Raw genomic sequence first — 57671 nt, forward strand, 5'->3', positions numbered from 1 at the left:
GAGCACCCAGAGCTCGAACTGGAGGGACTGACCGCCCGCATCGAAGACATCGACCACGCCGCCACCCAGTTCGACCTCACGCTGACGGCAAGTGAACGCGTCGACCGCGATGGTGCCGCTCGCGGTCTGACCGCCGCGCTGACCTACGCACAGGACCTGTTCGACGAGGACACCGTGCGCGGGTTCGCCGACCGATTCATCCGACTCCTCGAGGCTGTCGTGGCCGACCCCGACCGCCCGGTCGGCGACCTCAACCTCCTCGACCCCACCGAAAAACAACTGATCCTCGAGGACTGGAACCACACCGAACATGCGCCAACCACCGACACCCTGGTGTCGGTGTTCAGCGCCCAGGCAGCCCGTACGCCCGACTCGGTGGCGGTGGTGGATGGGGACCTATGCCTGTCCTACACCGAGTTCAAAGCACGCGTCAACCGGCTCACCCGACACTTGATCACCCAAGGAGTGGGCCCGGAAACAATTGTGGCACTGAGGATGGCCCGCTCCATCGACTTCGTCGTCGGCGTCTACGCCACCCTCACCGCCGGTGGAGCCTATCTGCCCATCGACCCCGATCTCCCGGCCGAGCGCACAAACTTCATTCTCGCAGTGGCACAACCCACCTGCATTCTGACCACCACCCACGACGAGCAAGACGATCTGCCCGAACCGGTGCCGGTCGTCCACATCGACACCCTCGATCTGGCACCGATGTCCGCGGCGCCGGTGACCGATGCGGACCGTCGTGCACCGCTGCGCCCGCAGAACATGGCGTACGTGATGTTCACCTCGGGATCGACCGGCCGGCCGAAGGGCGTGGCCGTGGCGCACAGCGCCATCGTCAATCAGGTGCGGTGGGGGGTCGAGGCGTTCGATCACCGTGCGGGTGATCGTCTTCTGCAGAGCAACGCGGTGACCTTCGACGCGTCGACCCCCGACCTCTTCGCACCACTGCAGATCGGCGGCTGCGTGGTGTTGGCGAGCCCGGACGGCCAACGCGACCCCGACTACCTCGCCGAGCTCATCCGCACCCATGCGATTACCCACATGGCGTCGGTGCCGACGGTACTGACCGCCCTGATGGCCTGCCGGTCACCCGACGTTCTCCGCGGCGTGCGGGTGATCTACCTCGGCGGTGAAACACTGACCGGGCAGACGGTCGCGCGGTTGGCGGAGGTCAGTCCGGCGACGGTGTGGAACCAGTACGGGCCCACCGAAACCACCGTCAGCGTGATCTGCCACCGCTGCACCCAGCACGGGGAGGGAGTGGCTCCGATCGGTGCACCGCAGACCAACTGCCACGCCTACGTGCTGGATCATCGCTTGCATCCGGTACCGGTGGGGGTGGTGGGCGAGTTGTATGTGTCCGGAGTGCAGCTGGCGCGGGGGTACCTGGGACAGCCGGCGTTGACGGCAGAGCGGTTTGTAGCAAATCGGTTCGGCCCACCCGGCGAACGCATGTACCGCACCGGCGACCTCACCCGCTGGCACCCCGACGGCAACCTCGAATTCCTCGGCCGCCGCGACCACCAAATCAAACTCCGCGGCCACCGCATCGAACTCGGCGAAATCGAAACCACCCTCACCACCCACCCCGACATCACCCAAGCCGTCGCCGCGATACACCACGACCCCCACACCGGCGACCAACTCGTCGGCTACGTCGTCCCCCGCGACCACACCCCCCTCGACCCCACCGCGATCCGCGCCTTCGCCGCCCACCGCCTCCCCGACTACATGCTGCCCACCCCCATCACCATCCTCGACGCACTACCGCTGACCCCCAACGGCAAGATCGACCGCCGCGCACTCCCCGCACCCGTACCACCGACACCCCGGTTCCGGCCACCCGTCACCACCGAGCAGCGAATCGTCGCCGACATCTTCGCCGACATCCTCGGCCACGACCGCATCGGACTCGACGACGACTTCTTCACCCTGGGAGGCAACTCCCTCCTCGCCACACAGGTCACTGCGCGGCTGCGAGAGGCTCTCGGCGTCAACATCCAGGTATCGTGGATCTTCACTGATGCCACCGTGGCAGCGATCGCCGGTAGAGTCGAGGCGGTCTCCGGCGGGTCGACACCTATTGTGCCGACTTCGGCGTTCGACGTCCTGTTGCCGATCAGATCAGCCGGGGATTCCGACCCGATCTTTTGCATTCACCCAGCTAGCGGATTAGCTTGGTGTTACGCAGGTTTGGCGCCATACACCGAACCGGGACGGCGAATCTACGGGATCCAATCCCCCGAACTCGCCGAAGACGACCCGCATCCCCGTTCGATCGAGCAGTTGGCGGAGGAATACGTCCGGGTGATCCAGGCCGTGCAACCGCGCGGCCCATATCACCTGCTCGGCTGGTCATTGGGCGGAGTCATCGCCCACGCCGTAGCCACACGATTTCGCCTTCTCGGGAAGCAGGTCTCATTGCTGGCGATGTTGGACAGCCGGCTGCGCGAAGCGGAATCGACTGCAAACCAGGAATTCACTGTAGGAGACATCCTGGTCGAGCTAGCCGATCTGTTTGGATTCGGTGCTGAAGACTTCGATGCCGCGGAGGAAACCATATCGGCCGAACGAGCGACCGAACTGATTCATCTGCGGACTGGTGCATTCGAGTTTCTCCAGCCATCACACATGAAGCAGATCGTCGCATCCTTCAATGACGCGCCACGGCTGGTCGCCAATTACCACCCCCCCGTGTTCGACGGAGACGTGGTCTTCTTCGCCGCCGCAGCTGACGAGATTCACCGGGAAGTTGCCGAAAGTTGCTGGAAACCATATGTAACCGGTTCCATCGACTACTATCCCATCGATACCACGCATATTCGTATGACCACGCCGCGTGCATTGGCAGACATTGCACGAGGTCTCAACACCTACCTCGTCGACGCTGTCAGTTAGACGGTATGAGGCGCATGGGCTGGGGCTCACAACACTGCTCTACGACAACACCACCATTCAAGTCCGCTCCGACCGACGCACCGCCCAGCCCTATGGTCTCAACGGCGGCCACAGCGGTGCCCCGTCAGCAAACATCCTCAATCTCGGTGCCAATAACGAGGAACTGTTTCCGTCCAAACCACACCGCGCTGTCGGTGCCGGCGACCGGCACCGACAGGTCACAGCGGCGGCGGCTACGGTGACCCCCTCACCCGGGAGCCGCAACTCGTCCTCGACGACATCCTCGACGGCAAAGTCACGCCCGGGCGGGCACTGCACGACTGCGGAGTCGTTCTCGACGCATCAGCGACCACGGTGCTCGCCGAAGAGACCCGCGCCGAACGGACGAATCGCACCCAGTAAGTCCGGTGTCCGTGTTGTGGTGTCCTCGCGATACGGCACGGACAACACCCGCACGATCCACACCTCACCAGGCCCGTCCTAGAGATCGACAAGCACTCACGCGAAGTGCCTCATGGTAGATGGTCCCGACGAACCCCTGCCCCTCGCCGACCGTTCACCTTCACGGCTGGAGTTGCCAGACGAGATTTCCGGCGTAGCGTCCGTTCTGGGTGGGATTGCAGTACAGCGTTCGACCCTGAGAGTCGGCGGTGAACGCATCGGTGTCGAGGCAGTTACCTCCTGGATCGACCGGGAAGTGCGGATCGGTGGCGACAACACCCTCGTTTGTCGACCAGACGTATGCGTCGGTGAACTGGACGCGGACGCAGTGAACGGTGGTTCCGTCAGCGAGGACGCCGGTGGCACCTTCTTTCGATGAGCAGTAGTCGCCCAAATCAACCGTTGTCGAGTCAGATTCGGCCGCAGTCGGCGCAGGAACAGGGCTAAATTGCGGCGTTGACGTCGGAGCAGGCGTCCATGTGCCGCAGCCTTCGGATTCGAAGTACTGATCACTGGGTTTGATGGTGACGATGATCTTCGGCGAGTCGGTGAAGTCATTGGCAATGATGTCGTCGATCTCGCCGCTCGACCCCCTCAGTCGCGCCCAGTAGCAGCCGTATTCGTCGGTTTGTCCATTGCCGATGTATGTTCCGGGTGCGATGTCGATGCCGACGACTTGCGTACCGTCGCCGAAGGTAGTTGCGGGATTGGCGTGGGCCACCGCGGTACCGATTCCAATGATGGCGAGAGCTAGTGCAACGGTGCATGAAACCCTGCGAAACATGTACTTGATCTACCTTTGCTCACCGTTTGCGGACAGTTGTTGAATGGAAAAGTATCAGGGTTCGATCCTGTCCGCTCGCGCGGATGAGGAATAGCCAATCCCATGCACGCGAGTGGCCCGGAGGCGTCCGCCTTATGTCATTCACGTAAAATGACAGAACCGGAACGCCGTCATCCCTCCGCCGCCTGGGTTTTCAAAGTCCCGATTGAATACCCATGAAACACGGTGTCGTAGTGCCGGGGTTCCGTCACGAAAACTCAGCTGGGGTGTCCGCCGGGCCTTCCACACACTTGTGGCCAGTGGTTAGTGCGGGATGTCAGGCCACGATGCCGGCTCTGCGCGCGGCGCGGAGCCATTCGGGGAACTCGCTCAGCAACCGGCGATACAGCTCCGCATCGCTGATCTTCGAGATGTCGTCGACGCTAAAGAAGCCGGCGTTGTCGACCACCCGCCCTTTCAGGGTGTCGAGTTTTTCCAGAATCCCGTAGTCGGCGTGGCCAATTCCGACGAACTGCCAGAACGCGGGAAGGGCGGCGGCCCGCTTCATCAGTGCGGTGATCGGACCCTTCTTGTGGAATCCGCCATCGGTGAAGAACAGCACCAACGTCGGCATGGTTGACCCGGGTACGAGCGAAGACATGATCTCCTTCATGATCGGCAGCTCGTCGTTATAACCGCCGATCTCTGCGTAGTCGATCCCCCCGTGGGTGCCGTGAAGATGCAGATACGTCGCTGACCAGCTGTCGACCTCGTGGACCGCGATGTCGGGCAGGCGCGCGAAGCTGGCACCGTAGAGGTACGGTTCGAGCTTGCCGTCGTCGTCGACTTGCACAGCGACCGGGACCATCCGCTCGACCACCTGGTTGATGCGCTTACTCCGGTACTCGGCTTGCATGCTTCCGGTCTTGTCGATGACGAGCACCACGCGGGCACGCACCCCGGAGGCGCCCTTGTCGAGCAGAACCTTCGCGACCTCACGTTTGCGCAGGTCCAGCTTCTGCCGTTTGTCGAGCGAGAGCTTCGCTTCATCGGCCACCGTCCGGACGCCGAGTGGATCCGGCTGGTTCGACTGATGTGCCTGCGGGGTGACCTGCGGCGGCGCTTGTGTCGTTGGCCCATCCGAGATCTCGACGCCGTGGTGGTTGACGAGGGCATGCAGACCGGTGTCCCAGCCGGCGGATACGTTCCGGACCTTCCAGGTGTTGTTGCGGCGGTACACCTCGAGCAGGATCGCCGCTCGCTCCGTGGTCAAGCCGAGGGCTCGCGCGGTGACACGTTGACCGGTCGACTGCTCGACGGTGACGCCGAGGTTCGCTACTGCCGACAGGCTGCCCGCGGCGTTCTCGTCGAGCGCCACCGCGATCGACAGTTTCACGATGTTGGCGGGGACGGCGCGGAGGTCGATGGTGATGCGGTCGGCCGCGACCAGCCGCACTGCGCCCTCCGGCGATGACGGCTGGTTGAAGAAGATGAAGTCGTCGTCGGAGCGTACCCGCTGATCAGCGCCGAGTTGGAAGGCCAACAAGTCGATGGTGCCGCCCTGTTGGACGCCGGAGATGGACAGCGTCACGGGTCCGCCGTCCAGGGTCGTGTTTTCACCGCGGGCAAGCTCTGACATGAGATCCGGCCGGATGGCCGATTCCTTTCTGCTGGGACCAGGGAGCACGGTCTAACGGAGGTCTAACTACGGTGTGGCGGGCGCGGATGGAAGCGACTTCATGAGGTGGGAAGTCACTGTTGGTAACGCTCGGTCATCTGCAAGATATACAGACAACGTGAATGTGTTCTGGTAGCACTGAAACCGAGCCCGAACGAGGCAGATGTCCGCTCGTCTGGGTAAGTCCGGCAACCGATCACGCGCTGATAGTACGTGCTCGGCTACCAGACGGTGACCTCCTCTCACGTGTCCGAATCCTCACGATCTATGGTGAGCGTGCTCGGACACTCGAGCGGGGTCGCCAAATGAAGCGCTCCCCCAATTCATGCGTGAAAGGATCCCCATGGGCGTCACTCTTGCCAAAGGCGGCAACGTTTCCCTCGACAAGCAGGCGCCGAACCTGACTGCAGTAGCGGTGGGACTCGGCTGGGATGCGCGGTCCACCACCGGCGCCGACTTCGACCTGGACGCGAGCGCGCTCGCAACCGGCGAAACCAAAAAGGTTCTGTCGGACGATCACTTCGTGTTCTACAACAACCTGCGCTCCCCCGACGGCTCGATCGAGCACACCGGCGACAACCTCACCGGCGACGGGGACGGCGACGACGAGGTCATCAACGTCGATCTGCAGGCCGTGCCGCCGAACGTCACCAACATCTTCTTCCCCGTCTCCATCCACGACGCAGTCACGCGGGGACAGAACTTCGGTCAGGTCACCAACGCCTACATCCGCGTCGTCGACCGCGCCACCGGCAGCGAACTGGTCCGCTACGACCTGTCCGAGGACGCGTCCAGCGAGACCGCGATGACCTTCGGTGAGCTCTACCGGCACAACGGTGAGTGGAAGTTCCGAGCCATCGGCCAGGGCTACGCGTCCGGGCTGGCCGGTATCGCCCGCGACTACGGCGTCAACGTCTGACAATCGTCCCCCAACGGACGCTGGTCACCTCACTGCCCAAACCACTGCCGGTGGGCTCACGTGCCTCACGTGAGCCCACCCCAGTGCTTTTCCCTGCAGTAACCACCCTGCATGCCCACTAGAGAAAGGCCACGCTTCGTGGTTCTGCGAATATTCGGCTGGTCCTTCGCGGTCACGATCATTGCGTTGATCGTCGCCGCCATCTACGGCGGACCCCAAGCCGTCATGCTCGTCGTGATCCTCTCGATCCTCGAGATTTCACTGTCCTTCGACAACGCCGTCATCAACGCCACCGTGCTCCGCCGCATGAGCGAGTTCTGGCAGAAGATCTTCCTCACCGTCGGCATCGTCATCGCGGTGTTCGGCATGCGACTGGTCTTCCCCCTCGTCATCGTCTGGCTCGCCTCCGGCCTCGGCCCCGCCGCCGCCCTCGACCTGGCCCTCAACCCGCCCGCCGACGGCGCCGCGTACTTCCCCGACGGCAGCGCCAGCTACGAAACCCTGCTCACCGACGCGCACCCGCAGATCGCGGCATTCGGCGGCATGTTCCTGCTCATGCTGTTCCTCGGCTTCATCCTGGAAGAGCGCGAGATCACCTGGCTGTCCTGGCTGGAGAAGCCCCTCGCCCGCATCGGCAAACTCGACCAACTCGAGGTCGTCATCGCCGGCGCCCTGCTGCTGATCACCGCCGCCTACATCGCCCCCGACGACACGATCTCCACCGTGATGATCGCCGGCGTCCTCGGCATGATCACCTACATCGCCGTCAACGGACTCGGTGAACTGTTCAACACCGAAGAGGGTGACGAAGACTCCGAGACCACCACATCTTCCGGACCCACCCAACTCGCGAAGGCCACCGGCAAGGCCGGGTTCTTCCTGTTCCTCTACCTCGAGGTCCTCGACGCGTCGTTCTCCTTCGACGGTGTGATCGGCGCCTTCGCGATCACGTCCGACCCGATCATCATCGCCCTCGGCCTCGGCTTCGTCGGCGCGATGTTCGTCCGTTCCATCACGGTGTTCCTGGTCCGCAAGGGCACCCTGTCGGACTACGTGTACCTCGAGCACGGCGCCCACTGGGCCATCGGCGCACTGGCCGTCATCCTGCTGGTGTCCATCGGCTACCACGTCAACGAGAACATCACCGGACTCGTCGGTGTCGCCCTCATCGGCGCCGCGTTCATCTCCAGCATCATCCGCAACCGTCGCAACCCCGAGCCGATCGCGGTTGACGACCACGACGACCAGGCCGAGTCGGTCCCCGTCGGCTGACCCCGACCCCGAGATCAAGGAGCCACCATGGCGATCGACTACACCAGACCCTCCACCGGGGCACCACAGGGCGGTGTGAACCTGAGCAAGGTCACGCTGTCAAAGACGGCTCCGACCGTCAGCCTCGCCAAAGCAGGCGAGCAGCAGGGCGCCATGCGGGTCAACCTGAACTGGTCCACGGGCGCACCGCAGCCGAAGAAGGGCTTCTTCGCAAAGCTGGCGGCCGCGGCCGCGCCGGCGGGCGGAGTCGATCTCGACCTCGGCTGCCTGTACGAACTCGCCGACGGCTCGAAAGGTGTTGTCCAGGCACTGGGCAACAGCTTCGGCGCCATCAACGCCCACCCGTTCATCCAACTCGACGGCGACGACCGCACCGGCACCAACGTCGGCGGCGAGAACATGCATATCAACCTCGCCCGCCCGGAAATGTTCCGGCGAATCCTGGTGTTCGCGATGATCTACGAAGGCGCACCGAACTGGGCGGCCGTCGACGGTGTCGTCACCCTCTACCCCACCTCGGGTCCCCAGGTTGAGGTGCGGTTGGACTCACCGAACAACAACGCACCGATCTGCGCCATCGCGATGGTTCAGAACACCGGCCGCGAAATCACCGTCACCCGCGAAGTCCGGTACATCAACGGCAGCCAAGACGAACTCGACAGCGCCTACGGGTGGGGCCTGAACTGGACCCCCGGGAGCAAGTAGCGCCTCCGGACACCGGCAGAAAAAACAGCGGGTGCCGTGGACAGTCACACTGCCCACGGCACCCGCCCTGCGGTTCGAGAGGAACACCATGCAACTGCGCAAGGGACAGAACCGTGCACTCGCCGCGTCCAGTGCCACAGTGACCTGCAGGTGGAGACCCATCCCGGACGCCGACGCCGACCTGTCCGCTCTCCTACTCACCGCGGGAAAGCTCCGCAGTGACGCCGACTTCGTGTTCTACAACCAACCACACTCCCGCGACGGTGCAATCCGCCCCGAAGGAAAACGGGAGACCGGCGGCCTGATCGAAGACCGGACTTCCTGCTCACCATGGCGACAGCATCGCGCTCCTTACTTCACCAGCGACGTACTGGGTCCCTTAGCCGACACCCCACTGGTGGGCGGGCACGATTCTGCGCTGCGCCTCAGCGTATTCGCAGTAGCGACGAGAGGCGGGAACCCAGAGCGCCGCCATCGCCACGATTCCGCTGAGTACGGTCACCACCACGATGGGGCCACCGAGGAGACCGAACAATGAAATGACCGCAAGGACGGTGCCCACGATTCTGGGCCACGGCCGACCTCTGAACACGGCAACCCCGAAGGCGGCGTAACTGGCGGCGAAGATCACTGGCATCCCGACGACAACCCACATCAGTCCGGTCGCGGTCCCCTCGACATAACCACCCCCGGCTTCGGCTGCCCTACCGGTCGTGTCGAACGAGAGAAGCGTGTTCGTTCTCCTCTGGACCTGGAGGATCGACACAACTTCGACCACACCGGAAACCACGCTGAGCACGGACGCCAGCAGCAGAGTACCGAACGCGATGTAGATCGAAGGCGGCTTGGCCACCCTCGGCGCGGGTGTGGTCACCGCCGACGCAATCGAATGGAGGAACGGGTTGTCGCCGGGATGAAACGCCCCATTCGTCGCCGTCTCCGGCGCTCGACCCGCGCCGCCCCCAACGAACCAGGGATCATCAGGTTGATTCAATGTCAGAACTCCTCGCTGAAATCGTCCCGCCCCTTATAGGACCCCGTGCTCGGAGAGCACCCATCGGACCGGATCCAGGCAACGGAACGGCGAGATGCCGTTCTGGTGCAGCCTTTCGCCGACCGGGGACGCACCGAGAGCGGAGACTGCGAAGAACCTGTTCCGGTACTGCTGACCAGTGACCGGGTTCTCCATCGACTGCAGCATCGGACCAGCGTCCAATTTCTGCAGCAGGCTCCGCACCTCCTCATGCAGCAGCTGACCGTCCTCGTCCGCATACGGGGCCTGATCGAGGCTCGGATCGCGAGAAAACGCCGCACCTGCATTGGACATGATCTGACTCCACTGACCACCCTGGACTTCCTCCAAGGCTTGAAGTGCATCGAACTTCGACAGAACCACGGCAACCCGAGGAGTTCCGTAGCCCAACATGTTCATCACGGTGCGCAGCACGACCTTCGGATCGCCGCCGCGATTCGCTTGCACCGGAACCAGATCGCGAAGCTGATCGCCGATCTCCTCCACCCGCAGCGGATCGAACAGGAACAGAATGGCATCGGCGACCTGAAAAAACTGCCAAGAATGACCGTCCGTGTTGCCCGACTCCAAGTCTTCGCCCGCGACATCCCGGATCACAAGGAACCGTCGCACCTCATTCCACACGCCAAGGCTGAAGATCAGTGGCTCACGCTGATACGAATCTCCGGTATTCGACGACGGTGTCGACACCAGGATCCCGCGCTCCTCGAACAGCGGGTTCTCATAGTTCTTCCGGTAGTTGTAGTCCGTTTCCGGGGTTGCCGGCTCGACAGCTCTGTTCATCCGCTCGGCCAGAAGCTGCAACTGCTTGATCATCACCGCGATGTAGACGGTCTTCCCGGTCGCCCGCGCTCCGGCCATCGCGATGCACGTCGCTTGCCCCCATCTCCAGTGCGGCGGAAGGACGTAATGGCAAATAGGGCAGATCTCTACCGCGGCGCCGCCGAGCTGAGTCTCCGGGAAGTTCGGCGGAGGTGTCCAGTCCGGTGCGGCGTCGGCGGGCTTTTGAAGATCACAGGTCTTGCCTCCAACCACCGGAGATCCCGTGAACGCCGTCGCACGTTCATCCGGTTCGGTTCGCTGAGGGGCCGCTTCCGTCCACGCGAACCACTCGTGGGTGAGAGTGTTGAAACACCGTGGGCACTTCGTCATGACACTGTTCCTGGCAGGCGGCCATGAACATGTGCCAGGGGCCGCAAAAGGGCCTCGACGACCTGGTCGACGATCTCCGGATCTCCGAGCAGAAACTCGGACGTGCCGACCCCGTTCGGCGACGGCGGTACCACTGCGCCGACAAAATCAGGGGAGGACAGCGCGGCACGAGAGGGCGATGCGACAACGGTGACCGCGAGGGGATGGTCACTCCCACGGGCGGCGCCCGAGGCTGAATCCGTGACGAACAAGGTCATTCGACGCACGCCCGACACCGGCGCCACAGTGGTAACCGAAGGGTCGAAGCCGACACCGAACTTCGACGTCAGCAGAGCCTCTTGTGTGCGCGCGGCCAGTTCGGTCACGTCGGCCGCAGGCAAACCGGCACTTCGATGCCCGATCAGCGATACCCGCGGCGCCTCGTCCGCGGACACCACCGATGAGATGCCGGCGACGATGTCCATGATTGCGTGGACGCTGCCGTTCCGAACAGATCCGAGCATCGAGAGACTGGTGTCGATGCGCACGTCAATTCCGGTCTGACGCTCGTCGGGGACCTGGTCCACCCCTAGGACGGCGCGGGCGGCGGCGCGGGCTCGGGAGGCCAGGGGTCCCAATGGCACTTCCGGGTCTTCGAGCCGGGTAGTGACCGCAAGCCGGTCACCGTCCGGGCCGATGGTAGCGAGCTCGAGGTAGCTGAGCCCGGACACGTCACGTGCCGTCAACTGCGCCCGATCGGGATCCGGGTCCTGTGCGCTGTCGACAGCGACGGAGACATGGATCGTCGTGCCGGTCGGGAACGTCGATCGCCCCTCACCCGGCAGAGCCACGATCAACGTTTCATGCTGCACGCGCGGCAGAATCAACAGCACCGGGCTGTGCACGATGGCGCCCGCGTCAGCGTTTCCATCCCTGCGGGCGGCAAGCGCAGCCGAACCCGGCTCCCCCACCACGGCCATCGACACGGCGAGTGGGCGGCGCGGGAGGTACGCCCGGCTCTTGCCATCCAGAACGTGGGTCACCATGAGGTTGGTTCCTCTCGCTGAGCTGTCGGCCTGTTCGCGCGTCTGCCGCACACGCTGCGGCGGATCGTCAATGGATCCATGTGTTCTGCCTTTCCGTGGATCCGATTCCAAATTCCCGGAGCCATTGCGCCGCGACGGGCTCATAGCCGCGAATGGTTTCCTCACCGCGGGCGGCGGACATGTTCCGCACGTCGGGCCAGATGGCGTCGCGGATGTCGGAGGTGGTGCGGGGCCCGGCGTATCTGCCGCTCTGCACCAGACTCTCCGCAACGTCGTCCAACCACAACGGCCCATGCGGTTGCCCGTGTGGATTCGTTCCGAGCACACCGATGAAAGTCGAATCGTCTGTCTGAGCGGATGTGTGTGCGAGGGAAATCAAGATGGCCTGCGCAACGACCCAGTCGATGTCGAGAGCACCGCCTGCCACGAGTTCGGTGACGGCAGGAACGATGTCAAACACATGGGTCTCGAACAGTGACTCGAAGCGCAGAGGGCTTGATTCACCGGCATCCGCCGCCCAAGGAACGCCCATGGACTGGGCAGCGACGATGAGCACACACACATTGACCGCAAGATCGACTGGCACCGACTCCTCGTTCAGGAGACTGCATTCGGGGATCAGCACCTCGGCATGGTTGTGCACCAGCTCTTCCAACGCGGTCTGATCAATCACACTCCACTCTCGGATCCCACGAATCGACGCAGCGGCGACTGCGACGCAATCCGCGCCGCAAACCGACGACTGCACACGTAGGACGCTATCGTGCTGTGCACCAAGATAATTGATTAGATCGACCAGGTCGGAGTCGTACTCACACCGCAGCAACGAATCCGCCGCCACACCGGGCGGAACACGATCACCGAACTCATCGAACAGCACCAAGATCTCCGTGACGGTCAGCGACGCAGCTCGGGTGAGTTCCACCAGTTCCGCGTGCACATCCGCATCGGTCCGCTGATCTGCCTGAAGTAGGTGACGAACAGCCAATTTCGCATACGGGAGAACCTGCTCTCGATCCTCGACGGTGCCGTTGTCAGAGACGAGGACCGAATGAACGTACTCGGCAAACAACATGCTCTCGACGTTGCCGGTACCTGCAACCTCCGGTCCGGACGCCTCTCGCGGGAACAGCCACCGAAGTACGGGGCCGCTCAGCCGGCGCCCGAAATCGCCGGAAGCCATGTTGGGCGCCGCCTCGACCACGGGGCGCACCACATTCCCCAGAGTGGACCCCGAAAGCTCTCCGACACGCGCGACGAACGCGTCCCCGAACACGTCATCGAACAACACATCTAGACGAGCGCGCTCGAGCACCTCGGACAGCATGTCCTGCACCTCGGCAGTGACTGGACTCGAAGCCATCGTCAACATCGCCAGGTCGGCGACCCGCAGCGCACGAAACAGTAACTCTTCGGACCCGCGCTCATCGATGTCAGGGCGCCGAGCGGACTCCAGCAGACCCTTGACGGCGGTGTCGATCGCAACTCGGACCTCATCGGAAACCCGCGGAACCAGCTGCGGCGGAACCACCGGCGGGACGGTAGGTCCAAACAGCCAATCCTCGTCCTCGAGAGCACGTTCAACATAATGAACCGCGGCCATCGAGGCATACGCATTCCGCACATCCAACTGCATCAGCAGACGCCACGCCTCTGCAGCCCGTCCTGGTGCCGCCGAACCATAGATTTCACGCACTTGCTCGAGCAGCCTGGGGGTGTCATGCACATGGGTGGGCGAATCCTCGAGGATGACCTTGATGGCCTCCTGGTGACCATCGCTCACCTCTTCTGTGGACGCCACGGCCATCGCCAGCGGCCACATCGGCGACAACCCGATATCGCCGACCTCATGGGCGAGATCGTCCTGCTGGGTCAGCACCTGCTCGGCGGTACCCGCATCGATCAGGATCGACTGCGCAAGCATTGACCACGGTGTGACCGCGACCGTCGTAAGCCCGTCCTTGGTGACATGCGGTTCAGAACCGAGCAGTCCCAGGCTCGGTTCCTCGTACTCGTCGATCACCACGTACGAAGGATCCGTCTTTAACCCGTCCCGGTCCGATACCGGCACCGCAATCAGATGCAGGCCCCGCCGGACACCTTCGGCAACGGAATGCGCCTTGTCGTGGGTGGACCACGCAAACCGCCGAGCGGAACCAGGTGACATGAAGTAACTCACGGCACCGATCCACATCACCGCGGTATCCGCATCGCTTACCGTCAGCACCACCGACGGACCACCGGCCATCGCCCCGGCAACCGCATCGAGAAGGACCTGGAAAAGTCCGACGCGGAATACCGCGGGATCGTCCAGAAACTCGAGCACCCGCGCCCGCGTGACCGGCCCGTCCGGCACCGGCGATCGCGCGCCCTCGAGCGACGACTCCAACACCGCCCTGGCCCCGTACGGCGTCAGCCACCCCGACCACTTCCACAGCTCGACGGGTCGCAGCGACGACGTCGACGCATCAAGTTCCCGATCCAGAACCACGTGCGCGAACACGTTGCCCGGGCGCCCGGATCCATCCAATCCGGCATCGACCGTGTGCCAATACGCGGCACCACCTTCGGCCGCCGCATACATCAACCGGGCGGGCCGCCCGTCGATATCCGCCGGAGTCGGGAACCGGGGCAGCGGCGGCTCGAGGTCGAATCGAGTGGAAATCCACGCCGTCAGAGCCGAACGCTCACGGTCGGAAAGCTCACCCGCGGTGCTCTTGACCTGCCACCCGCCTCCAGAACCGGACCCATCATCGAACGAGGTGTACGTCAGCTCGCCGAACCGACTCCCAGGAGCGACGACCTGTGGATACTCGGTCGGCTCGGGCAGAACAGAGCTCATGCCGACGACCTCGAACCCGGCTCCAGCCTCAGCGTGGAAATCGCCGGGTCGAGCATGGCGAATCTCCTGGCACCGAACTGGGCACGATTGGAGTCGACGAACAGACGCACGTACCCCGCGTGACCACCCACGTCAGCCTTCCAGCCGGTGTCAGCCCAGCCCCTCGACAATCGGGGCAGAACGCACTGCATCACCGGCCGATCTTCGCCGGCACCTCGCAGCGGCACACTATTGCCGTCGCGGGAGCTGAGCGGCAACCGATCCCGATTGAACACCAGCACGAGCGGCGGAGGCGACTCCACATCCTCCGCACAATACAAATGGATGGAGACCCACGACGACGCGCCGGGATTGTCGTCGCGCCGCAGGCCGTACGCCATCCGCACCAACCCGTTGTACTCGATCGACGTGACCGTTCCCGTGATCTGTTCACCGCGGGAGAACGCAATCGGCACGAGGTGCACCGAGCATCCGCCGGCGGGAAGGGTCGACCGAATCGACATTCCTCCGTCTCGCCGGTACTGGCGCGCAGAGATCTCATCAGCATCGGCACTGGTGGAAACCTGATCGAACGGCAGCCCCATCGGTCCGATGTAGGCGAGGACCGCCGCCGCCGACTTGGGCCAGCCAAAGGTGACGATCTGCTTGTTGCACCGCTCGATGATCCGCGCATTACTGACCGGCGCGATGGGCCGCGTCTGGACTGTCGTGGCGCCGACACGTGCGGTGCCGTTCAGCAGGGTGACGGGAGTCAGATACGCGCGATCCCACCCGCTCGGCCACGGAACACCGACCATCCGCGATGTGCGGCCCTCCCCCGCCACTGCGGGGTGCGCCAGCCGGGTCTCATCGGTGAGCCCCTGCGGGTCGAGAGAAGCCTCGGGCACGTCCGAATCCTGCAATCCCGCGTCCGGCGGAGACTCCGTTCGGTAGATGACGACGCGACCGGCCGACGGATCTGTCCAAACGAGGTCGAAATACGGGATGTCGCCGACGTCCTCGGACTGCACCGTCAGATCATTGACCGACTCCAGCACCACCGACACCAGAATTTCACCCTGCGCGGGCTGCGATAGCCGTGTGCCACCGTTGACGACAACCTCGGACATCGCCCGGTAGAGGTAGCGGGCGCCGCGCTCGACCTCACGGTCCACGAAACCTGTGAGATTCGGTTGCCCGGAACAGATTTCGTTACGGGGGTCATGAACCACCGGCGATCCGGCGCCCAACGGTATCCGGTGGATCCGCACGGCCTGGGTGCCCGACCAGACGTTCCATTGGCCGATCACCCGGCCTTCGTCCTCAGTGAGAACGAAATCAGTAACAGGGCTGACGATCTCGCCCTGCGCGATCAACACTGGTTGCCGTTTACGTGCATCGTCGACGTCCGCTCCGGCGTGACACCAGATCTGCAGATTACGCACGGCTGACGCGAAGAAGCGCCCGTCATCCCACGTGGTGTCGAGCGTGACACCGACGAGGTCACCGGCTTCGGGCTTATGCGGCACCGAGCCTTCACCCGACACGATCCGGTACAGGGTGACCGCGGTCTGGGACGCGTGCGGTGTCCAGGAGAGCGTGTACCCGTCCACGGTCTTCGTGAATTTCAGTCCGGTCGGGACGACGTCGGTCTCGCCGTATTCATATTCGCAGAAGTCCGCGGTGACGAGCTGATCCAACAGTCCTACAGTTCCGGTCTCACCCGGCGGCACTTGCACCGCAGGCTCCGGCCTGGAACCCGCAGCCGAAGCGGGCTTCTCGCTGGACGGCTGCTCGTCGACGGGCTCCGCAAACGAGGCGAGAATTGCTGCGATCTCTTCGGCAAGTGCAGTCGCAGGACCCCTCAGTTGTCGTCGAACCTGCTCGACTGAGGTGTGGCCGTACTTGATCAGATTGTGAAATGTGGCGTCTTTGATGGTCTCCGCGTACTCCACGCCGTTCGCAATCTGCTGCGCACGCCACGCGAACAGGGCGTCGATCGGCGTGAGAACCGGTTCCGACTCCGGGACAGGCTCGGGTGCGGGCGTGGGGGCGGGAGCAGTGACGGGGGCTTGCCGGCGAACAGGCCCACTCGCGGGGATCAGAAGGTCGTCCGGGAGGTGGCGGACGACCTCGAGAGGGTCCATGCCGAACTTGATCTGATGCAGGATGTGCACGATCGTGTCGGCCCAGTCGACCGCCGCGGCGGACGGCGACTCGGACCTCCATGCGTCCTGGCTGGCTGCTATCCGCCGAATCTCGTCCTCGGTGGGCACATCGAAGCCAAGAGCACCAGCGGGACGGGACCATGCCAGCAGTGCGGTCTCTCGTCGGGCCTGCTTGTCGCTTGCCATGTCAGAACCTGAAGCCCTCTTCTGCCCGTGGTGGTTCAAAGCTGTCGACCGCGGGTGTTCCGGACGGTGCGCGGCCACCAGCGTGCGCTGTCGGGAACACCGGCACATCCCACTGGTCTACGTGCGTGTCTGACCCGGTGGTCGGTGCGAACTGAAGGTTGTCGACGGACAACCCATCGCTGAACTGTGTAACGACACTGACGGATCCGATGCCGGCGTAGGTACGAGTACGCACGTCATCCTTCACGGCGGTGAGTCCCCCGGTGGTCGCCGAATCGGTCAACACCCCTCGATCGAAATGGTCCGCCCTTCCACCCGGGCGTTCCTCCCCCACACCCGCCATGAAGTCCTCGATCGACGTCGACCTCGTCAGCCCGTCGACCTCCACATCGACAGTGCCCACCAGCGAACGAACCAACTCCGACTTCGGACCGAGGAGATTGGCGCGGGCCTTGTCCCACATCAATGCAGCGCCGGTGGACGTCACCGTCCCGTCGAACAGCGTCGACGACCACCGCTCGAGCGGCGAACCCGATCCACTACCTGCTTCCGACCACAGCATCCCAGGGTTCGCAGCGATGTCGCGGCCTTCAATCCCGAGCGACGTGCCCGCATTGCCGAGGATCCGCTCCCACGATGAGGTCAACCATCCCATATTGAACAGGTCCTGCCGCAAGTACTCGGCCGCAGTCGACACCTCCTCGGAGTGCGGCGACGCGTACCCGATCGCGGTGCTCTTCGGCAGACCCCATGCGATGCGTCCGTCGTGCGAGGGGCGTACTTCATCCGGTCCCAAGGGCTCGGCGAGGAACGCGCCGAGCGCTCGGCTCCACACCAAGTACTGGCTGTACGCGCCGGCAAGACGATCGAGGTCACGCAACCCACTGCGAAGATTGGCTTGGTCCACCTCGAGATCGGCGACCCCCTTCTTACGTTTGTTCAACTGCTGGAACAGCTCTTGCTGGCTACGCATGAAGACGATCACCAACCCGACGAGCCACAGCACGATCGCCGCCACAATCACCAGCGCTCCACGCCACCACACCAACCAGTCCTGGGCGATGGCCACCGCCGACGCCGCGATGACAATCACCAGCAGGACGAACGTGATCTGCGCCCACCGCGCAAGAGTCGTATGCCGCCGGCTCCCCTCCACCGGCTCCTCACCAGCTGCCCGCAGCCTGGCCAGCAGCTCCCGGACCTCTTGGAACGTAGCGTGGAACTGTCCTGCGATTCGCTGCCCCACCACGACACCGAAACTGTTGGCGCCCCGTCGTTGCCACTCATCGAGTGCGGCACCAGTACGCCGGGCCTCCAGACCGATGTTGGGGTCCTGATCCAAAGTCCCGAGCTTGTTCCGGAGCTCACGAATACCCAGACTGTCGGTGGCATCGACGCTGTGGGTTCCCACCGTCGCCGCCACGATGCCCGGGATCTGGTCGAACCTCTCGGACGGACCCGGCACCGCATCGGATGCTCGTCGGAGGATTCCCCGACTGGCCCCCACTTGCACGGGAGGAAGATCCGCCGATCGCGCGCCTGCATCCGCGAGCGTCAAAGATGCGCGGCTGTAGTCCTGCCACAGATCGGACAGGTCCACCCGCGCCGAATGATGCTGTTCGTCACCAGGCGAATCCATGGTTCCACCGAGTTGCTCCGAGGCATAACCGATCTCGGACCAGCTCGCCAGATCACCTTGCGATGTCCGGCCCTTGACCACGACCTCGTAAGCAGACGGCGCAGCCCCGAACACCGTTGCGTGGACCGCATTCGCCACTCCCGTGGACACGCTGTTCACCACTCGCGCATACCATGCCGCCGGCGCATTTCGCAGTGCCGCCCACAGGAACGAGAAGAACATGCGCAGCGCTTCCCAGAAACCGACACGCTGCGAATCGATCACCTCGTAGGCCAACCGTGGGCCCCGAAGCACACTGGCGTGTTTGCGCCACAGAGCGTCCGCCATCGACCGGGTGGCCAGCGACACGTCGTTGATGTACGTCACCGGGGCACCGTTCTCCCGCGGCAGCGGGAAACCGCCCTCCTGCGCAAGGATCTTGCCTCGAAGCTCGTCCTCTGCCACCGACGTATCGAGCCGCCGATAGAACGACCGGGCAATGCGGACCAGGTGACCGGGAAGAACCGGCTTGTCATCGAGTGGAGCGTGCTCGACATCGCTCCACAGTCCGGTCACACCCGCCACAACCGGCGCCGCGAACCGCCCCAAATCCGCAGCTCCACTGGCAGGACCGAGTGCCACATGTCCCATGCCCGGACCACGCGCGTCCTCAGGCGCCACAAGCACGTTGTGCCAACCATCGAGCGCACACACCGCGCCCGCGGCCGGAGCACTACCCGGGCGCGCGAGAAGAAGCCGAACACGAACGACCCGGGCACCCCCAGACGTCGAGGTCGCCAACTCCGCGAAACGCCGCTCCACGGCTGTGTCCAGCGGTTCCTCGCCGCCGATCACCGGAACGAGAACACCGAGCCGAAGAACATCGATCCGCTGCGCGGACACGACCTCCTGCAGCGTCGTGTCAAACTCACACCCCCGCTCGACCCGCACCGCCTCGACCGGGTTCCTGGCCGCCCCGTCACCGTCGATCCAGATGAACGGTTCGATCAACCGTGCAGCAGACAAATCCTTCAGGACATCCTTGACCCCCTCCGCGATGCCGCGGGGCGCCAGGAACACGGTCAGTTCGGACATGTCAGATCGCTCCTCGTTGGGGGATCTCGAATGCGTCACCAGATGCCGGCCAACTCGATGTGGGCGGCTGCGGCACCCCACTGTCCACACCCACCTTCGGGCGCAACGCAGCCAACGCACACTCGTCGACCAGAGAAATCAGCTTTCCTGTCGCCCAGAACACATCGGGGGCGACGTCCCGGAAGATGGGCGTCTTCGATGCCTGAGCCCGCACCGTAATAGTGGAGAACACCCCACCACCGACAGCTCCCGCCTCTCCGACCGCGCCGCCCGACCCAGGCGGCATGTAGTGCCGACCCGCGAACTCCCGCGACTCCTCCAGCGACAACTTCACCCGCCCGGCCCGTTCCTGCACCGTCACCGATTCGCCGGTCTCCGGGACACTCGATCCCACACCCGTATTCGTCGCACCCGTGCGGAGCCACTCGGTCAGATGCGTGGCCGCCGACAGTCCGAAGATGCCGCTGACCTCGTCCTCCGCCGACCCGTCATAGATTCGCCGCAGTGCCCGGTACGGCAACATCGACGACATCACCGGCGGTTCGTGCGACTGGGCCATCGCCAACAGCACCGATTCGAGGACCGCGGGCAGCCAGTCGTAGTCCGCCGAAAACTCCGACGGCGGTGTCAACAGCGGGTTCGGGAACTCGAGCCACCGCCCGGCCTCCTCATCCCAGATCCGGGCCGGTTCCACGAACGGCGCCTGGGGCAGATGAATGCGGCCGACGATCTGACCGAGAATCCACCCGGCCACCAGCGCCCGACGCTCAGCAACATGCATGGGCAGGGACGCAGCCAGAGGACGAGCCCGCCGCATCGTCCAGAACGCCTTCCGCTGGGACGGCGACGACTCGAGCCATTGGCGCGCCGCCGGCTCGAGGACTGAGTTGTACGCCAACGGAGAATAGTTGGGATACGACCCGAAGATGTCGATCCGCTTGATCTGCTTCTCGTCACTCAGCGCATTCCTGAGGACATCTTTCGTCTTCTCATCGATCCGCGAACCCTCGTCGAGGGCGGCGAGAAGGTCATCACCCACTCGCAACCCGCGGAACGGCACGGACGAGAACTTAAACCGGTACTCCATCTGGCGATCGCCGTGAATAGCCTGCAACGCCTGCTCATTCACACTGGCCAACGGTTTCGCGAGCGAGATCGCCTGCCCGAACTTCGAGACCACATCCCGGTGCCGGCCCGAGAGTTCCGACTCCGCAGCACCCACACCGGTGACGAACTCCTGCAACGACACCGAACAAAACTTATCGAACGACTCACCCGTCCGCGCCACATACCAACGAGCACGCGAGAGCAACTCAGCGGGCCGAGTGTGCACGTCATACTTGGACGGTGACGAGATGATCGACTCCCCGGTCCCGGGATCAGTCGGGAACACCCGAGATCGCCACGTGGCGGTCCGTTCGACGAGCGGCAACTCCTCCCCCGGCGCCCGCGTCCCATCAAGGGTCTGCCACTGCCCCGTGATCACCTGAGCGGCCGCACGGACCACCGCCTCGCCGAACCCGCGTTGATCGACGCTCTGCAGACCCACCGACGCAGGCAAATCGAGCTCGTACCGCTGCTTGAAATCAGCAGAGCTCGTCAACATCACCTCGTTGTTCGCTTCCGCGAACCGACTCGGCACCCGCTCATCGCTGTCCGACGGCCACGCCGCATACTGCGTGGTCTGCAGTCGCGCCAGACCGAGATCACGAGTCTGTTCCAACGACGCCTGACGCAGGAGCGTGTGCGACTCGTTCAATGCAGCGATCAGCGGATCGAAAACCTCCGCCACCATCGCACCCGCCGCAGCACTCAGATGCGCCGACAACGTCGCGTAGATCTGCCGCTCCACCGTCCTACGCGCCCCCTCAATGACGCTCTGAACAATCTCATTGGCGTTGGCGATGTTGCCCCGCAAAGCCGCCAAAGTGGTCCGCACATCCTCCGGCGGAGCGGCGATATCCTGCGGCGCGTACTTGCTGATGTCCTGCGTTGTCGTCAAGATGTCGTTCTGCATGTACTGCGACACCCGCTTGACCAACGCAGTCGCATACGGCAACCCGAGCTCAGCGATCGCCGCCGCGACGACACCCTCGAGCCTGCGCGCGAAGTCCAGATGCCACCGGTAGGCCCACGAGTACGCGGCGCTCTGCGCGCCCGACAGCAACGCGGCACGTCGAACACTCAAAGCGCGGTTCACCTCGGGAACCCAACTCGACGCATTCAGACCGTTACCCGACGGGATGTAGTCACGCAGCTCGCCGTCCACCACCTGCGCCGACAAACCAAGGGCGTCGCTCGACGGAAGGACCGTAGAGGTCACCCAGTTGCCGATATCCAACGGCAAATTCGAACCCGTCGACACCGCCGGCAGACCCAGCCTCCCGCGGATATTGCCCCACTGATTGTCGAGAATCGCACCCGCCTGCTCATCTTCCGACGCCGGATTCCCGATCTGCACATGCCCCCGCAGCAACTTATCCGCGCTGCTCCGCGCCAATCGCTGGGCCGAGTACTCCGCGTACCGGTCGCGGCCCATACTCAGACTCGCGAACCCGAAAGTTCCCCACGGCAACGGATCCCAGATCTCGTTACCCCAACCCAGAAACTCCCGACTGCCGGGCAGGCCACCACCGTTGGTCAAGTCCCACTCGACGAACTGCTGCGTTGCCGACTTGCTCATCATCAACGCCGACAGCCCACGCCCAAGCCCTCGATACACCGCATTCGGGGTGCCGTCTCCGAACAAGGTCCGTTCCGCCCCGACGTACCGGCCCACCGGGAACACCCGCGCAAACGGAATCAGTTCACCTTCACCGTTCTGCTGACCCAGAGCCCGCAGAATCGACACATCGTGCTCCCGAGCAGACCCAGTCTGGCTGGCCACGATCTCCCCGAGCATCGCCAGGGCATTCGCACGCACTCCGGTGGTCGCCGACGCATCCAGCCCATCGAAGATGTCCGGTGCCACCATGAAGACACCCATCAGACGTGGATCGACACCCGGAATCAAGGTCAGGAGTCGGCAGATGTCAAGAGCCATCGACGCGCCGGCCCCGCCAGCCATCGACGACACCACCAGAACCACTGGACGCTCGGCCGAATCGTACTTCCCCGCACCGGGGACATCGAGATCACGCATCTCGGCCTCGGTCTCGACGAGAAACAACTTCTCCCAGGCACGTTGAAGAGATTCACGAACCGTGACAGCCCGACTCAGCGTGATCATCCGGCCCAGGGCGCGGAACTGACCCGCTCCCGTACTGAGCGGCGTGTGCACAGTGGCAGGATTCCGCGGAGCCCACGTCGCGATCGCGTCCAGCTTCTGCTTACCCGCGAACTGCTGACTCATCGCGTTATCGAGAACGTTGTAGCTGTCACTCTGCGGACCGGTACCCACGTACTGGCCGCCCTGGTCACGCACATTCCCCATACCGTCCGGACCCTGCGACGGGGCGGTCGGGACATCGAGATGGATGAACTGCCAACCAGCCGGAATATCGTTCACGCCATGCGCAGCCAGGTCCGACCGTAGCTGATCCATCATGTAGGCCAGCGTGGCTCCACCCGAACCACCGCAACCGACGACGAGAAATCGCCTCATCCGTCACCCTCCACCTTGTTGTCGATCCAGGTTGTCGTTGTCGCCGGTGCCGTCATCGATTGCTTCCACCACGAAAGGGATCGAACGGGTCGGACGGAGCCGCGCCCGGATATCCCGGAAGCGGGGACGAACCCTGCGGAGTTCCACCGAACGGATCGAACGAATCCGCAGGAGGACCCGAAGCTGGCGCGCCAGGCGAACCCGATGCCGGTGTCGCACGCGCGCGCAGATCCGAGAGCACGCCGGGCAACCGACTGCGCATGTCGTCGACCAACCCACTCCGTACCGTTGGCCCTGCATCGTCTCCGACGAGGAGGACCACGGTGGCGGCATCGAACGGACCCGCCGGGTCGTGGAGCACGAACCAGGTGTTGTGCACGGCCAGAGGCAACCTCGCATGTGGTCGCGGCCCGGACGTCGACGGAGAGGATCCGGATGCCCCGGCTCGCACACCGGACTCAACCACCACGAACCCGGCACCGACGGGCGAGCGACCAACGCGAGTCCTCAACACGAGGCCGCCGATGTCGAGCTGCCGCGCCGGCGAATCGAGCCCCCGAACCACCTCGATGAGATCTCGATCGGTAAGCGCGAACGGCCTCCCATCGCGAAGAACGGTGCTCCCCGACACGGTGACGGGGAACTGCTGCGCCTTGAGCGTGCGCGCCGGTATGCGCGAAGTGAACCACTTCCCGCCGTACAACAGCAGCAGCGGAATTCCCGGGCCGAGCAGCAGTGCCACGATCAGCGCAAGAATGAAGTTGCCCTTATCCAACGGCTTTTCAAGCGCTGCGGTGAAGGGCACGTCGACGGCAAGCGCTCGATCCAGCTCACCTGCAGGCGCAACCATCAACGTGACTAACCCATTGACGACACCGTTGACCGAGTTCGGAACTGACAAAGACACAGGAATCGACCCGGTCTGTCCTTCTTCGACCTGCACACATTCGGCGGCAGCGGCGATCGAGGAGGCGACAGTAATGCTGCCGGCCCCATCCGGCGACGCCAGCACCGACGCCGGAGGTGAACCGGGAAGCCACACACACCCGGGCCCGGCAACAGGCACATCAGCACCAAATTGTCCGGAACCTTGGAGCGTGCCGAAGTCGATCTTCGAGGGCAGCGTGGGATAACCGATGGGCGGAGCAATCGCGAGCGGAATATCCACCGACTGCGGCGCCAGCGGCGTACCGGGTTCGGTCTGCCCCGACACCGTCAACGCATCAGCCGTGGTGACATCCAACGTGAGGCGAAGTGTCGCTCGACCCGCCGGCACATCGGTGAGGTCGAGGGCCACCGGCTGGTCGATGCCATCCTTCGGAATGCCAGCCGCAACTGTGCGCTGTTGACCATCCTGTCCGATCAGGACCACCGACAGAGAAGCCCTACCAAGCAACGATTCCGGATCGATTTCGGAGCGCGCGGAATCGACGATCGCAAGGTCCACCGGCACCGACGGCTCGCCGCTGTGAATGGCGACGGTGTGCTGCCCCTTCCACGCCGGGAAAAGATTGCCCGAGATGTGGATGTTCGACTTAGACCGCGCAGACGACGAGCCGGCAGGGTCGACAAAGACCAAGGACCACAATCCCTGCCACTGCGGCGCCGACGCATTCGACATCTCGATCGAAATTGTCCGGGCCGACTGCCACCGGTAGTCGATGTTGACGCCACCGACATCGGTTCGCCCCTCCTGACTGGTGTCCGGCAAAGGAACCTGATCGCCGAGCGGCGAAACCAGGGTGGGAACCAAACCCTCCATATCGGCGGACCCGAGCACCGCGACGCCGCCGATCGACCGGTCCAACACGAAACGGTGCTTACCCTCCTCACACCCGCTCTGAGCGCAGACCCCAGCCTCCCGGCTCAACGGTGACTGCCCCGGAGTGCTGAACGCATCGAAAGCGAACAACAACTCATCGATGTTCTGCGCCAGGAAGAAGTCGCCCGGGCTCGGCGACGAGATCGCCCCACATGTCGTGGCACCCGACGGCTCACCCGTCGCGATCGACCTCATCACGTCGAAATCTGCAGGCGACGCCGTCCCCGCGGCGAGACCAATACCGAAAAGTACGACACCGGACGAACGCAATTGGTCGGCGACGCCACCGGGGCGGCAGATCGATTCCGTCGCGGTCCCCACCACCTGATCTACCCCGGCCTGAGAGTCGAGGGATGTGTCCGGAGCATAGGGTTTGCGTGTATCCCCGCGTGACGTGAAATCGATCTTTCCATCCGAGAACCACGCGACGGCCTGACACGACCCAGCTCCCTCGACGCCCGCGGTGCGGGCAGCAAGGGTCTCGCGCGCCCCGTCCAAAGCCAACCAGTAATCGGTATCAATACCCTGGTTCCGAGCGCGGAATCCGTCCAGCGCCTCGTTGATGGCAGGCAACGTCCCGCCGTCGAGCGCAGTCCAGTCAAGGTCGACCGAATACGTATCGGCGAACCCTGCGACGGCGACATTCAAATCGACGCCGGACGACTTCTCGAATGCGGCAAGCTGTCCAACCAGGTACTCAGCCGATGTAACCCGCGCCGCACCAGGGTCGGACGTCTGCAAACTGGAAGATTCGTCGATCATCACCAGCAAGTCGCCAGAACGCTGAGACGCCAGACAAGCACCGAAGTCGGTAACCGCGGAGCCCGATGGAGCAGCAGCGGCTGTCAACGGATTGACAAAACCCACGCTAGCAGCGCTAGCGAGGAGCACAGCCGTCACCCGCGTCGAAATCCTCACAGCCGGCCCACCCAATTCGCAACTCGCAACGCGCCGACGACGATTCCTACTCCTGCCACCGCCAGCACACCCCAATACGCAGCAGTGATCCATGTCGGCTGCATGTACACCGGGAGAGCCCGACGTTTCGTGTCCAGCAACGTGAAGGCCGACAACACCCCGATCGCGCCCGGGCCAGCCAGAGCCCAGCCAGTAAGGGCCAGCGGACCAGAACCACCTGCCAGGACACCGAGCACAACACCAAGTACGGCGACCGCTCCGGCGACCGCGAGGAGCCCGGTAGGCGGGGTCGCCACCGCCAGACCACGTCCACCACCGGAGGCACTGGGACCCGCGCCACCAGCGCTGGGTGTGAATGATGGCGGGACCGGTGACCCACCACGGTAGGAGGGCGACCGGGCAGCGAAGGGATCGGAAGCGAACGGGTCCGAGGGTGAGGTCACCGTGACGTCTCCTGAGAACGCGAAAATGGGCGCGACGGCCCCTGACCAGGCCTGTAAGTCATCCTCGCACAGATACTTCGGCAATCATGTTCGACACTCGCTCCCCCTGAAAGTAGAAAATTGCCGTCAGTATTTCACCAGTCGCGGACTTGCACAGTCAGTCATTCAAACGACAGAGACCGCAACGAACGAGCCGTGAACCAGTGCCGATCAATGGTCAGCATCGAAAACCAAATGACCACAACCTCCGCACCCGCTGCTCATTCGTCGGGAAACCGCTCGACACTGACCACCTCAGCACACGTCGACCGCCGGAACCCGTGGGCCGCCGACTTGTCATCGCTCGACGAAACCACCGTCCCCACGAGCTCCCGCCGCCACCCCTGCATCGACAGGTACAACATGCGTGGGCAGGAAACCCAGCGAAGACCTCAGCTGCCTCCCCTCGTACCATTCGCGCATGGTGGTAACAGATGCGCCCAGTGATGCTCTCGTACCTAGATGGTCGGGCGACGTCGACGTGGCAAGGTGGGCGATTGGCCAGGGGTACGGCGACCGGACGTATCCGTTCAACCGGGACGGCTTGACGCAGTTCAAGACCGAGTTCCCAACCGAGCGGAGCGGTCTCTACCTGTTCGAGTGCACCAACCATGACATCTACATCGGCATCGCGAAGGATGTCGCCCAGCGCCTACCGCACCACCTCAAGAAGCACCCCGACGTGCAGGTCTTCCGCTTCCTTCCGCATCCCGGGGGCGAACCGGAGCGGCGCAAGGTCGAACGGCAACTGGTCCGCGACGCGCAACTCGCTGGGCTGATCGTCCGCAACCGTGAACACGCCAGCGGCCACGTCGGACCGTCGACGCTCGACGCACTCATCACCGAGGACGAACAGCATGCCTGGCTGCTCGATCCGATCGGGCTCAACGCCCTCGACCAGTCCCCACTGATCGAACTGGATCCCAGTCAACTCGCCGCCCATGACGGTGACTTCCGACGCCTCCAAGAACACCCTCGCTATACCGAGATCGTCGAGGCCCTCGGCGTCTATGCCGCTCAGTGCATTCCGCTCCCACGCCGCACCGAAGCGACCTTCTGGACCGTGAGCTGCTTCCCCAGCTCCAACCGAAGACGAATCTTCTGCGTCTCGATGGCAGCCCTGGAGACGTTCTACATCGCGGCCTCCGATGAGACTGACACCATTGGAGCTGCATTCTTCGTCGACAAACGTCATCTTCCGACCGGCAGGTGGGGCCGGGCCCTCCTCGCCGCACGCGGAGTGATGTTCGACGACGACTACACGCACAAATCAGGTGGCGCGTTCGAGCAATGCCTATACATCGACGACATCCGCCATCTTCGCTCGGGCTTGAAGTCGAAGCACGTCCGCGCTGCCGCCGCAGCATTCAATCTCGACCTGATGCGCAAACGCCAATCCGCCTACAAGCCTTCACACTGCAGACAACTCGCCGCGACCGCACTCGAAACCACCGGCCCATAGACGACATCAGCGACCCCCGTTCCGACTCCACCCCGACACCGCGCCCACCAGACCAGCCGACAGAAAGAACCTGGCTTCCCACATGCCCGGCAGCCCGGCTCGGGAATCCCCTGGTAGGAGTCCCACCCTGGAAGCCACAAGCGGCGCCCATCCTCGTCGAACCACTCCTCGCCTCATGCGAAATCTCGAAAGGACATCCGCCGCAGGTAGATCGGCTGAATGACATTCGGCTGAATGACTAGCCCGAAGGACCTTGAGGAATCACACTGGATCACAGCGCGGTGCCGACCCTGCGATGCCTCACTAACTGACAGCACCATCGCGACCGTGTTCACACTTGCGTGAATCCCACCTCAGTTGAAGGACGACACCACGTGTCACGCGCTTATCCCTCACCCACCGAAGACAACTATCAAGCTGAAGGATTTCTCCGACCTCGGACTCGCGGTCGAGGTGGCACGCAGCTACCTCCACGCCGCGATCGCGCAGCCCAAGGACACGATCGTTGACAGTTGGTCGATCAGCTACCTGCCCTCGACCGGGGCAGGCCGGCGTTTGTTCACCATCAATGTCGGCGCCGTCGAGGGCGCGCACATGTCAACAATCACCGAAAACGGTGTCGCGGACGGCTACATCATGACGGTGTACGTCGGCGGTGGCACTCTCGAGACAGCATCGGGACTGTCCCTATCCGAACTGATGCAGAGGTTCGAGGACGACGTGTTCTTCAGCAACGCCACTCACACAAAGTTCAAACGTCGCGCGGTCAGCCTATCCACGGAGGTGTCCGCGTCAAACGTGGCATTCCCGGCTGACCTGCCCTGGCAGCAAGCAGCAGCCGCCCTCGCCGATCAGCTTCTGGACGAAAGCAAATGCCTGTACTCGCGATACCACAATGCGCGGCTGGGTTCGAAATAGTCCGATGCGGCGTAGAAGACCCGATCCCAGCCACGTCAACGCGAACTCATGCAATGGTGGACACATTGCAAGGTGTTCCTGCTCGAACGGTGTTCGAATCGATTCCGTCCACAGCGGAATATAGCCAGCGGAGACAAGATCGCGCTCATGATCACGTATCTCACGAGCCCAGCCGCTCCCCGCTGACGCAGCTAGCACCAATCTTGCATCGGTTCCGACGAGCCCGACGTGCAGTTCTCGACCTTGGACCGCGAGCACCCGCAGATCCAGAATCCCTTGTACCTCAATGTATGATTCGTAGCTTGGAAGCAGAACTTCGACGACGGTGCGACTCGTCGGGAAGATCGCTCCAATCGCCATTTCGGCATGACTGTCCAGAAAGACAACTGGAACACCATCGAGGCCAATCCGAAATCTGACTATTCCCAGAGGGTGCGCATACCGTCCCCCAGGACTGCCAAGTGCCTTCAGAACTTGCGCCTCAAGGAACGCCTGAGCTCCAGCTGCCGGCCGTATCGGACCCGCGCCAACGCCAGAGGACTTTAGATACTGAAAAGACTCGCCTGTGTATGAACAGAACCGGTGAAGTGAACCGGACAAGAACCCGCCAGCAGGCATGTAACCCATCCCGGATACCGCCGCCCTCGACATCCGCAAATGATCGATTCAACAACGGACAACGAGCAGAACGGTAGGTGGAGCGCAGCTTCTTCATCCCATACGCGGTGCAGTAAGGGGCGGACTGCACCGGGAACGGCTTCCTATACAAGCCAACTCATACTGTTGCAGCGGTCCATGACTGGCGCAACTCACCACGCCGCAATTTCCATTCTCGGTCGGAGCGTCATCTGTCTCCATCCGTGCGCCGAGGATCCCCCGCGTCCCTGCGAGCGGGCGCCCCAATTCGTCCCAGACGCCGCCTCGGGACGGCGGAATCATCGACGTCACGATCCCGGCATGAGAAGCGGGGTAGAACGCATCAACCAGCCATCCCTCAGTGGATTCTTCTGCGGCGCGCCATGTGGTCGTTGAACCCAACCCACTCTCGCAGCAGCAGGCGCCTTCCAATCGGCGTGCACTCGGGTGACGTGATCTTTGGCATTCGCGAACCCCATTCAACAACCCCGTCGCAGGACTCCCTGTCAGCTCCCAGTAGAGAATCCGATCAACTCGCGCGACTCGGAAATCGCTCACCACAACTGGGTAGCGGCATCAAAGTGCTCTCGCAATGCCGCCAGATCGGGCCCGGGAACAATCGGTGCGCCACACAGTTCGCGGTACTGCGGGTACCGATCCAACGCGGGATGCGTCACAACAACCAACTTCTCGGGATCGACCGCGATTCGTCCCGCATCGAACAGCTTGTGGATGTCGGATCGCAACAAGATCCCGCCTTTGAGATCGTGTTTCTCGTGTTCGGCAAACCCACGAATGTGGGCTGCCTCGAGACTCTCAGCCGGACACGGTTCTGTCATCGCGCAGACCAATCCATATGTCCGCAGCAATTCTTTGCGGAACTTGCTTTGTCCTAGCCTAGTTCGACCGATCGCCTCACGGTGGCCGCCGGGGATCTGCGGAGGAGGACTCGGATCCGGCGCGGCGCCAACCGCGGGGACCTCCACGGAGATCCGGTTGAGCAATTGCTCGAGGCCATCAATCTCGCACGGCCGTATCGCGTTCTGCGCCACCCCACCTAGCAGCGGCTCCAGCTCTTCATACATGATCGCACCGTCCAGAGCTTGCCAACCCTGTCCGTAGGTCGCGACGTACTCGGTCACGGGCTCGCTGCGTTTGACAGGAGCGGCGAACTCGCCCTTGCAGTGCCGACACACGTACACGCCCCTACCCTTGCGGTGCTCGACACCGGTCCTGTCGCACTGCGGGCATCGAGAACGCATTTTCGTCGCCGGCGCCTGATGAATGTTATCGAGACGCGAAATTCCGAGAACCAGATTCTCGTCGCGGACGACGACAAGATCGCCTGGCGCGACCTGCAGTCTGTAGGCGACCCCGCTGTCGTACACGTAGTGCGATCCAAGGACGTCATGGTAACCATCGTTGCTCTGCCAACTACGCTCGCCCGATACCGACAAGAACACCCACGCCTGCATTGATCCCCCTCTGAAAAGTCGACAACTTGTCCCCTGCGACGCGTAGCTTACGGTCCCGCCCCTGACATTCCGATCAAGTTTCAGCACGTGCCCTACCCGGTTGCTGATCGGGGGAGCCCCCAACAAGACTGACCGACCGGCTACCCTCGCGTAGCCGGTGCGGTCAGTGCGTTTCGTTGACGGACGGCATTGCATCGCTGGCGCCGAACCCAGAGTCGATCGTTCGGCATTCGACTCGCTACACGAGGACCGCGGCCGAACCGCTGGTGAATTGGTTCTCAAGCCATGCACGCACGGCATTCGCATCTCCGTATCCGTGCTCACGCAGGATGTCCACCACGTCCTGACCACAGATCATCGCAATCGGATGCCCGTCCTCCCGTACTTCGTTGTAAACCTGATCGTTGAAGTACGACAGGGTCACGAAGACACCGAAGTTCCGGTGCCGCAGCCGAGAAACCAGGCGGCTGACGTCTCGCACTCCCACCGACGTCGTCGGTGCGTAACACTTCGCCTCCAAAACGAAGTCAACCGCAACGCGGTCCGCGAGTGGACCGAGCAAATACTCCCCGATAGCGTCACGACCACCGTCGCGGCTAGGTCGGGTGACATCACATCGCCCTGTCGCGGGAGCGATGAGTCGCCAGATCGCGACGGCGCACTCTTCGAACGCGTGTGGGCGGCCTTCGAAGAATTGGTGGATGGTCCGCAGCATCGCGATACCGGCAGGGTCGGATGGCAGTTGCTCGGATTTCTTCCGCACGACTGTGGTCGACGGTGCAGCCAGCACTTTGTACGCGCGGCCTTCGACCCAGTCACGCCACGCCTCGGGGCAATCCCCGGACGTCGTGTCCGCACCTTGCACAAGGTCGTTGATCCAGCTGCGTGGAATCGTTGCTGCATCGAGAACAGTGAACCGGGCACGGTAGTTCTGAAACCGGCTTCCGCCCTGGCTTCGCCAGATGGCGGCGAGTTCATCATCGGAGGTCAACGTCGCCGACCCTGGCGCCAGCAACCCTCGGAACCGGACAGCCCGGCCAGGAGCAGCCCGCTCGAACAACAGAAACGGCGGCACCCGCAGCCGATCTGCCGGAGAACCATGAGCAGCCTCGAACGCATCCCGCAGCAGAAGGTTGCCACCACGCTTCGTTGTATGCAGTTCGTGACCGGGGCTGCGATTGTCGCCGTAGTAGGTCAGCATGCCGGTCTGCGGATCGAGCGAGTCCGGCCAATCGGACTCCGCTCCGCTGGTGTACAGCGCCGACAGCTTGACCGTCTGCTTCCATGGCGATCCGGTGTGCCTGAAACCGCCCATGTTGCCGACGGGGAGCAAGCGCTGCAGCGGGTCGTCGTTGATGTTTCCGCTCGTTCCCGCCAGATACACGGCGTCGACGTGCAGGTCGGCGTTTGACAGTGCGTCGAACGGAATGGTGTGGACGGCATCCGGCATGAATCAGGACCCTAAACGACGGTACCGACGCGCTAGGTTGGCGGGCATGTCACAACGGTTCGAGCAATGAACGGCCACTCCCGCCGCCGCTTTTGAGGGGTTTGTTGGGTCCATCCACAAGCGCATGCTAGACGTGTCGAGGACGAACCTCGCTACGCGATCAACTACCCGATCATTGGAGCTACTCGGATCGGCCGGGCCTTCCGCCTGCTCAACCAATGCAGTCAGTCTCTGCATGCGGTTTGACGACAAGTTCATCGAATCCCAACGACTCCGTTTCCCGCGGCCACTTCGCTTGAGCATCGCGCAAACAGCCAAGGTGATGCACCGTGCATCACGACTTCCGCAAATATATGCAGATTCGGGCCGACACCAAACCAGTTGCTCCGCCCACCGCGTACCGATGGCCCAACTCTCCACCGATGTCGGTCGCCCCTGGTGATCCTGACCCATGCCTTCAGTCTGCCCACGCGGGGACGGGTCGCGGGCCCCCTCGCTGAGGCTCTACCCGCGCGGGGACCGATCCGATAAAAAAATGGGGACCGCACTCACCGGATGCGGTCCCCACATTGCACTGGTCAGACAGAGCGCACGTTCGTGGCCTGCGGGCCCTTCTGCCCCTGACCGACCTCGAACTCCACACGCTGATTCTCATCGAGCGACTTGAAACCGCTGCCCGAGATTTCCGAGTAGTGCACGAAAACGTCCGGAGTTCCGTCGTCGGGTGCGATGAAACCGAAGCCCTTCTCACCGTTGAACCACTTCACAATGCCCTGCGCCATGCCGATACTCCCTCAATCTCGATCCGGACCCTCACATCGAGGTTCCGATCTCGATGACGTGATCCTGCCATCCTCGATGTAGTCGCGAAGACCGCGCACCGTATTCGCGTCGACCTACGACCGGTCGTCGATGCACCATCAAGGACCTTTCGTGGCGGACTGATGGTGTCGCTGTCGCACGTGACCGGGTCGTGAACACTAACCGGGAACGTCGCCGGGAGTGGGCGGGGATCGCGGCGACGCACTCGTGGGTTCCGCCGACATAGGTGGCATCGATCGACATTGCTTTGCACCGATCGCAGTGGGGGGATTGCAAATCCTTGTTTTAGTCTTCTAGACTAAAACCATGGAAGCGATGACGGAGGCACTCGACGTCGTCGGTGCGGCAATCGTGCCGAGCGACCTGTTCGGCCCAATCAGCCTCGACCCGACGGCTCAGCGCGCTGCCCGTCGGCGGTTCCGCCGCCTGTCGGTTCTGATTCACCCGGATCGGGTTGATCCCGCGTACGCCGCCCGCGCCGCAGCGGCATTCACACACGTGACCGACCTGTACCGCCGCTGGCAAGCTGCTGCGTCCAGCACGAATTCGGCCATGGCGATCGTGTTGGACGGCAGTTGCGGATCCTATCGACTCAAGGTGCGGCATGCCCGTGGTTCGATCGCCGACCTGCACCATGCCACCGATGTCGGCGGCGCGGGCGTGGTGATCAAGGTTCCCCGCAGTGTCGCCTCGAACACACTGATCGATGCGGAACGGGCCGCGCTCACGGAGATCGCGGCGTCCGCCGGGGGCGGGAATGAGTGGTTGCGCGTGTACTTCCCGCAACTGATCGACCACTTCACCCACGCCGACCCTGTGACCGGCGCCCGGCGGCAGGTGAATGTGCTGGACTCGCTGACCACTGGATTCGTCACCCTCGGCGAGGTGCGGGCCGCGCACCCGGATGGGCTCGATCCGCGGGATTGGGTGTGGATGCACCGGCGCCTGCTCCGGGCTCTTGCCGCCGCCCATCGCGCCGGGTGGGTACACACCGCGGTAACGGCGGACAACGTGCTCATTCACCCTGAACGGCATGGGGTGGTGCTGGCCGGGTGGTCGTTCGCCACCCGCCCAGGCACGGCGCCGCTGGCGACGATCCCTTCTCTGCGGGATCACTATCCACCCGAGAGTTCCACCGGCTCCACCGCTACCCCAGCCTGGGATGTGTTCATGGCCCATCGGTTGATGCTGACCATGCTCTCCGACATCGCCCCCGCCCGCCTGCGCGGGTTCGCCCGGGGATGCATGCAACCACAACCGAGTCTGCGACCTGACGCCGTCGATCTGCTCGACGAGTTCGACGACCTGCTCGACACGCTCTACGGGCGGCGACGCTTCCGCCCGCTCACCATGCCCACCACGAAAGGACAGTGATCCACCATGGGATACGGCAAGTGGGATGACGACACCTACACCGCAGCCAAGACGTTCCGCGCCGCCCGCGGCGTCGACGACTTCGGCTACACCAGCGCCCTCTACGCACGACCGAGAGACCAGTGGAAGGCCGACCCGACCCTGGACCCGCTGGGTGTGACCGTGCGGGAATGCCGGGATTCGGCCGGGCACCCCGAGTCGCTACCGATCGCCGTGCTCTTCGACGTCACCGGTTCGATGGGCACGGTACCGCGAATCATGCAGGACAAGCTCCGCAAACTGCACGGGCTACTGCAGCGCAAGGGGTATGCCGACGACCCGCAGATCCTGTTCGGCGGCATCGGGGACGCCGACTCCGACCGAGTGCCCCTGCAGGTCGGTCAATTCGAGTCCGGTAACGCCATGGACGAGCAACTCCGCACCATCTTCCTCGAAGGCAACGGCGGCGGGCAGAAGTCCGAAAGCTACGAGCTGGCGGCATATTTCATGGCGCGGCACACCGCCACCGACGCGTGGGACAAACGCGGCCACAAGGGCTACCTGTTCATCATCGGCGACGAGCTGAACAAGGCCCGACTGTCGGCCCGGCACGTGCGCGCGGTGATCGGTGACAACCTCGACCGCGATGTCACCGTCGAGTCGGTGTACCGGGAACTCGAACGCCGCTGGAACGTCTACTTCGTACTGCCGAATCAGTCGGCGTACTACCACGATCCCGGAATCGCGGAGCACTGGCAGCACCTGCTCGGGGAACGGTTCCTGAAGCTGGACGACCCGGGTGCGGTGTGCGAGCTGATCGCGCTGACCGTCGGCATCGGCGAGGACCGCATCGACCTCGGAGAGGGTCTGGCGGACCTGCGCGACATCGGCTCTGCCGCCGAAGCGGACACCGTCGGTCACGCCCTCGCCGTCCTCAGTGCGGCGCGGGCCCCTGTCACGGTGAGCCCACTGCCGATCGACCCGGCCGGCAGCGACGACGTGTCCTTCACCTGACACCTCTTCGGGAGGCGGGACTCTTGATCCCCCACACCGGGTGCGAGCCCCGTCTCCCGACTCCCCCTCTACGACAGGAGATCCCATGACCACGGTGTTCGGTGACCGCGACATCATCGTCGTCGACCTGGGCTTCGGCGACGCCGGCAAGGGCGCCACCGTCGACTGGCTCTGCTCACCGAACGCCGACCTCGACGTCGCAGCCGTCGTCCGATTCAACGGCGGCGCACAGGCCGCACACAACGTCGTAGTCGACGGTCGCCACCACACCTTTTCCCAGTTCGGGTCCGGGACCTTCTCCGCCGTTCCCACCGTGCTGTCGCGGCATGTCCTCGTCGAACCCATCGCCCTCGCCGCCGAGGCCCGCGCCCTCGCCGGGCTGGGCGTGCCGAATCCGCTCCAGTTACTGCACATCGACGCCCACGCGCTACTGACCACACCGATCCACGTGGCCGCCAACCGCGCCCGCGAGGATGCCCGCGGCGACGACAGGCACGGATCCTGCGGCAAAGGTATCGGCGAGACCGCCGCCTACGCACTCGACCACCCCGACGCACCCACCATCGGGGACTGCCACCGCCCAGCGGTTCTGCGCGCCAAACTCGCCGCGATGGAAGAACATTACCGGGACCTGCTCTCCCCCAGCATCCACCGGTCGCCCGACCTCGACGACATGGTCACGATGTACTCCGAATTCGCGGCCGCTGTCCGGATCACCGACGATGGCGACCTGGCCGCCCTCGCGAACAGTGGCCGCGTGGTTTTCGAGGGAGCCCAGGGAGTGCTACTCGACGAGTGGCGCGGATTCCACCCGCACACCACCTGGTCCACCGTGGAACCGACCAACGCCCACGCACTCTCCGCCGAACACGGCCACGACAGCCACGTCCTCGGCGTCACCCGCACCTACACCACCCGACACGGCGCAGGACCGATGCCCACCGAGAACCCGACACTCGGCGCGGTCCTTCCCGAACAGCACAACGACACCGGCAGCTACCAGGGCACCTTCCGGATCGGAGACCTCGACGAAGTACTGCTCCGGTACGCGACAGACGTCTGCGGCGGCGTGGACAGTCTCGCCGTCACCCACCTCGACGCGGTGACCCGCGCCGCAGCCGCCGGAATCCCCCTCCGGAGCGCACGCCGGTACCCCGGCGTCGGCCACCTGCTGCCTCTCGGGCCGTGGCAGGACCTCACGCATCAACAACACCTCACCGACATTCTGTCCGCACTCACGCCCGACACAGCCTGGTTGCCGACACATCGGGCAGACGTCGCGGCGCACCTCGGATCGCTGGTCAGTGCACCGGTGGTGCTCACCTCCGACGGCCCCAGCCGGGCCGCCCGCCGCGTCCGCGAGCCCGCTGCCGCATGATCACCATATGGAACAGTCATCCGTCTCCGTCGACGTGATCGCACTCCGGTTCGGCAACCCGGAACCCGGCGCGCTGCGCTACGGCGTCGCGCCCCGCCGCTGGGAGCCGTACACCGGGCAGACCGCCTTGCCCGGTGTCCTGCTCGGCGCCGGTGAACGCCTCGACACGGCAGCCCGCCGCGCCGTCACCACCAAGCTCGGTCTCCCGGACGACGCGATCCTGGCGGCGGGACAACTCGCGGTGTTCGACGAACCCAGTCGCGACCCACGCGGGCCGACCCTGTCCATCGCCATGTGGGCCGTCATCACCCCCGACAACATCACCACCGACCCCTCCGCCGCGACACTGTGGCGCGGCTTCGACGAAGGCGGCGACCTCGCCTTCGACCACGACCGCATCGTCGCCGAAGCACGCCGCATACTCGACACCAGCCTCCTCTGGCGGAACACAACATTCACCCGGGCCCTCCTCGGCCCAGAATTCCCCGCCACCCACGCCGTCGCCGTCACCACTGCACTCGCCGGCAGCCGCCCCGATCAAGGCAATCTCAATCGCACGCTCAAGGCAATACCGGGACTCGAACGCACCGACGAGCGCGTCCGCGTGCAGGCCACCGGCCGCCCCGCAGTCGTATGGCGTTGGACCACAACATAAGCGACACCCACCCACCCACGCGGACACCGTGGCACGAGCGCACCCTTATTGCTCCCCGCCCTGCTGACCTCGATTGCCGACGCGCGGTTGCACGCAGCGGAGAGCTCGGGTCACAGCTGTGCGAGATCACGCACGGATTCAGCAGGATCCACGGGATCGAGGAACGCAACGTTCACGTCACGACGATCGCACAGGTGTCCGCGTATCCCGCTGATGTCCGGTGAAGTGATCAACCATTCCCGGTCCCGACACGAGCACACCTCTTTCGTGCTCAGCAGGCACAAGCGCGGCCGCGCGCCCGACCACGACGCCGCAGAAGTGTCAGCGACGCCACCGTGACTCGCTAGTTGGCTTCTCTGCGGCCAACCATCGGGAACGATGCACCCGACCGATCAAACCGCCCGGGTGCTCCGCCCGGCCGGACCCTGTCGATCTCACCTGCGGCGCAGCACCAGCACAGGGATCGTCCGGATGCCGGCAGTCTTCTCCGCGTACTCAACGAAACCGGGATACCGACGGCCCTGCTCGGCGTAGATGCGATCCCGTTCGTGACCGGTCACCTCGTCCACTGTCACCGGGTAGTGCTCGGTGCCACGTTCGATCTCTGCCTCGCCGGCGGTGACGAGGTTGTAGTACCAGTCGGGATTGGTCGGGGCGCCGGCTTTGGAGGCGAAGATGTACATCGTGTCCGGATCTTGCTCATCGGGCAGATACATCATCGGGTTCACTCGATCGCGCCCAGTCTTACGGCCTCGGTGGTGAACCAGCACCATCGGTGCGCCCTCGAATGGGCCGCCAACGCGGCCCTGGTTTGCCCGGAATTCAGCGATGATGTTCGCGTTCCAATCGTCGGCGCTGCTCATCCTGTGCATTCTGCTCGTCGGACGCAGGATCGGTCAGCATTTCCGGTCGACGGGGTTGCCTCCGTGTCGCACTCGTTCCCGTCGGGCCGCGCTCAGCACATCCCGGCGCCCCACAGCTGTCCATATTCTCGTGGTCGTGAACCATCCACTGTGGCACCACGAGCCATAGCGGTGCAGCTGCAAGCCTCAGTCGACCAACGGATCTCCCACTCGTATTCGTGAGTGGGCCGGTGAAAGCAGATCTCGAGGTTGGCTGATAGGGGTGAGTGAAGACGTCGGAACGATGCCCGATCGCACGTTCACAATGACCTTGGGGAATCGCCGGCGCGAAGGTTCCCGGCCACCAGGTCACCGGTGCCGCCCCCTACCCGGATTCACCTGTGCCGATATCGACCGTGAGGTCCTCGGTGTCGGCGAAGACCAGACGCCCGTCGTCAAGGGCGACCGCCCACCGATGCACGGGTGCCCAATCGTGGCCGCGTTCAGCAGTGTCGGTCAGTTCGGCGTAGTCCTCGACGATCACGCCGGTCGCCGCCTCAGCCTGCCTACGCACCGACACCCGGGTGCCCACGCTCAACGCATCAGCTGACGCCGACTTCTTCTCGCTCTCGTCCCGCATGGACTGCACCCTTTCTCGGCACCCCCCGGAGCATAAGCATGACGCTTCCGCGCCCACCAGACGAATTCACGCCGCCGGACGGTTAGTGCCAATGCCGCGCAGTTAGGGCGGCGGGTCTGTTGTCCAGTGTGCTGGTATGAGGATGCTGATGCTGATCTCGGCGTGGTAGTTGGTGCGGTCGATGTCGCCCTTGGCTCGGTGTTTGGAGATTGCGCGCTTCACTACGCGAGGGCTGACTCGTGTTCTGCGCGTGGGCATTAGATCGGTGAGTACGGCGCGGCCGATTGCGCCGACCAGGTCGATGACGGTACCGGCGATGACGCCGGCGGCGTGGATGAGCTGGTCGCGTGCGGCGTGGAGAGCGACGGTGAAGCTGGCCCGGTCGGGGCTGGCGGTCGGGTTGGTGGCGGTGGCGTCGGCGATGGCCAGACGGAGGGCTTGGTAGGTGGTCAGCAGGGCGTAGACCTCCTGCTCGATGCCGGCCGGGGTGCGTGCGCGCAGCACCCGTCCGCCGAGGATGCTGGACTTCAGCTCCAGGTAGGAGGTTTCGATCTCCCAGCGTTGGTGGTAGAGCTCGACGATCGCCGATGCCGGAAACGCCTGGTGGTCGGTCAATGTGGTGATGAGTCGGTAGCGGCCGACTCGGCGTTTGCGCTGGTGATCGCCGGTGCCCGTGATGGCGATCTCGGCGTCGATGACTCGAAGTGTCACTCCGGCGATCACCGTCAGGTAGGACCGGTCCGGGCAGCGCCCGATCCGTGGGAGTTTGCGGCTGTCCTTGCAGCGGATGAGCAGGTCAGCACCTGTGTCGGCGATGCCGGCGATGATGTTCTGTGCGGCGAAGTTGCGGTCGGCCAGTAGCAGCATGCCCGGCCGTAGGCAACCGAACAGGCGCGGTGCGTAGGTGGTTTCGCCGATGAGGGTCGAGCCGAACACGGCGTCGATGACGGTGCGGGTGCCGCACGCGACGATGGTCAACATCCGCATCAGCGGGTATCCGGAACCGCCGTGGGTGCCGCTTTGGCGACTGAAGCAACGCAGGTTCGCCGCGCTGTCGGGCACCGACATCGTGGTGCCGTCGACCGCGCAGACCAGCAGCCCACGCCAACGCGTCGCCCCCGCCGCCGGCCCGGCGAGCAGCTCGAACAGCGCCCGCAACGGTTTGGCCCCGACCCTGCGGCGAGCCTGGGCGAGCGCGGAACTGCCCGGCCGGGCCGGCGTCAGCGCGTCCACTCCGGCGGTCAGCCGTGCCCACACCTGCTGGTAGCCGCCCTCGGCGAACAGTCCAGCCGCGAGCAGCAGGTACACCACCACCCGCGAGGGCAGATCGCGCACCCGTTTCTGCACACTCGACGTCGACGCGAGCGCGTCGTCGACCATCTCGAACGGCACGATCTGGGTCAACTCGCCGAGGTGACCGGGCGCGAACCGGCCTACGGCAACCTCGACGGGGCGGCGGATGACAGACTGTGTGGACAGCGGAACTCCCAAGGTAAAGGGTTGTCTTGCGAGGACAAGCCCTCGATACCGGGAGTTCCGCTGTCCCACACGCACCGACACGCCCTTTACTCACGTGTGTCCCATTTGACCCAACAGTCACACGCCTAACTGCGCGGCATTGCGGTTAGTGCCCTGGCCATGTGGGATCACAGGCACTCCCGGCCGCGCATGTCGTAGCTGGCATGCGGGGCGGGTAGCTCGCGGATCGATGCACAGCGGGCTCGACGGCCCCGGTGGCAGCCAGGGCAACGGCCAGTGCCTTCGCTGGTCGGAGGGGCGTTCCGCTCGCTGGTAAGGCATCAGATGGCCGCGGGCGGCACCTCGCGCGTCTAAATGAAAGTGAAAAGTCCGGGTGGGCGGATCAGAGTTGGTTTACCGGTGTCATCGAGCGGGAGACGTCTCGTCGATAAGCGAATCGACCAGGTCCGCGGCCGCGGCGGTTTTCGCAAGGTTCTTCGTTGTCCCGCACCCGGTTGCCAAGTGGTCCAGGTAGCGGACTTCGCACGTGAACACCGGTGCGTGGGCGGCGCCCTCCATCCTCACCTCCCACTGCGGGGAGGGATGTCCGTGGTGTTCGGCGTGGCTGATCACCCACGCGATCGGGTTCTTGTGCGCGCGCTCCCGCCTTCTCGACTCCCGTCCCGACTCCACATCCGGGGGACCGCTGCGCGCGGATGCCGGCCGCGCCCGTACCCCCGCGTGCGTGGTGCTCGGGGGCACCGGTTGCGGCTCGTCCCGCAGCGGGGAGCCGGTCTCCGGGTGGCTCTCCCCTGCCGCGACGGCGTTGGTGAGGCCCCACGCAGCGTCCTGCTCGGCTCGCTTCTTACTGCCCGCGGTGGACCAGGGCCCGCAGACCTGTCCGACCCGGAACCGGGCCGCGAACACCGGTGTGTGCGAGGGCCCGCGGTGATCGCCGTCGATCTCGGGTCTGGGCAGGTCGGGATGAGCTTGAAGCCACATCGACACCACACTCGGCCCGAACTCCGGATGCGACTGCGACGCCCAGTCGAACACCTCGTCGCGGATCGGCGCCCAACTCTCCCCGGCTTGAAGCAACGTGACGATCGTGGTCACCGTCACCTCGTCGGCCTGCACTCGGCGGTGCAGCTCGGCGACCACCTCACCGATCGGGTCACGTGCCGCCGCGGCCGCCAGCACCTTCGCCCACCGCTTCGAGTCGAGACCCTCGAGTTCGCCGGCGGCGACGACCTGCGCGGTCACCCTCCGGTCGCGGGCCTTGAAGTGCGCTGCCTTCTCGTCCCGGTCCGCGGCGATACGCCGGTTGATATCAGCGGCGAGGTTGCCGAGTTGCTCTGTGGTGTACGGGGCAGGCATCGAATCGAGGTGGGCGAAGATCACCCGCTGGGTGATCAGGTCCGACACCCTGCGCAGCGGCGACGTCGCGTGCGTGTACGCCGCCAACCGAAGCCCGTGATGGCCGTGCACCGTCGGGGCGTACGTGGCAGCACGATACGACGATTGCAGACGCGAACGCAGCTTCTCGAACAGCACCGGATCCGTCATCGCCACCGCAACCTCCGCCGCGAGGTCCTCCGTGCTGCCCGCGGTCACCGCGCTGCGGTGATTGCGGAACAGAACCGGAAGATCCTCCTGCACGCACCACATGGCGATCGCCTCGTTCGCTGCGATCATCAATTCCTGCACAATCACGTATCCCACCGTGCGCTCGTCCAGCGGGATCGGCACGATCCCGCCTTCCTCGGTGGAACCCCACCCGTGCGCGAGATCGTAGAGCGCGAACGCGCCGGACCTGCGACGTCCCCGAAGCAGCACCTGCGCGGCGTCATTCGCGGCTCGCACACCCTCGTGCAGCGGGTCGTCAACCGACCCGAGAATCCGTGTGATCTGCGCATGATCGACCGCGACGCACCTCCCGGCCGGCACCCGCCCGCGATCGACACTCACCCCGGACACCACCCCGTCCGCGGACACATCGGCACGTACCCGCAGCGTGGACCTCTCCGCAGTCTCGCTCAGCGTCGCCGCCTGCTCGGTGTCGCGGCCGAGCATCGGCACCGTCCGACGGGGCAGATACCTCGATTCACGCCGCAGGAACGCCGTCGCATCGGCGTCAGAACCTAGGGCCACCACGTTCGCGACCCCGGCGATGTGAACCTCCAGCCTCCACCCCGAACCATCGGCGAGCTCGGTCACCGCGAACGCATCATCACGATCGAGGGCCTCGGACCGATCGACCATCAACAACGGCACACCGCTATCGGACACGGCGCCTCCTCAACAAGAAATCGGCAGCGACACTGCACCTGAAACCATCAGTACCAGCGACGGACATCAGTGTCGATCACCTCTTTTCGTCGGCGCCCGCGATCCCGGCGGACTTGCCGACGGACCGCCAACGCCCTGTCGAGGCAAATTCGTCCCGGCCACTCCGGTTGCTGCACATCCCCGGTGCCGGTGCAGGTCTTGCCCCTTCATACCCGGTGCTGCCGGATCTGACGAACACCGAACCGCGAGCCGCTTCCCACCAAAAGCGTCCTCCAGGGTGCACGCTCACGTCCGACCAACACGAACAAGTCGACCACCTCGCTCCACAGAGTAGATCTGGTCTAACACCCGGCCCGACGACCCGACGCGAGGCGCGCCGTGTATTCAGTGAGTGTTCACGCCCGTCCTACCTGCCCAGTCGTCCTGAGCGTCGGGAACGCCACGCCGACACCGATCCCTCCGCCCAGTAGGTTCATGGCCGCAAGGATGGAAAATGTTGTCGCTGAATCGAAGTCGGTCATGATAGTTTGTGGACAGATCCGACAAAGGTGCCCGAACCCAGAGCGGCAGTGGCATATTTCTGAGTATGCCCAGGTACCTGGTAACGCTCAGCGATGGAACATCGAGCGAGAAGTCCTTCGAATCGGACTTCCACGCGATCAACGAGACGCACCGCCCCCATCCACCCCGGCGCGGCATCGCCCAGATCGACCGCTACGGCAACGACGGAACCCTGGCCCCCGTGTGGCCATCCCCCACCACCGAGCCCAGCTGAACACGCATCACTCCTCCAGTTCGACGGCAGGTGGGCATCGAAGGACCAACCGCCCCTCCCGTGCCAACATTCCGTCGATTTCTCGACAACGGAGCCGGCGCCCCCGGCGACGCCCGCGCCGTGACGGCGCCGCCCGCTACCCCTCCTCACACGCATCCCGCCCCAGCACACTGCCGACGGCAGATCACAGGGGCAGAATCAGAAAGGTGCCCGCCCATCAGCCCGCACCACCTCTCCGCCCGGTAAAACCCATGTTGGCGACGCTGGGTCCACCACCGAGTGGGGACGACTGGGCAGTGGAGATGAAATTCGACGGTGTACGCACCATCACCGCATCCGCGGTGCACCTGTTCAGCCGCAACAACGCCGATATCACCGCCGCGTACCCCGAGATCACCACCGGACGGGACTCTCCAGGATCGACCCAGGCGGCGGCCTGATAGTCGACGGAGAGATCGTCGCGCCCGCCGCCGACGGCGGTCGACCACGCTTCGACCTGATCCAAAGTCGGACCCTCATCCAGCGCCCGCCGGCCTCGCCGCAGCGCGCCGCACCGGTCGCCTTCTACATCTTCGATCTGCTGACGCACCGCGGGGCGCCGATCCTGCAGCGGCCATATCTCGAGCGCCGACAACTCCTGGCCGACCTGGACCTCGCCCCTGGCGGTGAATCGCTGCAGGTGCCCCCACACTGGGTCGACGTCGACGGCGACACAAAGCTCGAGGAGGCCGACGAGCTCGGCCTCGAAGGAATTGTCACCAATAAGATGACCGCCCCCTACCAGCCGGGGCGCCGCTCACCAGATTGGGTCAAGACCCCGCTCCGCAACAGTGCCGAGGTGATCGTCGGCGGCTGGGAAGCGACCAGCCACGGTGGACTGCGGTCGCTGATCGTCGGCGCCCACGCGCACCAGATCGGCCTGGTGTACGTCGGGCACGTCGACTCGGGCTTCACCGAAGCCCACCGGCGGCGAACGCTGACGATGCTCCGCCCGCTCGAACGCCCCACCAGCCCCTTCGACACACATGTTCCCGATGAACTTGCAGCTCACGCCCGCTGGGTCGAGCCGGTTCTGGTCGGCACCGTCGAGTACCGCGAGTTCACCCCGGACCGGCGGCTCCGCCATCCCTCGTGGAAGGGATTCCGCGCCGGGATAGCCCCCAGATGGGTGACCATTGAGGAGCTACCGTAGTCCCGACCGCGATGATCTGTCTCAGCAGGAGTGCAGAACTCCGCTCATCGCATCCTTCTCCGCCTGGGTCACCCACAGGTTGTAGAGCGCTTTGACGTCGATCTGCCGGGAGACTTAGACAACCAGGCGGAGTGGCACATGACCGAACTTGTGGTGTAGAACATAGTCGGTCGCGATGTGAACCAGATCACATACGTGACCGTGAGGCACACATACCGGCAACCGACGAAAGCAGGACGCATGGCGACAACCTCGATGACCCCGACGACTCGCACCGCACCGCAGGCTCCTCGGCGCGGCGGCTCAATGAGCACCGCGGAGATCAAGTCGAGGATCGAGGCAATGTTCGCCGATGACCGGCGGCCCACCCGCCGCACGGTCACGAACTGACGAATTTCGCTGCCGTCAACAACGGGGAATTGATGATCAACGTGGTGCTATCGGTGACGCTTCGGACCACGGCGATTGGCGGCACCGTCGCCCTGAAGGCTGCCCTGAGGCCAGCACCGTTGCGGTAATCCCAGAATTTCCGGCATCGCAACCAGGCCGCTGCCAGCAGCTACCTCGACCTCCGACCCATCAACCACATGCGGGGCGACCGCGCTCGACCGAGAGCAAACGCAATTGCGGAATGCCGGGTCACTGAACACCGTGGCGCTCAGTCATTTCGAACCCAGTTCGACGACGGTGATCAGTTCGAGAGGACCGACGAACACTGATCGAACGGTCAGCCCGACCCCGCCGCTGATCCCGACCAATTCCCGCGTCGCTTCCAAAACACGCGATTCGCGAAACGGCGTCGGCGCGATCTCGATCGCAGGCCTCGCCGTAAGAGCCTTGGCGTTCATAACTCTAACCTTCCAACGCGAAACGTAAAGGCCGTGACAGTCGCACCCCAGAATGGGGCAATCACGCACGCGTCCGAAACCTCCGATGATCGGATCTGCCCACGCATCCCGACCCAGTCATTCTGCGCGGTGATACGTTGACAATCAACGGGTTTCGACTGACGTCGCAACCATGCGTCCCACCAGCAGGCGCTTATCGCCGCACCGTCCTTGCGCATGAGCCGACTGCGATGGCGCCTGTGGGACAGCCCCGCCCTTTAGGTGCACGTAGGCCCCCGGAGCGACCGATGTCATCGCGCCGCTCGATCACGGAGCACGGCCCTGCGAGGACCTTTCCTTCTCGCCTCATGCACGACAGAACAGGACACTCGTCCAAGTTCTCAGATCTAATACCAACCTGTAGGTTTTGATTTGAACCGACGTCGAGGAAGGAGCATCTCTTGCAGAAACGCGCGATCGCCACGCGGCACGCCGTGTTGGCCGCCGCAGCTGAGGTGTTCAACCGCGTCGGATACGTAAACGCGGGCCTCCAAGAGATCATCAACGAATCGAGGGTGACAAAGGGCTCGCTGTACTTCCACTTCAGCTCGAAAGAGCAGCTGGCACGGGCGGTCATCGACGAAGGCTGCGCACGCCTCCAAGCGGCATGTTCCCTACAATTCGACTCTCGCACACCAGCACTAGAGGCGTTAATTGGGATCTCATACGCGATGATCGACCCGTCCAACAACGACGTCCTGATGTTGGCCGCGTTTCGCCTGCTCAACGAGATTGGAGACTTCCGGGGCACCGGCCACGTGGTCTTCGATCAATGGACCTCGACGTACCGGACACTGTCCGCGAGGGCAGTCGAAGAAGGCGACTTCCGCGCTGACATAGACCCCGACGAGGCTGGCCGACTGCTGCTCGAGATGGCCTTCGGTACGCGCTTACTGTCGGTCGCGACCGACACTCTGACGGAACTGCCTGAGCGCATGACAACCGCATGGAAAGTTCTTCTTCCTGGATTAGTAGACGGCGCGAAGGTCGATTACTTCTCCCAGTTCGCCGCTCGACGACTGTCCGCGTTCCTCGTATCCGCCTAGCGTGTCGCGTGTCCCGGATTGGCCAATTCGATGCGAACCCGGATGGACTCCATCGAGTCCGTTGAGCGACTAAGAATCGCCGCCGTTTGCAACCGCTTGCCGAGATACGACGACACCGTCACCCTGACCGGACAGGGCTGCATTGCGCAACGTTCCCGGGAAGGACTCGAAGCCGCTGATCGGTACCGGCGGCTTCCCCCATGTTTGCAGTCGATCGGATAGACAAATGCCCGACGCGCCGCATCCGGTCACAGACGCTGTTGCTGTGTGCGTGTTCGTCGTGGGCAATCGAGAGGCCGACTCATCTCGATCATCGCCTATGCATGCCGACGCCGCATTCGTCCAATCCGCACGCATCCGGGCAGACGAGAAGACAGAAAGTGCAACAACGCGACTTCACAGTCACACCGTCGGCCAGGCACCATTCCGCGTTGGCAAAAGGGCCGCAGCACTGTCTCTGCCGACCAGCACTCGAGTACGATGTGCGATCTGTTCTCGCTGAACGCCGCAATGCTACGCGCTGGTCACGCGTACAAGCGGCGCCTTTCACCGCACGTTAGTCCGCGGTAAGCCTCCCCCTCCGAGGCGGGCCTTCCGTCAGATTGGTTCGACAATGGCACCCGACTGAACACTTGTCCGAGTCCAGTTCTATAGTTCGGCATCCCGGCGCATAGGACCGGTCGGTTTTCTACGGAGGGTTCGTGACGCGAGCATGCCAACCGCTACGCGAGGTGATTCCCGCTCTATCTTTCGAGCGGACGATAGCCCGCCGATACGTCCATCGGCAGGCCGTCGCCGAGGTCTTCCTCACCGATTGCGTCGAACTATCACAGCCGGACCAGTTCGCCATCGCGGCGCAGTGGCCACGACTGCACGGCTTCTACCGCGCAAGGGGCGGCATATATGACCCGATGTTGCTCACCGAAACACTGCGTCAAGCAGCGATCTACCTTGCCCACGTGCGATACAAGGTGCCCCTGAGCGGACGATTCGTGATGCAGGACATTCACGTTCGTACACAACTGGATGCTTTGGAGGTCGGGCCGTCACCAGCAGACGTGACGGCGGTCGCCACCCTCTCCGATCTGGCGTACCGCGGTCAGGTGTTGTCGAGCTTCCGCATTGAACTGCAGCTTTGGCTGGCGGGTCGAGAGATCGGATCGGCGTCCGGTGTCACATCGGCACTTCCGCCGTCCGCCTACACGAGGGCACGATGGGGCTCCGCAGGCCCGCGCACCCCCGGCCCGGCGAGGTGCGGCACGGCCATTACACCTGCATTGGTTAGCCACGTCGAGGACCAGCACGTGGTACTCGGCCGGCAGACTGCGCGCGACGAGTGGGAGGTACGCGTCGACGTGACACATCCGGTGTTGTTCGACCATCCGCTCGACCACCTCCCCGGGATGCTGCTCCTGGAGGTACTACGCCAGGGCACGTTCGCCACGTTCGCCACGTTCGAAGTGCGGGACGCACACCTGGAGTCGATCGATGCAGTGTTCCACCGATTCGCCGAGCTCGACCGACGCACCACCGTCCGGATCCAGATCCTCAACGAAGATGCGTTGTCGGCCCGCGCAGTAGTCAGGCAAGAGGGTGTCGACGTCACCACGGGAACCGTACGATTGGCTCGTCGCTGAGCGCCCAGTCCAGCAATCGCGCCGCCGCTCGGTGTTGGAGCTAGATATTTTGGGCACCGATACTGCGGGCCTTGCGGATTCGGCCGATCTCCGAATGCCGGGCTGGGGGCATGACCCCGGGTAGCAGATACCCCCACATGTCGTCGACTCGCTGCTCGAGGTCTGTGCGCTGCGCGAGCACTTGCGAGACGGTCTGGACACCGGTGAAGGCGCCGATCACGAACCGGGCGAACCGTGGTGGATCGATGTCCGGCGCGAGGTCGCCTTGATCCACGGCGCGCCGTGCCAGGTGCTCGCAGGTGTTGATCCAGTCCAGGTAAGGGTCGGCGGGACCGTGGTCGTCGGCACTGAGTTCAAGGGTGATCCGGATGCCGGCGCGCACGATCGGGTCGTGCACGATCTGCCGGGCCATCTCGTGGCAGAGCATCACAATCTGCTCGATCGCCGAAGCTTCTTCACGTCCGATCGCCTCCACCGAAGCGATCGAGGTCGCGTGCTGCTCGGCGACAATGCACCGCGCCAGTTCTTCCTTGGACTTGAAATGAAAGTACAGCGCACCCTTGGTGAGGCCGGTGTTCTCGATGATGGTTCCCAGACTGGCTCCGACGAAGCCTTGCTTCTCGAACATCTCGGCCGCTCCGCGGACGATTTGCGCTCTTGTCGCCACAGCTCGCGCTTGTTGTGCCAATGCCACACCTTTCCTGCCCCTGTGAGCGAGAAGATCCGACAAACGAAATTACACACCCCGTTTGGCGGCACGAACGCTACCAGCGCTCGGCGAGGTAGTTGACGGTCGTATGACCTTACGCCCCTGGGGATCTCCCCGCCAGTTCTCGTCGCTGCATTCATGTTGTCTCGGTCGGTGGCACGGCGTGGAGTAAATCCGCAGAAGAAAACCATTCGTTTGGTTTTGGTGTTACAGTCCTCTTGTCGCGGTGGTCACGCGACAAGAGGAAACCGGGGAGACCGGCGGCTGGGTGCAGTAGTCAATCTCATGAGGGGTGGGTGGACTTCTGCTCCCGGCCGCGGTCGTATCACCTCAGACCGCCGGAGCTGACTCTCTCCCCACACAAATCGTCCCCTCAGACGCCGACGGCCAACTCCGAGAACGGGGTTGGCCACTCGGCGTTCCAGCACCTAGTTGGCGGCAGGTGTGCTGCCCATTTCCGATTGATGTCGACTTCACACAGCACCAGCTCGATAGCACTCTCCCGGTGATCGAGCTGCGCCGCCGAGACCGTCCACCAATTGATCCGACCCTTCCGGCGCGTTTCCGTTGCTGGCCGGGTGTGGCGTTCTCGATGAAAAGTCGAACGGATTGTGGATCTTGTGTGGTGCCCGACCTCTCGACCTCGTTGTCCGTGGCCATGGAAAAGTCCCCACTGGTGGCCAGGTTGAGGTCCCCGGTGGTGGCCAGGTAAAAGTCCCCACCCCTTGCTCGTCGTGTCGATCAGGAACTTTCGGCCTGGGCGGTGACGGTGAAGGTGCCAACCAGTCACCACACCGCCCAGGGAGTTCCATTGAAGTCTGCGAGGGACCGTATGGACATCATTTCCGCGTATCGAGAGGTCGGAACGTATCGAGGTGCCGCCGACCTGTGCGGGACCACCCACAAGACCGTCAAACGGGTCGTCGAGAAGTTCGAGGCCGGCGACACTACACCCGAACCGGTCGAACGCACCCACAACTACGACGCGGTCTCGGACCTGGTCTCTGAACGGGTTGCGAGGTCGCAGGGCAGGATCTCCGCGAAACGGTTGCTCCCGATCGCGAGGGCTGCCGGTTACGAAGGGTCGGACCGCAACTTCCGGCGCCTGGTCGCCGACGCGAAAGCCGAGTGGCGCAGGGACAATCACCGCGGCCGACGCCCGGCGGTGTGGTCGCCGGGCGAGTACCTGGTCATCGACTGGGCGGACGTCGGGCACGGCCTGCATCTGTTCTGCGCGGTCCTCGCGTTCTCCCGCTGGCGGTTCGTCGCCTTCGCCGCCGACGAACGTGCCACCACCACGCTGGCGTTGATCGCCGAAGCGTTGGCCGCGATCGGCGGGGTCCCGATCAAGGTACTCGCCGACCGGATGGCCTGCCTCAAGGGCGGCGTCGTCGCGAACGTTGTCGTTCCGACCCCGGACTACGTCCGCTTCGCCACCCACTACCCGTTGACTGAACAACGACACGCGTTTGCCCAGGTTGACGGGCTGGGACGGGATCGCTCGGTAATGTCCGGATTGTGAACGAAGACGAGGAGCGGCCACGGGATCTGGCGGCGCTGGCGGTGCCGTTGGTCGGTTCGCTGGAGGAGACCGGTGACCCGTGGTTGCCGTTCCGACTGATCGATCCGTCCGGGGCGGCGGTGGAGGCGGTGTCGGCCTACTTCCGTGATCTGCAGGCGGCCGACCGATCCGAGGCAACGATCCGCTCCTATGGCATGGATCTGCTGCGGTGGTTCCGGTTCCTGTGGGCGATCGAGGTTTCGTGGAACCGGGCGACGCGGGCCCAGGCCCGCGATTTCTGCCGCTGGATGCTTGTGGCGGGCAAGCCGTCTCGCCCGCATTGGCGCAGACCGCAGGAGGTGCCTGACCCGTCGTCGAGTCGGGATGCTTACGCGCCGTCGGTGCGTGCGCACTCGGAGACGGTGCTGCGCGGATTCTACGAGTTTCACCTGGATGCGGGCAGCGGACCGCTGGTGAATCCGTTCCCGCTGGACCGGTCGCGGCGGGGCCGACGAGCGCACGCCCATCACAATCCGATGGAGCCGCACCGCAACGAGCGGACGGGTAGGTATCGACCGGTGGTGCCCGACCGGATTCCCCGCAGCGTCTCGGACGCGGAGTTCAACGAGATCTTCGCCCGGCTTCCCTCGAACAGGGATCGGGCATTGGTCGCCTTCTACGTTTCCACCGGTGCGCGGGCCTCGGAGCTGTTGTCGGTCACGCAAGGCGGTGTCGACCCCGGCCGGCAGCTGATCACGGTGATCCGCAAGGGCAGCCGGGAGGCGCAGGAGCTGCCGGCGTCCACCGATGCGTTCGTGTGGCTGCGGCTCTACCAGGTGGAGATGGCCGGCCTGACACTCAAGGGGCGGCGGCAGCCGCTGTGGTGGACGTCTCGAACCCCGGTGCGTCCGTTGACTTATCATGCGGTGCACCGCATGTTCGAGCGGGCGGTCGACGCAGCGGGAAGCACGGTCACCTTGCACGCGCTGCGTCACACCGCCGCCTATCGGATGGCCGAGGACCCCGAACTGCCGCTGACCGATGTGCAGTTCGTCCTCGGGCACGCGCTGCTGACGACGACCCAGCGCTATCTGACGCCCCGCAAGCAAGACGTGATCCGGCGGATTCTGGCTCACCACGCGCAGCAGAACCGGAAGGCGGCCGAGCGGGCGGCCCCGCCACCCGCTCCTGGCTATCGGCCGGAGACACTGCAAGTGTTGTTCGGCGGCGCCGGATGACCACCATGAGCGTCGAAGAACCCCGGGATGTTTCGGCTGGGCGGACGGCAGCCGGCCCGTCGGCCCGGCTGCGCCCGTCGGCCCGGCCCCCAGCGGCGGACTGGCCGACGATCCGACAGGATCGTGACGCCGTCTGGGCGCGGCTGACGCGTGCGCCGTTCGCGCCGGACAGGCCCGGCAAGCGACACCCGAACGCCTACAAGACCGGGGTGGGCCTGCTGCTGGACTGGTTGGCAGAGCAGCCGGGCCGAACCTGGCAGGACCGGTGGCGGGCGAGCGGCGCCGACGCCGACGGTCGGTCCTGGCGGCATATCCCGATTGCATGGCTGCGCGATCACGGCCACCCTGCCGGTTGGCTGCACGACTGCTTCTTTCGGGCGCTATATACGGCGGTGGCCGCCGACCTCATCCGGCCGTCGTTGACATGGCTGGTCACCGCCAGCTTCCGGGGCGGATCTCTGGTCAACGTCCTGGCTCAGTGCCGTGATGCTGAGGGGTTCGCGCGGCTGCGAGCGCTATGCTCGGCCGATCCGGACGTGTCCCCGGCGGCGGCGACTCGCACCGCCTACCGCGCCGCACTGATACTCGCCGCCAAGGGCGGCACCCTGGCCGATGTCACCACCGGCGATGTCCTCGAGCTGCTCGAGGCAGAGGCCGACGCCCGCGGAACCTCGGTCGGTGCCACCCACCTGTTCTACCGGACCCTGCGCACTATGGGGGTCTTCGCGGAGAACGCACCGGCGACGCTGAGGGAGCTGCGCACTGCCGGGCAGCGCACGCCGGAGGAGATGATCGACCGCTACGGGCTGGCCTGCCGTCCGATCCGGGATCTGCTGGTCGATTACCTGCGCGAACGCCAGCCTGTTCTGGACTACACCAGCCTGCACTCACTCGCCGGCTATCTCGGTGGCCTGTTCTGGGCCGACCTCGAGCGTCACCATCCGGGCATCGACAGCCTCCACCTGTCCGCGGCGGTCGCCGACGCCTGGAAGCAACGGCTGCGCACCGTCCCCAAGACGATCCGGACACCCGACGGGAAGAAGGTGCAGACCACCGCCGCGCGGATCAACTACCGCGAATGCCTGACCCCGGTCCGAGCGTTCTATCTCGACCTGGCCCACTGGGCCGTCGAGGACCCGGCCCGCTGGGGACCGTGGGTCGCCCCGTGTCCGGTCGGGAGCGAGGAGATCAACAGGCGAAAAGACAAGCGTCACCGCAAGTCCCGCATGGACGCCCGGACCCGGGAGCGGCTGCCCGTCCTGCCGGTCCTGGTCCGCAGCGTTGACCAGCGACGCAAGGACGCCGCGGCGATACTCGACGAGGCCCGCCGAACCCAGCCCGGCGAGGCCTTCACCGCCGCCGGGCAGACGCTGATCCGCCTCGCCCCGACACGCTCGGCGGCCGCCAAGATCTGGGCGCAGGATTCGGCGAACGGCGAACGCCGGGACCTCGGCCGGGAGGAAGAGCACGCGTTCTGGACGTTCGCCGCCGTGGAAGTGCTGCGGGCCACCGGCATCCGCATCGAGGAACTCTCCGAACTGTCCCACCACAGCCTGGTCCAATACCGGCTTCCCACCACCGGAGAGGTGGTGCCGCTGCTGCAGATCGCCCCGTCCAAGACCGACACCGAACGACTGCTGGTGGTCAGCCCCGAACTCGCCGACGTGCTCTCCGCGATCATCTGCCGGGTCCGCGGCACCACCGGCGCGGTCCCGCTCGTCTGCGCCTACGACGACAGGGAACGCGCCTGGTCGCCGCCACTGCCGCTGCTGTTCCAGCGCCGCTACGGCTACGAACACCGAGCGATCAGCGCCAGCACCATTCGTGACATGCTCACCGCGGCTCTCGCCCACACCGGCCTGGACGACCCCACTACCGGTGACCCAATCCGGTTCACTCCCCACGATTTTCGAAGGATGTTCATCACCGACGCCATCCTCAACGGGCTGCCACCACACATCGCCCAGATTATCGCAGGCCACCGCGACATCAACGTCACCCTCGGCTACAAGGCGGTCTATCCCGACGAGGCCATCCAATCCCACCTGGCCTTCCTCGCCCGGCGGCGGGCACTGCGCCCCACCGACGAATACCGCGTCCCCACCGACAAGGAATGGCAGGAATTCCTCGGTCACTTCGAGCGACGCAAGGTCTCCATCGGAACCTGCGGCCGGGCCTTCGGATCGGCGTGCATTCACGAGCACGCCTGCGTCAGATGTTCACTGCTCTGGCCCGATCCCGACCAAAGACCCCGCCTGGCCGAGATCCGCGACAACCTCGCCGCCCGGATCACCGAAGCCAACCGCGAAGGCTGGCTCGGCGAAGTCGAAGGACTCCAAGTCAGCCTCGCCGCCGCCGAAGACAAACTCGCCCAAATCGACAAACGCACCCTCAACACCGGGACCGTCGAACTCGGAAACCCGACCCTCCCCAAGGATTCCTGACTCAGGGCGAGACGGCCAACTAGCCGTCCCCGTCAAGTTCAGAGAATATGGCTTCCGGCCGGACTTCTGCCACGCGAACGACCCACAGTCGAAGGGAATCGTGGAAAACCTCGTCGGTTACGCCCAACGTGACCTGGTCGTTCCGCTGCTCACCGAGGCGAACCTCGCCGGCAGACCGGTGGATGTGCACGCAGCGAACACTGCCGCCAGGGTGTGGTGTCTTGAGGTCAACGCCGCCACCCATTCGGAGATCTGCGCGATCCCCGACCAGCGGATCGTCGAGGAGCGGGCGGTGCTCGGACCACTGCCGTCGCTGCGCCTGCAGATCGGCCCGCCGCCGGTTACTCGCAAGGTCGACCGTCTGTCCTGCGTCCGGTTCGGCTCCGCCCGCTACTCGGTGCCCACCCGACTGATCGGCACCACCGTCACCCTCGCCCAGGACGGTGGCCGCCTGTTGATCGTCGACCCGTCGGGCGGGGAGGTCGTCGCCGACCACGCACTCGCCGCGCCGGGCACCGCGTCGGTCCACGACGCCCACTACGACGGACCCAGGCCAGCACCCAGCCGTGGTCCGAGACCGAAAACAACTGTGGAACAACAGTTCTGTGACCTCGGATCGGCGGCTGAGGCGTTCTTGGTCGGGTCCGCCGCCGCCGGAAACACCCGATTGGGCTCCGAACTCGAGGTGCTGCTCGCGCTCGGCGCGGCGCATGGCACCGACGCACTGGTCGCGGCGTTGACACGGGCTGTCGCGTTCAAGCGGTTCCGCGCCGCCGACATACGCTCGATTCTCGCCGCCGGCACCGGGACCCCGCAGCCCACCCCGGCCGGGGACGCATTGGTGATCGACCTGCCGACCGTCCCGACTCGTTCCCTCGACGCCTACGCGGTCCCGGCCCGCACCGACCGACCCGGGGGCACACCATGACCAACACACCCACCAACACGACAGATGCGGTGGCGCCGCAACCTGTTCCGGACCTCTCTGCTGATCTCGACCGGGGGTTGCGCAGGTTGAAGCTCGCCGCGATCCGTCGCACCGCACCGGAGGTGCTGCTCACCGCGAAGACCCAACGATGGACCCCCGAAGAGGTGCTGCGAACCCTCGTCGAGGCGGAGATTGCGGCCCGCGACGCCTCCAACACGGCGACCAGACTCAAGATCGCTGCGTTCCCCGTCGCCAAAACCCTCGACAGTTTCGACGTGCCCGCCTCGTCGATCCCTCAGGCCACATTCGACTACCTCGCCAGCCTCGAATGGGTCCGATCCCGAGCCAATCTCACGGTTATCGGGCCACCCGGAACCGGCAAGTCGCACACCCTGATCGGGTTGGGGATCGCCGCGATCCACGCCGGCCACAGGGTCCGCTACTTCACTGCCGCCGACCTCGTCGAGACCCTCTACCGAGGTCTTGCCGACAACACCGTCGGCAAGGTCATCGACACCCTCCTGCGGGCCGATCTGATCATCGTCGACGAGGTCGGCTTCGCGCCCCTCGACGACACCGGCACTCAACTGCTGTTCCGGCTCGTCGCCGGCGCCTACGAACGACGATCGCTAGCCATCGCCTCGCACTGGCCGTTCGAGCAGTGGGGGCGGTTCCTGCCCGAACACACCACCGCCGTCAGCATCCTCGACAGGCTCCTGCACCACGCAACCGTCGTCATCACCGACGGCGAGTCCTACCGGATGCGTGAAGCCCACCAGAGCCGAGGTGACCGCCCCTGAACCATCCGCATCACCCGCAGGGAGCGGGGACTTTCACCTGGCCAAAATCGGGGACATCAAACTGGCCATTGACACTCGTCGCGATCTACGACATCGGGAGGCGCATCGCGATCTCGGGATGGCTCCGACCGCGACCAAGCGCCGGGTGATCAGTATTTGTCCAGCGGTGTTGGACAAATACTTCGGGCGGCGGTGCTCCCCGCCTTTCATGGAAGTCTGCACCTTGGGGCTCCGCGGCACGTGTCGAGCACGTCGTCAGCGACTTCCGCCCGGAGGCGTTCGACTAGCCAGCTAGGTCACCTTGAGTCGACCTCCGAGTCAGTGATCGACGTCGCCGCGCGATGAAGGGCTCTCCTTCAAGCTGGTGAGGGTCTCGCCCACAGCGGAAGCGAGTTCAACATCGGTGGGAACGAATTCACGGACCGGTGCCGGCAGGGGGTCGTAGGTGTAGTCGGCGACCGCCAAGGGTGCGGTGGTCCCGGCCAAGGAGTAGCGGACGACATTGTCGTTCCGTCCAGCGCACAGCAGGAGCCCGATCGTCGGCGCATGCTGGTTGTGGTCGCGCAGGTTTGCGTCGATCCACGACACATAGAAGCCGAGCTTGCCGACGTACTCGGGCTCGAACCGGCAGACCTTCAGCTCGACCACGACGAAACGGGCCTGGATCCAGTTGAAGAACACCAAGTCGATGTACCGCGGCGGGCACTCACGGGCCAGTTGACGCTGCGCAGCGGATCGCCGGGGGCGTAGAAGTCGTCACCGTCGACGTCGAAGTGGTACTGCCGGCCGACGAACGCGAAGCCGTGCCCGAGCTCGAGCAGGAACCGCTCCAACCGGGCCATCAGCGCGGCCTCGAGTTCGCGCTCCGCGACCCGATCGGTCAGATCGAGGAAGTCGAAGACGTACGGGTCGCGGACCAGTTGCTGCGCCAAGTCGGAGTCACCGGTGGGCAGGTGGTCGGTGAAGTTCGCTGGTGCTGCCCCGATCCGCTGGTCGAGTCGGTTGCGGATCTGATGGGATAGGACGTTGCGAGACCAGCCCCGCTCGAACGCCGCGGCCGCATACCAGTCGCGGGAAGCCTGGTCGTCGAGACGGTCGACGAGCACGGTCACATGTCCCCACGGAATTTGTCCAACCGCTTGTTGGACGAATGCGCTCCGGGGCCATGCCGAGGCGATCTTCCGCATGTAGTGCAGATTGCTGCGGGAGAACCCGCGCATCTCGGGGAACTTGGACCGCAGGTCAACCGCGAGCATTCTGCACCCGTTGCCTCATGCGTTACGCCCCCTGCTCACCATCGTCACGCCCCGAATCGGGTCGATCATCTGGAAGTTCATCCTTATCAGGCCATTTCGCGAGTTTCACGCGATGTAGACACGGGATCTTGCGCACGTACCCATCCTTGGTGACACACCGCTCGCCGATCCCCACACGACAATGCGGACAGGGAATATGAGCAACGAACTCGAACGGATCCATCACTCACCTCCAACGACCGCTACCTCGCCATACGCAC

At 64.5% G+C, this 57671-nt stretch carries 38 protein-coding genes and 5 pseudogenes; 21 read left to right on the plus strand and 22 right to left on the minus strand.

Features of this window, described 5'->3' with window-relative positions:
• The coding region (locus tag CJ179_RS34420; RefSeq protein WP_143548951.1) for a non-ribosomal peptide synthetase at positions 1–2904 on the plus strand (2904 nt) is incomplete at its 5' end.
• Positions 2905–3466: 562 nt separating this feature from the next.
• Here CJ179_RS34420 and CJ179_RS51610 read toward each other — a convergent pair.
• Positions 3467–4129, minus strand: a complete 663-nt coding sequence (locus CJ179_RS51610; protein WP_174695043.1) for a hypothetical protein — start codon at positions 4127–4129, stop codon at positions 3467–3469.
• 316 nt (positions 4130–4445) lie between these two features.
• Entirely contained in the window at positions 4446–5747 is a 1302-nt protein-coding gene (locus CJ179_RS34430; RefSeq protein ID WP_073366336.1) for a VWA domain-containing protein, read from the minus strand.
• Positions 5748–6129: 382 nt separating this feature from the next.
• Between CJ179_RS34430 and CJ179_RS34435 the strand changes: the two genes are divergently transcribed.
• The 4 genes and pseudogenes from CJ179_RS34435 to CJ179_RS53155 all read left to right on the plus strand — a co-directional run.
• Positions 6130–6705: a TerD family protein gene (locus CJ179_RS34435; protein WP_073366337.1), complete on the plus strand. Its 576-nt coding sequence runs from the start codon at positions 6130–6132 to the stop codon at positions 6703–6705.
• Between the two features lie 138 nt (positions 6706–6843).
• On the plus strand, positions 6844–7977 hold the full coding sequence (locus tag CJ179_RS34440) for a DUF475 domain-containing protein (protein ID WP_095864371.1): 1134 nt from the start codon (positions 6844–6846) through the stop codon (positions 7975–7977).
• 27 nt (positions 7978–8004) lie between these two features.
• Positions 8005–8682, plus strand: coding sequence for a tellurium resistance protein (locus CJ179_RS34445; RefSeq protein ID WP_095864372.1), 678 nt, complete (start codon positions 8005–8007; stop codon positions 8680–8682).
• Positions 8683–8770: 88 nt separating this feature from the next.
• Positions 8771–8971: pseudogene (locus tag CJ179_RS53155) on the plus strand (TerD family protein); the annotation flags it as partial.
• 90 nt (positions 8972–9061) lie between these two features.
• Here the strand turns inward: CJ179_RS53155 and CJ179_RS53160 are convergent.
• The 9 genes from CJ179_RS53160 to CJ179_RS50825 form a co-directional block, all read right to left on the minus strand.
• Positions 9062–9676 (minus strand): hypothetical protein, encoded by a 615-nt coding sequence (locus tag CJ179_RS53160; protein WP_240320158.1) that lies wholly within the window; start codon positions 9674–9676, stop codon positions 9062–9064.
• Between the two features lie 33 nt (positions 9677–9709).
• The gene (locus CJ179_RS34455; RefSeq protein ID WP_095864373.1) at positions 9710–10867 is read right to left on the minus strand and encodes a hypothetical protein; all 1158 of its coding nucleotides are present in this window, start codon (positions 10865–10867) and stop codon (positions 9710–9712) included.
• Complete coding sequence (locus CJ179_RS34460) at positions 10864–11892, minus strand: hypothetical protein (RefSeq protein ID WP_095864374.1); 1029 nt, start codon at positions 11890–11892, stop codon at positions 10864–10866. Before CJ179_RS34460 ends, CJ179_RS34455 begins: the two co-directional genes overlap by 4 nt.
• Positions 11893–11959: 67 nt before the next feature.
• Positions 11960–14734: a hypothetical protein gene (locus tag CJ179_RS34465; protein WP_073366343.1), complete on the minus strand. Its 2775-nt coding sequence runs from the start codon at positions 14732–14734 to the stop codon at positions 11960–11962.
• Positions 14731–17067 carry a hypothetical protein gene (locus CJ179_RS34470; RefSeq protein ID WP_083602267.1) on the minus strand — a complete coding sequence of 779 codons (2337 nt, stop codon included), beginning with the start codon at positions 17065–17067 and terminating at the stop codon, positions 14731–14733. Before CJ179_RS34470 ends, CJ179_RS34465 begins: the two co-directional genes overlap by 4 nt.
• A 1-nt stretch (position 17068) precedes the next feature.
• Positions 17069–19780 carry a hypothetical protein gene (locus CJ179_RS34475; RefSeq protein WP_073366344.1) on the minus strand — a complete coding sequence of 904 codons (2712 nt, stop codon included), beginning with the start codon at positions 19778–19780 and terminating at the stop codon, positions 17069–17071.
• A 1-nt stretch (position 19781) separates the two neighbouring features.
• Entirely contained in the window at positions 19782–23384 is a 3603-nt protein-coding gene (locus tag CJ179_RS34480; RefSeq protein WP_073366345.1) for a tubulin-like doman-containing protein, read from the minus strand.
• Positions 23385–23436: 52 nt separating this feature from the next.
• The gene (locus CJ179_RS34485; RefSeq protein WP_257015927.1) at positions 23437–26073 is read right to left on the minus strand and encodes a VWA domain-containing protein; all 2637 of its coding nucleotides are present in this window, start codon (positions 26071–26073) and stop codon (positions 23437–23439) included.
• A 47-nt stretch (positions 26074–26120) separates the two neighbouring features.
• The gene (locus CJ179_RS50825) at positions 26121–26420 is read right to left on the minus strand and encodes a hypothetical protein (RefSeq protein ID WP_143049005.1); all 300 of its coding nucleotides are present in this window, start codon (positions 26418–26420) and stop codon (positions 26121–26123) included.
• A 607-nt stretch (positions 26421–27027) separates the two neighbouring features.
• Here CJ179_RS50825 and CJ179_RS34490 point away from each other — a divergent pair.
• Both CJ179_RS34490 and CJ179_RS34495 read left to right on the plus strand, forming a co-directional pair.
• Positions 27028–28068, plus strand: coding sequence for a hypothetical protein (locus CJ179_RS34490; RefSeq protein WP_143049004.1), 1041 nt, complete (start codon positions 27028–27030; stop codon positions 28066–28068).
• Between the two features lie 357 nt (positions 28069–28425).
• The gene (locus tag CJ179_RS34495; RefSeq protein WP_074873296.1) at positions 28426–28986 is read left to right on the plus strand and encodes a hypothetical protein; all 561 of its coding nucleotides are present in this window, start codon (positions 28426–28428) and stop codon (positions 28984–28986) included.
• A gap of 1190 nt (positions 28987–30176) precedes the next feature.
• On the opposite strand, the gene CJ179_RS34500 is transcribed toward CJ179_RS34495, so the two are convergent.
• From CJ179_RS34500 to CJ179_RS34510, 3 genes are all read right to left on the minus strand, one after another.
• Positions 30177–31097, minus strand: a complete 921-nt coding sequence (locus CJ179_RS34500; RefSeq protein WP_179377743.1) for an HNH endonuclease — start codon at positions 31095–31097, stop codon at positions 30177–30179.
• A gap of 238 nt (positions 31098–31335) precedes the next feature.
• Positions 31336–32547 carry a restriction endonuclease gene (locus tag CJ179_RS34505; RefSeq protein WP_095864377.1) on the minus strand — a complete coding sequence of 404 codons (1212 nt, stop codon included), beginning with the start codon at positions 32545–32547 and terminating at the stop codon, positions 31336–31338.
• 578 nt (positions 32548–33125) lie between these two features.
• Positions 33126–33329 carry a cold-shock protein gene (locus CJ179_RS34510; protein ID WP_005242781.1) on the minus strand — a complete coding sequence of 68 codons (204 nt, stop codon included), beginning with the start codon at positions 33327–33329 and terminating at the stop codon, positions 33126–33128.
• Positions 33330–33684: 355 nt separating this feature from the next.
• Between CJ179_RS34510 and CJ179_RS34515 the strand changes: the two genes are divergently transcribed.
• The 4 genes from CJ179_RS34515 (at position 33685) to CJ179_RS34530 (ending at position 37769) form a co-directional block, all read left to right on the plus strand.
• Complete coding sequence (locus tag CJ179_RS34515; protein WP_073366351.1) at positions 33685–34743, plus strand: hypothetical protein; 1059 nt, start codon at positions 33685–33687, stop codon at positions 34741–34743.
• A gap of 6 nt (positions 34744–34749) precedes the next feature.
• Entirely contained in the window at positions 34750–35736 is a 987-nt protein-coding gene (locus tag CJ179_RS34520) for a hypothetical protein (protein WP_073366352.1), read from the plus strand.
• 85 nt (positions 35737–35821) lie between these two features.
• Positions 35822–37114 (plus strand): adenylosuccinate synthetase, encoded by a 1293-nt coding sequence (locus CJ179_RS34525; RefSeq protein ID WP_095864378.1) that lies wholly within the window; start codon positions 35822–35824, stop codon positions 37112–37114.
• Positions 37115–37121: 7 nt separating this feature from the next.
• Positions 37122–37769, plus strand: a complete 648-nt coding sequence (locus CJ179_RS34530) for an NUDIX hydrolase (protein ID WP_073366354.1) — start codon at positions 37122–37124, stop codon at positions 37767–37769.
• A 434-nt stretch (positions 37770–38203) separates the two neighbouring features.
• Here the strand turns inward: CJ179_RS34530 and CJ179_RS34535 are convergent, their stop codons facing one another.
• The 4 genes from CJ179_RS34535 to CJ179_RS34550 all read right to left on the minus strand — a co-directional run bounded on the left by CJ179_RS34535 (position 38204) and on the right by CJ179_RS34550 (position 42971).
• The gene (locus tag CJ179_RS34535) at positions 38204–38632 is read right to left on the minus strand and encodes a nitroreductase family deazaflavin-dependent oxidoreductase (RefSeq protein WP_073366355.1); all 429 of its coding nucleotides are present in this window, start codon (positions 38630–38632) and stop codon (positions 38204–38206) included.
• A 364-nt stretch (positions 38633–38996) separates the two neighbouring features.
• Entirely contained in the window at positions 38997–39251 is a 255-nt protein-coding gene (locus CJ179_RS34540; RefSeq protein ID WP_073366356.1) for a hypothetical protein, read from the minus strand.
• A 102-nt stretch (positions 39252–39353) separates the two neighbouring features.
• Positions 39354–40742, minus strand: a complete 1389-nt coding sequence (locus tag CJ179_RS34545) for an IS4 family transposase (RefSeq protein WP_218834861.1) — start codon at positions 40740–40742, stop codon at positions 39354–39356.
• Positions 40743–41132: 390 nt separating this feature from the next.
• A complete protein-coding gene (locus CJ179_RS34550; RefSeq protein ID WP_179377801.1) occupies positions 41133–42971 on the minus strand; it encodes an RNB domain-containing ribonuclease in 1839 nt (612 codons plus the stop codon).
• 613 nt (positions 42972–43584) lie between these two features.
• Between CJ179_RS34550 and CJ179_RS34555 the strand changes: the two genes are divergently transcribed.
• The gene (locus tag CJ179_RS34555) at positions 43585–43773 is read left to right on the plus strand and encodes a hypothetical protein (protein ID WP_095864380.1); all 189 of its coding nucleotides are present in this window, start codon (positions 43585–43587) and stop codon (positions 43771–43773) included.
• Positions 43774–44227: 454 nt separating this feature from the next.
• A complete protein-coding gene (locus CJ179_RS34560; RefSeq protein ID WP_240320140.1) occupies positions 44228–44965 on the plus strand; it encodes a DNA ligase in 738 nt (245 codons plus the stop codon).
• Positions 44966–44986: 21 nt separating this feature from the next.
• Here the strand turns inward: CJ179_RS34560 and CJ179_RS53165 are convergent.
• Positions 44987–45079: pseudogene (locus CJ179_RS53165) on the minus strand (HNH endonuclease); the annotation flags it as partial.
• A gap of 126 nt (positions 45080–45205) precedes the next feature.
• On the opposite strand from CJ179_RS53165, the gene CJ179_RS51615 reads away from it, so the two are divergent.
• Complete coding sequence (locus tag CJ179_RS51615) at positions 45206–45355, plus strand: hypothetical protein (RefSeq protein ID WP_162850399.1); 150 nt, start codon at positions 45206–45208, stop codon at positions 45353–45355.
• Between the two features lie 272 nt (positions 45356–45627).
• On the opposite strand, the gene CJ179_RS34570 is transcribed toward CJ179_RS51615, so the two are convergent.
• Positions 45628–45813, minus strand: coding sequence for a hypothetical protein (locus CJ179_RS34570; protein ID WP_073366963.1), 186 nt, complete (start codon positions 45811–45813; stop codon positions 45628–45630).
• A 440-nt stretch (positions 45814–46253) separates the two neighbouring features.
• Between CJ179_RS34570 and CJ179_RS34575 the strand changes: the two genes are divergently transcribed.
• Both CJ179_RS34575 and CJ179_RS34580 read left to right on the plus strand, forming a co-directional pair.
• The gene (locus CJ179_RS34575) at positions 46254–46898 is read left to right on the plus strand and encodes a ScbR family autoregulator-binding transcription factor (RefSeq protein WP_257015928.1); all 645 of its coding nucleotides are present in this window, start codon (positions 46254–46256) and stop codon (positions 46896–46898) included.
• A gap of 701 nt (positions 46899–47599) precedes the next feature.
• Complete coding sequence (locus tag CJ179_RS34580; RefSeq protein ID WP_095864381.1) at positions 47600–48535, plus strand: ScbA/BarX family gamma-butyrolactone biosynthesis protein; 936 nt, start codon at positions 47600–47602, stop codon at positions 48533–48535.
• Between the two features lie 40 nt (positions 48536–48575).
• Here the strand turns inward: CJ179_RS34580 and CJ179_RS34585 are convergent, their stop codons facing one another.
• The gene (locus tag CJ179_RS34585; RefSeq protein ID WP_073366970.1) at positions 48576–49223 is read right to left on the minus strand and encodes a ScbR family autoregulator-binding transcription factor; all 648 of its coding nucleotides are present in this window, start codon (positions 49221–49223) and stop codon (positions 48576–48578) included.
• An 832-nt stretch (positions 49224–50055) separates the two neighbouring features.
• Between CJ179_RS34585 and CJ179_RS34590 the strand changes: the two are divergent.
• From CJ179_RS34590 to istB, 5 genes and pseudogenes are all read left to right on the plus strand, one after another.
• Positions 50056–50688, plus strand: a pseudogene (locus CJ179_RS34590) (IS21 family transposase); the annotation flags it as partial.
• Between the two features lie 74 nt (positions 50689–50762).
• Positions 50763–51983, plus strand: a complete 1221-nt coding sequence (locus CJ179_RS34595; RefSeq protein ID WP_011600104.1) for a site-specific integrase — start codon at positions 50763–50765, stop codon at positions 51981–51983.
• A 5-nt stretch (positions 51984–51988) separates the two neighbouring features.
• Entirely contained in the window at positions 51989–54427 is a 2439-nt protein-coding gene (locus CJ179_RS34600) for a site-specific integrase (RefSeq protein WP_237724009.1), read from the plus strand.
• Between the two features lie 46 nt (positions 54428–54473).
• Positions 54474–55355: pseudogene (locus CJ179_RS34605) on the plus strand (IS21 family transposase); the annotation flags it as partial.
• Positions 55352–56155 carry an IS21-like element helper ATPase IstB gene (gene istB / locus CJ179_RS34610; protein WP_095864382.1) on the plus strand — a complete coding sequence of 268 codons (804 nt, stop codon included), beginning with the start codon at positions 55352–55354 and terminating at the stop codon, positions 56153–56155. The pseudogene CJ179_RS34605 and the gene istB, both read left to right, overlap by 4 nt.
• Before the next feature lie 318 nt (positions 56156–56473).
• Here istB and CJ179_RS53830 read toward each other — a convergent pair.
• Positions 56474–57408: pseudogene (locus tag CJ179_RS53830) on the minus strand (YhcG family protein); the annotation flags it as partial.
• Positions 57409–57671 lie beyond the last annotated feature (263 nt).

This window comes from Rhodococcus sp. ACS1, assembly GCF_002300155.1.
Taxonomy (GTDB): Bacteria; Actinomycetota; Actinomycetes; order Mycobacteriales; family Mycobacteriaceae; genus Rhodococcus_F; species Rhodococcus_F koreensis.

Bases quoted from the DNA above. Each gene is read 5' to 3' on its own strand.
- CJ179_RS51610 (WP_174695043.1), bottom strand. From the start codon at position 4,129: ATGTTTCGCAGGGTTTCATGCACCGTTGCACTAGCTCTCGCCATCATT.
- CJ179_RS34430 (WP_073366336.1), bottom strand. From the start codon at position 5,747: ATGTCAGAGCTTGCCCGCGGTGAAAACACGACCCTGGACGGCGGACCC.
- CJ179_RS34435 (WP_073366337.1), top strand. From the start codon at position 6,130: ATGGGCGTCACTCTTGCCAAAGGCGGCAACGTTTCCCTCGACAAGCAG.
- CJ179_RS34445 (WP_095864372.1), top strand. From the start codon at position 8,005: ATGGCGATCGACTACACCAGACCCTCCACCGGGGCACCACAGGGCGGT.
- CJ179_RS34455 (WP_095864373.1), bottom strand. From the start codon at position 10,867: ATGACGAAGTGCCCACGGTGTTTCAACACTCTCACCCACGAGTGGTTC.
- CJ179_RS34460 (WP_095864374.1), bottom strand. From the start codon at position 11,892: ATGGTGACCCACGTTCTGGATGGCAAGAGCCGGGCGTACCTCCCGCGC.
- CJ179_RS34465 (WP_073366343.1), bottom strand. From the start codon at position 14,734: ATGAGCTCTGTTCTGCCCGAGCCGACCGAGTATCCACAGGTCGTCGCT.
- CJ179_RS34470 (WP_083602267.1), bottom strand. From the start codon at position 17,067: ATGGCAAGCGACAAGCAGGCCCGACGAGAGACCGCACTGCTGGCATGG.
- CJ179_RS34475 (WP_073366344.1), bottom strand. From the start codon at position 19,780: ATGTCCGAACTGACCGTGTTCCTGGCGCCCCGCGGCATCGCGGAGGGG.
- CJ179_RS34480 (WP_073366345.1), bottom strand. From the start codon at position 23,384: ATGAGGCGATTTCTCGTCGTCGGTTGCGGTGGTTCGGGTGGAGCCACG.
- CJ179_RS34490 (WP_143049004.1), top strand. From the start codon at position 27,028: ATGGTGGTAACAGATGCGCCCAGTGATGCTCTCGTACCTAGATGGTCG.
- CJ179_RS34500 (WP_179377743.1), bottom strand. From the start codon at position 31,097: ATGCAGGCGTGGGTGTTCTTGTCGGTATCGGGCGAGCGTAGTTGGCAG.
- CJ179_RS34505 (WP_095864377.1), bottom strand. From the start codon at position 32,547: ATGCCGGATGCCGTCCACACCATTCCGTTCGACGCACTGTCAAACGCC.
- CJ179_RS34510 (WP_005242781.1), bottom strand. From the start codon at position 33,329: ATGGCGCAGGGCATTGTGAAGTGGTTCAACGGTGAGAAGGGCTTCGGT.
- CJ179_RS34515 (WP_073366351.1), top strand. From the start codon at position 33,685: ATGACGGAGGCACTCGACGTCGTCGGTGCGGCAATCGTGCCGAGCGAC.
- CJ179_RS34520 (WP_073366352.1), top strand. From the start codon at position 34,750: ATGGGATACGGCAAGTGGGATGACGACACCTACACCGCAGCCAAGACG.
- CJ179_RS34525 (WP_095864378.1), top strand. From the start codon at position 35,822: ATGACCACGGTGTTCGGTGACCGCGACATCATCGTCGTCGACCTGGGC.
- CJ179_RS34530 (WP_073366354.1), top strand. From the start codon at position 37,122: ATGGAACAGTCATCCGTCTCCGTCGACGTGATCGCACTCCGGTTCGGC.
- CJ179_RS34535 (WP_073366355.1), bottom strand. From the start codon at position 38,632: ATGAGCAGCGCCGACGATTGGAACGCGAACATCATCGCTGAATTCCGG.
- CJ179_RS34540 (WP_073366356.1), bottom strand. From the start codon at position 39,251: ATGCGGGACGAGAGCGAGAAGAAGTCGGCGTCAGCTGATGCGTTGAGC.
- CJ179_RS34550 (WP_179377801.1), bottom strand. From the start codon at position 42,971: ATGGTCGATCGGTCCGAGGCCCTCGATCGTGATGATGCGTTCGCGGTG.
- CJ179_RS34555 (WP_095864380.1), top strand. From the start codon at position 43,585: ATGCCCAGGTACCTGGTAACGCTCAGCGATGGAACATCGAGCGAGAAG.
- CJ179_RS51615 (WP_162850399.1), top strand. From the start codon at position 45,206: ATGGCGACAACCTCGATGACCCCGACGACTCGCACCGCACCGCAGGCT.
- CJ179_RS34570 (WP_073366963.1), bottom strand. From the start codon at position 45,813: ATGAACGCCAAGGCTCTTACGGCGAGGCCTGCGATCGAGATCGCGCCG.
- CJ179_RS34600 (WP_237724009.1), top strand. From the start codon at position 51,989: ATGAGCGTCGAAGAACCCCGGGATGTTTCGGCTGGGCGGACGGCAGCC.
- istB (WP_095864382.1), top strand. From the start codon at position 55,352: ATGACCAACACACCCACCAACACGACAGATGCGGTGGCGCCGCAACCT.